This is a genomic window from Amycolatopsis sp. NPDC051045 (assembly GCF_040682955.1).
Classification (GTDB): Bacteria; Actinomycetota; Actinomycetes; order Mycobacteriales; family Pseudonocardiaceae; genus Amycolatopsis.
In genome coordinates this window covers 57,531-115,201 of sequence record NZ_JBFBCC010000011.1, presented here as the reverse complement: position 1 = coordinate 115,201, position 57,671 = coordinate 57,531, and the positions used below count along the sequence as shown (strand labels likewise).

Below are 57,671 nucleotides of genomic sequence, written 5' to 3'. Positions count from 1 at the left end.
GCGCGCGTTCCGCCCTCGACGGAGTGGCTTCCTCTTCGCGCTCCGTAGTGGTAGTCATCGTTGGCTTCCTTCTCTGGAAAGGGTTTTCGGAGGGATCGCCATCCAGCGATGGCGTGAGCGGTCCGGTCCGGTGCGCTACTCGCGCACCTTCTCGTCCCACTCCGGACGCGGGTCCACCCGTACTCGACGCGCCCCCACGTCTTCGGGACCCGGCATCGTGCTCCCGGGCAGCGACACGGCGGCCGCTCCCCAGGCGACGGCGGTGGCCAGCGCCTGCGGGCCACTCCCCCCTGCCGCCAGAAAACCGGCGAGCATCGCGTCGCCGGCCCCGACCGAGCTCCGCGGTTCGGCCGATGCGTTGGCGCACCAGACTCCCGCGTCTTCCACCAGCACGGCACCTTTGCTGCCGAGACTGGCGAGAACCGTGCCCGCGCCGAGCGCGCGGAGCTCCTGTGCGGCGTCGACGACGTCCCGCACGGTGTCCAACTGCCGGCCGACCGCTTCCTCGAGCTCGTCGAGGTTCGGCTTCACCAAGGCCGGGCCGGCCTTGACCGAAGTGCGGAACGCCGGGCCGCTGGTGTCCACGACGACCTTGGCGCCGGTCGGGGCCAGGCGCGCGATCAGGTCGGCGTAGAAGTCCTCCCCGGCGCCGGGCGGCAGGCTTCCCGCCGCCACCACCCATTCCGCGTCGGCCACGTGGGACATCAAGGTGTCGCAGAGGGTTTCCAGCTCCGCGCCGGAAAGGTGCGGGCCGCTCTCGTTCACCTTGGTGACGGTCGCGTCGGGTTCGACCACGCTGATGTTGCTGCGCACAGGTTCCGCGGTCCGCACCCGGACCACGTCGATGTTGTAGGCGCGCAGCAGGCTGATCAGGTGATCGCCGTCGGCCCCACCGGCCGGGACGACGGCCCGGGCCTTGAGTCCGTTGCGCACCAAGGCGCGTGCGACGTTGATGCCCTTGCCTCCCGGCTGGACATGCGCACCCGTCGCCCGGTGCAGCTCGCCCCGGATGAGCCGGTCGACCTCGATCGTCCGGTCGACGCTCGGGTTCGCCGTCAGGGTCACGAACACTTCAGCACACCTCCGCCGGGGTCCTCGTTGATTTGGTTGATATTGCCTGTGTTCGTATGGGTTTGCAAGACCCTGCTTCACCGAAAGTTCAACCGTTATCTTCCCGAACCCGCAGTCTTGACGCCTGAGCCTGGAAGAATGCCGACCACGGCGCGTATTCCCAAACCAACACAAAGCCATATAGGACACCCCCGGGCGCCGGGCCACGACAAGACGGGCCGGGCGACCCTCCGATTTCCGGAGGGGCACCCGGCCCGCCAAGCGGTTTTCGCACGTCACGCCGTTTCGTCCACCGTCCCGAGCGCCGCGGCCCCCGCGGGGGTCAGCCGGGCCCGCACCCGCTGTCCCACGCGGCCCAGCCGCGCCGGCTCGACGAGGCCGCGGTGGGCGAGCAGGTGGGCGGTGTACTGGTCGCAGCAGACCAGGCCGTCGATGTAGAGGTCCGGCTCGCAGCTGCAGGCGGTCTCCGCCCGGCCGGACGCGACCGCCAGCAGCATCGCCCGGGCCCGGTCGGTCAGCTCGCCCGCCGGAAGGGCCGTCGCAGCCATGGCCGCGTCACCGCACGAAATCCGGCAGCGCACGCGGGGGCCACGACCCGACCCCGAAGATGCCCATCGAATAGGCCTTCGAGATCAGCGCCGGCCGGTTCTTCACCTTCATCTTCCGCAGCAACGTCGTCACGTGGTACTCCACGCCGCCGCGGCTCATGTAGAGGTTGGCCGCCAGCTGGATCGTGGAGACCCCGGAGGCGACGCCCTCGAGGATGCGGGCGTCGATCTCGGACAGGATCTTCTTCTTGCTGCAGGCGACCTGGTTGCCGCGCTCGTTCTTGTCCGGCCGGAACACGACCGTCAGGCTGTCGAGGCGGTCACCGACGCCGTGCACCGTGGAGCCGATGAACTCACCGGAAAGCGTCGTGCCGTTCACCCGCATCACCAGGATCCGCTCGACGAACCGGCTGCGCTCCCCGCGTGCCAGCAGCCGCAGCTGGTTCTCGACCTTGCTCCGCACGCTGGGGTGCAGCAGGTCGCAGAGACCGGTCCCGGTGACCGCGTCCGAGCTGCGCTCGAAGACGCGGAAGAACTCCATGCTGGCCGACACGATCCGCAGCCGGTGGTCGAGGTTCACCATGCACATCTCGGGGGTGATCGCCCGCAGCGCCGGCATGCGCGTCGCGGTCCGGGAAACCCGGTCCACCACGGCCACACCGACACCTTCAGCCAGATCCGCGACGTCCGCACTCATGAAGGCATTCCTTTCTCCGGCTGGAAGCTGAAGCCCCGGGGGCAAGAAGGCCGACGGCTGGCACTCACTGGGTGAGCCGCGTCTCCGGGGTGATGCAGATCATGTTATGCACGCTTGATTAGCACGGGCAACACCATCCGGAAACCCGGTCTTAACACTGTGGTGCGGTGGGGCCGGGGGTACGGAGGTTCGGAGTGCGGTGCGGTGCGGTGCGGTACCGAACCCGCACTCCCGCGGGCACCGAGGTGCCCTTTTGGCTCCCGACCTGGGAAATCCGGGGAAAGGGGGGTCCGTACCCCGCACCCCGCACCGCACCCGCGTACCGAACCTCGGGGGTGCGGACCCGCGGTGCGGGAGTACGGCACGGGGAATCAGCTCTCCTGGTCGAGCGCGCCGAGGCGCTCGATGAGCTCGGCGCGGCCGCTGACCTCGAGCTTGCGGTAGGTGCCGGTGAGGTTCTTCTCGACCGCCCGCCGCGTGACGCCGAGGGAATCGGCGATCCGCTGGTTCGTCCAGCCGCGCACCACGAGCCGCGCGACCGCGGCCTCGGTCTTGGTCAGGTTTCCCAAGCTGTCGCCGGAAACCCGCAGCACGGGGCCGTTCAGCTCGGTTTCGCCGCTGCCGTCCAGCCAGGACGCGCCGATCGCCTTGACCAGTTCCCGGCCCTCGGCCAGCAGGTCTTCGGCGCCGGGCAGCCCGGCGCCGAGCAGCCGGGTGCCCAGCACCACCGCGGTGCGGGCCCGCTCGACGACGTTCTCCGACTCGCGCAGGATGCCGGCGGCCTCCTGCAGCAGTGCGATGCCGTCCGCACCGCCGGTCAGCATCCCTTGCAGGCGCAGGGAACGCCCGACGCTCAGCGGGGTGCCCCACCGCTGCGCGAACTGGTCCTCTTCGGCCGCGTGCGCCTGGGCCGCGGACAGGTCGCCGAGCCGCTGGCCCACCAGTGCCGCCCAGATCCGCCACGGGTACTGCGGGGTGTTGAGCCAGCCTTCGCGCTCCAAGCGCCGCCCGCAGTCGAGGAAGCGGCCCAGCGCGGTCGCCGGGTCGCCGCGGACCAGGTCGATCATGCCGCGGGTCAGCCGCCGGGCGGCGAACACGCGGTGGTCGGTGCTGTCCATCGGCGTGCCCAGCAGGCGTTCGCCGAGCTCGGGATCCTGGGTCTCCAAGGCGATCTGGGCGAGGGTGGTGACCGACAGCGCGAGCGCGTCCGGCCAGGCTTCGTGGTCGGTGCCCTCCATGACACCGAGCGCGATGCGCCGCGCCTTGGCCAGCTCCCCCTGCGCCAGCTTGACTTCCGCGGTTTCGGCGGCGATCAGCGGCGCGGTGTCCGGCCAGTGGTCCTGGGCCGCTTGGGCGGCCGCGATCAGCGCGGGCTCGAGCACCGCGGCGTGATCGGCGAGGACCGTGGTGGACACCAGCAACGGCAGGGACGTGTAGGCGTGCCGCGGATCGAGCGGCTCTTCGCTGACGAGTCGCTTGAGGACGGTCTCGACGTCGTCGACCGCCACGCTGCCCGAGAGCACCGCGCTGTGCAGCAGCACCACCGCGAGCTCCCGGCCGGCCGGCGAATCCAGGCGTTCGGCGTGCTCGAGTTCGGTGAGCCGGGCCAGCGCGGCCTCGCCGCCGCCCGGCTGCCCGATCCCCGGGTACCAGGCCCGGGCTTCGGCCCGCAACGCCAGCTCCACCGGTTCCCCTTCGCGCAGCACGGGTTCGACGGCGGCGCGCACGGCCGCGCCGACGTTCGGCGCCGACGCGGCGAACGCGGGCGGGATCCACAGCGCCGCTTCCGCCTGCTGCGGGCCGGGTGGCAGCAGCGACAGCGCCTGCGACAGGTGCCGGGCCGCGGCGACGAGGTCGAATCCCCGTTCGGCGGCGGCGAGTTCGACGAGCAGCCGGCCGCGTTCTTCGCTGTCGGGCGCGGTGTTCAGCAGGGCCCGGCGCAGGTAGCGCGCCGCGAGCTCGCCGGCCCCGCGCTCCAGCACGGTCGCCGCGGCCGAGCTGAGGATCCGCACTTCCCAGGGGTCTTCGGCGATGCCGACCTTCATCAGCGTCTCGGCCACCCGCTCCGCCGGGCGGCCGTGCTCGTAGAGCAGCCGCGCCGCGCGCCGGTAGAGGTTTTCCCGCAGTTCCACCGGGATCGCGGACTCGATGCCGTCGCGCACGCTCGTGGTGACGAAGCCGATCCGGTCGTCCTCGCGCTCGACCAGGCGCAGCCGTTCGAGGTGCTGCACCGCCGAGGAGTACTCGACGTCGTCGAGCCCGACGAGGTCGGCGGCGAGGGCGGGCTCGGCGCGGTCGCCCAGCACCGCGACCGCGCGGGCCAGCGCGAGCACCGCGGGCGGCTGCGAACCCAGCGACATCAGGACGCGGTGGTCGAGCAACCGCACGGCTTCGGTCTCCGCCGCCGCGGTCTGCGCGGCGACCGGCCGCAACCCCTCGGCGACCAGTCCGGTGAGGACGGTCGCGACGGCGGCCGGGTTGCCGCCGGAGACTTCGTGCAGCATCGCGGTGAACGGTTCCTCGGCGGCCTCGCCGAACGCGATCTCGGCCATCGATGCGACCGCGGACCGCGAAAGCGGCGCGGGCACGACGATCCGCGCGGCCGCGGTCACCAGTTCGTGCACCAGCGGGTACTTCGGCGCCTCGCACTCGTCGGCCAGCGCCAGCGCCAGCAGGATCCGCGACCCGCTCAGCCGCTTGGCGAGGTAGCCCAGCAACCGCAGCGATCCCTGGTCGGCCCACTGCAGGTCGTCGACGATCACCACGACCAGGTCGTCGTGGGACATCGCGTGCACGACCGTGTGCAGTCCATAGAGGACGGCTTCGGTCGGCAGGTAGTGCTCGTGCCCGTTGGTGATGAGCCGCTCTTCGGTCAGGGCACGCAGGATCTGCTCGGACGCGCCCTGGAACCACCGGTCCCGTTCGGCTTCACCGGCCGCGACGAGTACCGGGCGGCACAGCTGCTGGGCGATGCCGAAGGCGAAGTCCTCTTCGAGCCGGGTGGCGTCCGCGCGCAGCACCCGGGCGCCCGCGCCGAGCGCCGCCGTCATGGTGTCCCGCAGCAGCGCGGACTTCCCGCTGCCGGCCGGGCCGCTGATCAGCAGCAGGGAGCCGTCGCCGCCCGCGGCCGCGTTCAGCGCGGTCGCGATCGCGGCCCGTTCGGTGTCACGCTCCAGCAGCACCGGTCATCAACTCGCAGCGGATCCGGGGCTCATCAGCTCGGCGAGCTGCCCCCGGCCGGTCACGGTCAGCTTGCGGTAGATCCGGGTCAGGCGCAGCTCGACCAGCCGGCTGCTCAGCTGCAGCGCCCGCGCGATCTCGGGGTTCGTCCGGCCCGCGGCGGCGAGCGCGGCGATCCGGGCCTCCTGTTCGGACAGTGCGCCGGCGGAGTCGCCGGGCGCGGGCCGCGCGGCGGCGTCCGGCCCGCGGCGCGCCAGCCGGCCGGAGACGTCGCGGATCTTCTCCGCCAGTCCCGCCGGCAGCAGCTGCGGCCGCAGCGTCGCCACCCGCCCGAGCAGTGCGGCGGCCTCGGTGACGGCGCCGTCGTCGAGCCGCGTGGCGGCGAGTTCGGTGACGGCGGTCAGGAAGTCGACGCGCCGGGCCGTCCCCTCCAGCAGCAGGACCGCGCGTTCGAGGTGCGCCCGGCGTTCGCTGCCGGTGAAGACGTCGGCCAGGCGCAGGCTGGTGGCCCCGCGCGCCCCCGGCACCCCCCAGGTTTCCGCGCGCGCCAAGGCTTCCCGCGCCAGCTCCTCGGCCCCGCCGGCCCCGGAACGGGCCAGGGCCAGTGCCGCGCCGGTCCGCCACGGCAGGTCGACGGGGTTGCCTTCGCGCCGCCCGGTGGTCCCGCGGCCGGCCGCGCGGAACGCTTCCAGCGCGGTTTGCGCGTCGCCCTTCGCCAGGTGCACGCGCCCGCGTTGCAGCAGCAGGTACCCGGCGGCCGGCCCGTCGTCCGCGCCGGCCGGGAGCACCGGGCCCACCGCACGTTCGGCTTCGTCGAGCCGCATCGCGGCGAGCGCCGCCTCCGCGCGCACGGCGCGCAGGCCGGGCCGGACCCGCGGGTGCCAGGCGCGTTCGGGCAGCCGCGCGATCGCGGCTTCGAGATCGGCCTGGGCCTGGCCGAGGTTGCCGCGGCGCAGTTCGCAGCGCGCCCGCAGCAGCACCGCGTTCGCCGCGACCGCGCGCGCCCCGGCGCGGATCGCGTCGGAGTGGACGTCGGTGAGGCTGAGCACGGCCTCGGACAGGTCGTCGGTGCACAGCAGCACCCACGCGGCTTGCAGGCGCAAGGTGTGCGGCAGGTTCGCGCGCGGTTCGAGTGCGAGCCGGGCGAGTTCCCGGGCCCGGCCGGGATGCCGGCCGCGGCGGGCGAGTTCCACCGCGGTCGTCGCCGCGCGCACGGGATCGGGGTCCCCGGGCCCCGGCCGCGGCGCGTCGAAGACGGGGGCCGGGCCCACCGGACCGGCCGCGCAGTCTTCCTGGGCCAGCCGGCCGAGGGCGGCCAGCGCGGAGGTGCCGGCCTCGAACCCGCTGCGGCGGCGGCAGGTCGTGGCGATCACCCGGTACGCGGTGCGGGTGTCGCCACGGGCGAGCAGGTGGTCGGCCGCTTCGAGCAGGACCGCGCCGGAGACTTCGGGACCGGTGTCGAGCAGCACGCGCTGCAGGCGCTGGTCGCTCAGCTCCGGTTCGTCGGCGACCTCGGCCAGGGCCAGCCCCAGCATCAGCTTCCGGCGTTCGGCCGGGCTGACCGGTTCCCGCAGCGCCCGGCCCAGCAGCCGGGCCGCGCCCGCGTCGTCGCCGAGGGACCGGCGGCGCTCCGCGGCCCGGCGCAGCGTCGCGACCGCCCAGGACGCCCCGACCGGGCGCACCGCGGCGAGCAGCTCGGCGAGCTGGTCGTCGGGCACCGCGGCGCGGTAGGCCAGTTCGACGCACCGGTTCGCGAGCTGGCCGCGGTCCGCGGCGCTCAGCGTGCCGAGGGCGGCGTCCGCGGTGGCGGCGTCGGCGATGCGCGTCGGCGCGTCTTCGCGCACCAGGCCGAACCCGGCCAGCTGGCGCAGGGCGTCGCCGACCCGGCCGGCGAGCGGGCCCGCCAGGTTCGTCACGAGGTCGAAGTCGAGCAGCCCGCGGGACACCGCGATGGCGCGCAGGAGGTTCAGGGCGTCGGCGGGCAGGGCCGCGATCGACACGGCCAGTTCGGCGGCGCGGACGTCGGCCAGGTGCGCGGTGACGGCGGGCAGGTGCTCGGCCACCGGGTCCTGTCCGGCGGCGGCGAGCCGCTCGAGCACCGGCACGACCCGTGCGGGCCGCCCGCCGGTGGCTTCGTGCAGCCCGGCGGTGAACCGGGGGTCGGGCACGCTGCCGGGGAAGCGGTCGCCGACCAGCTGCCGCAGGCCGTCCCGGGTGAGCAGCCGGACGGCGGCGGTGTCCCCGCCGGGCGCGGCCGCGTGCTCACCGGTGGCGAGCACCGAGCGGACCAGCAGCATCGGCGCCTGCTGCAGCCGGTGCTCCATGGCTTCGAGCCAGGCTTTCGAGCCGGGGTCGGCCCACTGGACGTCGTCGACGGCGATCAGCAGTGGCCCTTGGCTCGCGACGCCCACGAAGTCGCCGCACAGGGTCGGGATGGACCGGTCGGCCGAGGCGCGGCCGCAGGAGCGCCGGCCGCCGTCGAGCCGGCAGTCGGCGTCGGCGATGTCGGCGAAGAGCCGGTTGATGACACCCCGGTGCACGGCGGATTCACCCGGCGAGCAGGAGGCGAAGGCGGTGATCACGCCCGCGACCCGCGCTTCCCGCACGGCGGCGACGAGCAAGGCGCTGCGCCCCGCCCCGCGCGGGCCCACGACGGTCACCTGGCCGGATCGCCCGGTCAGCACCCCACGGATCCCGCGCCGCAGCACGGCGAGCTCGTCCTCCCGCTCGACCAGGCGCGCTTCGGCGGTCCGGCGCGAGCGATCGTCCCGCTCCCCCAGCCAGGGAACGGTCAGCACCGGCGCGGCGACGGGCGTGTCGAGAGCACCGGGCTCCCGGACGGCGGCGGCGCACAGGGCAGACGCGACCGGCAACGCCGATCCGGTTCCACCTGGTCCGGACACCACCATCACCCTCCGCCCCGCAGCGGCTTGCTTGCCGTCACCGCACCGTGGTTCACCAAGGGGGTGACGTGGCTGCCCAGGGTAGGACCATGAATGTTGGTTTAACAAGTCCACGACCTTCGTTTTGTCTGTACTTTGCCCCCAGCGACAACGCACTACCCACGAAGACCCAGAAATCCCTACATTAAGGCAACGTGGCTTGACACCCGGCCGGGGCCGTGGGTGAAGGTGGCTCATCAGCCCGTTCGACCGGTTTCGAGGCCGTGTACATGAAGAACACCCACAATCGCCGCGCCGCGAAGATCGGAACGGCTGCCTTGTCCTTCGGCGGCTGGGGCGACTACGAGGTGTGGGCGGCGCACGGATTCACACCCAAACCCAAGTCCGACCCGACACATCCCCAGGTGAAGGCGGCCGAAGGCGGCGATCCGGGTGGCGGCGCGGGCGGTAGCGCGGCCGGCGGCGCGGGCGGCGGCGCGGGCGGTAGCGCGGCCGGCGGCGCGGCCGGGCGGGGCAAGGGCACGCGCAAGGCGAAGGCCGGGCAGGCCGCCGACCGCACCGGCGGAGAGGCCGCCCACGCGACCCGCCCCGGCAAGGCCGACCCCACCCCCCGCGCAGCAACCCGCCGCGGCGAGACCGCCGGTCCCGCCCGCACCGGCCAAGGCGCGGCCGTCCCCGGCCCGGACCGGATCAACCTGGCCGAACCCACGTCCGGAACCCGCCCACACGAAGCCGCCCGCCCGCGGCGGCCCGGTGAGCCCGGCGAATCCGTCGAGCACCACCGCACCCGCGGCCGGCGCGCGGCCGGCCTCGGCACCCGCCCCGAAGAACCCGGCCCACCCGTCCCCGGGCCGCCCACCCGCGAACCCCTCGACGGGCCCGAGCCGCCGCGTCCGAGGCCCTACGTCCGCGGCACCGCACCACCACCCCCACGGGCCCGGCACGTCCTCCCGCCGGAAGTCATGCTGTTCGCCACCGGGCGGCACCGGGGCGCCGGCCGGCTCGAGCCGGACCTCGCCGCCCTGTGCCGGATGTGTCAGATCCCCACCTCGATCGCCGAAGTCTCCGCTTACCTGATCCGGTCGCTGGACGACACCCGCGCTCTCGTGCAGCGCGGCATCGACTGCGGGCTGCTCGTCGCCGAGGTCGCGCAGCTCGGGCGCGCCGGGCGGCCGCCGCTGGCCTTGCTGCACCGCGTCCACCAGGGACTGCTGCGGTTGTGAACTAGACACTTCCAGGAACCGGCGAACCTATGCTTCCGCCATGGCGACCCAACTACTGGCGTCCTCCGGCGTACTCGACTACGTGAGCGAGCATTCGCAAGCCGAGGACGACATCCTGCGCGAACTGCGCGACGAGACGGCCTCGCTGCCCATGGGGGCGGCGATGCAGGTGTCCGCGGAAGAAGGCCGGCTGCTCGCGATGCTGGTCAAGCTGACCCGGGCGCGCCTGGTGGTGGAGGTCGGCACCTTCACCGGTTACAGCTCCCTCTGCATGGCCCGCGCGCTGCCCGCCCACGGGTTGCTCGTGACCTGCGACGTCACCGACCGCTGGCCGGCGTTCGGCCGGCCCTACTGGCGGCGCGCCGGGGTCGAGGACCGGATCGACCTGCGGATCGAACCCGCCGTGCAGGTGCTCGACGCCCTCTTCTACGAATACGGGCCGGGCACGGTCGACCTGGTCTTCATCGACGCCGACAAGGTCGGGTACGCCGCCTACTACGAGGCCGCGCTCGGCCTGCTCGCCCCCGACGGGCTCATCGTCGTCGACAACACCCTGTTCTTCGGCCGCGTCGCCGATCCCGCCGCCCAGGACCCGGACACGGTCGCCATCCGCGAGTTCAACCGCTTCGTGCGCGACGACCCGCGCGTGGAGATGTCGCTGCTGCCGATGGCCGACGGCATCACCCTCATCCGCAAGGCGGGCTGAAAGCACCGAAGGGGCCCTTCCGAGAGGAGGGGCCCCTTCTGCGCGTCGAGGCAACGAAAAGGCCCGCCCCCGGAAGCCGGGGGCGGGCCTTTTCGCGAGCGCTCAGTGCACCGCGACGGGCTCGGTGAGGTCGGGCGCCACCAGGGTCACCGTCGTGGGTTCCTCCTGCGGCACCGGCTCCAGGTGCAGGCGCTGCAGGCCCGGCACCTCGCCGCCGGGCAGCACGGCGGTGCAGGCGCACGCGTCGTCGGCGAACCCGGCGAAGCGGTAGGCGATCTCCATCATCCGGTTGCGGTCGGTCGGGCGGAAGTCGGCGACCAGGTGCGCGTCGGCGTTCGCGGCCTGGTCGGCCAGCCAGCGCAGGATGATCGAGCCCGCGCCGAACGACACGACCCGGCACGAGGTGGCCAGCAGCTTGAGGTGCCAGAACTCCTCGAACGTCTCCAGCAACAGCACCCCGACCGCGCCGTGCGGCCCGAAGCGGTCCTGCATGCTGACCACCAGCACCCGGTGCGACGGGTCGTCGAGCAAGCTGCGCAGCATTTCGTCGGAGTAGTGGATGCCGGTGGCGTTCATCTGGCTCGTGCGCCGCGTGAGCTCCTCGACGCGGGACAGCTCCGTGTCGGTGGCCGGCTGGATCGTCATGCGCAGGTCCAGCGAGCGCAGGAAGTCCTCGTCCGGGCCGGCGTACCCGGCCTGGGCTTCCTTGCGGCGGAAGGAAGCCTGGTACATCTGACGCCGCCGCCGCGAATCGACGGTGACCGTCTCCGGGCTGAACTCCGGCAGGCCGGCCAGCTCCAGCACGTCTTCCGCGCGGTAGGTGCGCACTTCCGGGTGGTGGTAGGTCACCTCGGCCAGCTCGCTGTCGCGGTCGTCGACGAACGCGATGGTGCCGAGGGCGAAGTTGAGCTCGTCCGCGATCGCCTTGACCGACTGGGACTTGGGGTGCCAGCCGATCTGCGGGAGCACGAAGTACTCCGCCAGGCCCAGTTCCTCCAGCCGCGCCCAGGCGTGCTCGTGGTCGTTCTTGCTCGCGACGGACTGCAGGATGCCGCGCGCGTCGAGGGTCTTCACCAGCTCGCGGACCGGTTCGGCGACCTCGACCGCGCCGTCCTCCAGCAGCGTGCCGTTCCACAGGGTGTCGTCGAGGTCCCACACCAGGCACTTGACCATGGTCGTGCTTGCCACCGGACTCCTCCTCAGTCGCCGGAATTCACGAGGACACGGGTGTGCCCCGCCAGGATGAGCTGGCAGATCTCGTTGCTGCCTTCGATGAGCTCCATCAGCTTCGCGTCGCGGTGCGCGCGGGCGACCACGTGGCCGTCCTGGGCCGCGGCCGAGGCCAGCACCTGCACCGCCGCGCCCGAACCGCGGGCCGCCGCGGTCGAGCTGACGTACTTGGCCAGCACGGTGGCGACCACCATCTCCGGTGACCGGTCGTCCCAGGCCCGGCTGGCGTGCTCGCAGACCCGGGTCGCGGCCTGCTCGTCGGCGTACAGGTCGGCCAGGTGGCGGGCGACGAGCTGGCGGTCGGCCAGCGGCACCCCGCCCTGGTACCGGTTCGCCGCGTGCGCGCCGGCCGCGGCCAGGCAGGCCCGCAGGATGCCGACGCAGCCCCACGCGACCGAGATCCGGCCGTAGGCCAGTGCGGTCGTGACGAGCATCGACAGTTCGACCCCGCCGCCGCCGAGCACCGCCGAGCGCGGCAGCCGCACGTCGTGGAGCCGGACGGTCGAATGGCCGGCGGCCCGGCACCCGCTGGGGTGCGGGACGCGCTCGATCGTGACGCCCGCGGCGTTCGCCGGGACGACGACCGCCGTGCCGAGGCCGTCGAGCTCGCCGACGACCACGATCAGGTCCGCGTAGGCGGCGGCGGTGATCCAGACCTTTTCGCCGTTGACCACGACGCCGTCGCCGTCGACGCGGACGGTGGTGGCCACCGAGGACAGGTCGCTGCCCGCCGCGGGTTCGCTGAACGCCACCGCGGCCAGGTCGCCGGAGGTGAGCCGGCCGAGGTAGCGGGCGCGCTGGGCGCGGTCGCCGAAGCGCTGGATGGTCCAGGCCGCCATGCCTTGCGAGGTCATCACGCTGCGCAGCGAACTGCACAGCGAGCCGGCGTGCGCGGTGAACTGCCCACTGTGGACGCTGCCGGCGCCGAGACCGCCGAATTCGGCGGGCACCTCGGCGCACAGCAGGCCCCGGGCACCCAGCGCGCGCAGCAGGTCCTCGGGCAGCAGGCCGTCGACGTCCCACGCCGCCGCCCGGTCACCCACCCGCGCGGTCAGCTCGGCGGCGGCCGCTTCGAGCGTGGGGTCACTCATCGAGCAGGCGCCCCACGAGCGCCGTCATGCCTTCGACGGTGCGGAAGTTGTCGAGCTTGAGGTCCGGTCCGACGATGGCGATGCCGTAGGTCTGCTCGAGGAACACGACCAGCTCCATGGCGAACATCGAAGAGACCAGTCCGGTGCGGAAAAGGTCCTGGTCGACCGGGACGTCCTGCTTGATGCGCCCGGTCAGGAACTCCCGGATCTCCCGCGTCACGGCCGCCGGCGTGCGCGCCGGGGTTGCGGTGGTGGAGACGTCGTTCACTCAGAACACCTTCCCGTACTCGTAAAAACCCCGTCCGGTCTTCCGGCCGAGGTGGCCGTCGGCCACTTTGGACTGCAGCAGGGCGCACGGTGCGTGCCGGGGGTCGCCGGTGCGTTCGGCGAGCGCCCGCAGCGCGTCCGCGAGGTTGTCCAGGCCGATCAGGTCGGCGGTGCGCAGCGGGCCGGTCGGGTGACCGAGGCAGCCCTGCATGAGCTCGTCGACCGCTTCGACCGACGCGGTGCCTTCTTCGACCAGCCGCGCGGCGTCGTTGATCATGGGGTGCAGCAGGCGGCTGGTGACGAACCCGGGCGAGTCGCCCACGACGATCGGCTTGCGGCTCAGCCGTTCCAGCAGGCCCAGCACGGCGTCCAGAGTGGACTGCCCGGTGCGCGGGCCGCGGACGACCTCGACGGTGCGGATCAGGTACGCCGGGTTCATGAAGTGCGTCGCCAGCAGGTCCGCGGGCCGCTCGACCGCTTCGGCCAGCTCGTCGACCGGGATGCCGGAGGTGTTGGTGATCAACGGCGTTCCCGGGGCCACCAGGGCCGCGAGCTCGCCGAGCACGGTGGCCTTGACCTTGTCGTCTTCGATGATCGCTTCGATGACCGCCGTCGCGTCCTTCGCCGCGCTCAGGTCGGTCGTCGCGGTCAGTTCGCCTTCGGCGACGTCGGGGAACGCGCCCATCAGGCGGCCGTGCCGCAGTTGCTGCGCCACGCGCCCCTTCGCGAGTTCCACCGCTTCGCCGTCGATTTCGACCAGGGTGACCGGAACCCCGTGCCCGAGTGCCATCGCCGCGATGGCCGAGCCCATCACCCCGCCGCCGATCACGGCCGGCCGATCCTGCGCCTGTCCGCCCACCGCGCCTCCCTTGGTCTCCGGGATTTTTTTCCGTGTGCCAAGGAAGCGTCGGTCACCGCGACGGCACCGGTCAACGAACGGCGCGCATATCTAGGGTTTTCCGTCGGGCTCGCCCGTGACCGGATCGGCGCTCAGCACCCCCAGCGCCACCAGGTCGCCCATCCACGCGCGCAGCGAACCGGTCAGCTCGCCCGGTTCGACGTCGCACGTGGGCGCCAGGGCCAGCGCCGCGGCGACCGGATCCCAGTCGTGCTGGGCCAGCGCGATCCACATCGCCGTGCCGAGCCCGCTGGCGAGCACGCGGTGCTCGCCGGTGGGCAGCACCATTTCGAGCACTCCGGTGTCGTCGACGATCACCGCGAGTCCGGGCACCGGACGCATCACGCTCCCCCGCATTCTCCGCGCGTCACCGCGGCCGGTTCCCGGTCACAGCGCGGGTTCCGGGGTGAACAGGCCGCTGGGGAACTGCTCCTGCAGCTGGGTGCGGCCGCTGACGCCCAGCTTGCGGTAGACGCTCGTCAGGTGGATCTCGACGGTCCGCACGGCGAGCTGGAGGGCGTCGGCGATGGTCCGGTTGGTGGCGCCGGCCGCGGCCAGCTCCCCGACCCGCCGCTCCCCCAGCGTCAGCACGTCGGTCACGCTGCCGGTGACCGGGTAGTTGCGCCCACCGGCCGCCGTCACGCCGGCCTGCGCCTCCTCGGCCCGGCCCCAGAACCCCGACCGCACCGAGCGGTCCACGGCGGCCCGGAAGGCCCGGCGCGCGCCCTGGTGGTCGCCGGCACGCAGGAGTGCGTGCCCCAGCGCGGTTTCCGCTTCGGCGAGGTACCACGACGCCGGCGTCCGGCCGAGCACTTCGGCCGCCGCGGTGAGCCCGTCGACCGCGGCGCCGCCTTCGGCCACCAGGCCACGGCCCAGCAGCGCCAGCCCCCGCGCCGACACCGATCCCCAGGCGCGGGCCAGTTCTTCCCCGTGCGCCACGAGTTCGGCGGCCTCCGCCCGCCGGCCGAGCCGGACGAGCACCCGGGCGCCGTCGAGCCACCACGGGACGAACAGCGGGTTCGCGCCGCCTTCCGCGCGCAGCCCGGCGCCGCACCGGCGCAGGTGGGCCAGCGCTCCCGCCAGGTCCCCGCGGGCCTCGGCGAGCCGTCCCCGGGCCAGGAAGTGGAAGGGGAAGCGGAGCACGGACCCGTCGGGGCCGTGGCGGTCGGCGCGGGCCATCGCCGCGGCCGCACCCTCGGTGTCGCCCTGCTGCAGCAGGACCAGCGCCTGCGCTACCAGGGGTGCGGTCGCGAGCTCGGCGCGGTCGTCGCGCTCGGCGGCGCGCACGGCCGCCGACGCGTCCGAGAGCGCCCGGGCCAGGTCGCCCGCACCGCACGCGAGCCACGAATGGGCGGTCAGGGCCATGACTTCCGTCCAGCCGGTGTCGCCGCGCACGGGCCCGGGGGCCAGGCCGCCCAGCGCGTGCAGGGCTTCGTCGACCTCGTCGGCGGCGAACAGGACGTAGGCGGCCAGCGAGCACGCCCACCGCACCGCGGGTTCCGGGCGTTCGACCGCGCGCCGCGCGCAGGAGACGGCGAGGTCCCGGTCGGCGCCGCGGATCAGGTGGGCCACGGACGCCAGGGCCAGCACCGCGACCTCGGCCGGGGTCTGGCCGGTCAGCCCGGACATCGCGGGCAGGCGTCCCCCGGCGAGCTCCAGGGAGCCGGGCTGCTCGAAGGCGACGGCCAGCAGGGCGGCTTCCAGCTCGGTCCGCAGGCCGCGGTCGGCGTCCCCGGCGGGGTCGGCGTCGAGCTGCTCGAGCGCGCCGGTCAGCAGCCGCGTCGCCTCGTGCGGCTCGCGCGCCGACAGCGCGGCGATGGCCAGCTGCAAGGAGATCCGCGCCCGGCTGCGGGGGTCTTCGGCCAAGGCGGACATCCCGGCGAGCGTCGCGTACGCCGCCAGCGGGTCGCGCACGCCGACGAGGCGGGCGAATTCGATCCGCACCGGCATGTCCTGGGGCCGGTCTGCGACGAGCACCCCGAGGTAGCGGGCGGCGTCGTGCGGCCGGCCCGCCCGTTCCGCGGTGCGCGCGGCTTCGGCGAGCACTTCGCGCATCCACCGCTCGGGCAGCAGCCGGCGGCCGAGCAGGTGCGCGCCGACGTCCTCGGGCGGGCACCCGCGGTCGTTGAGCAGCCGGGCCGCGGTCAGCCGCAGCGGGCCGAGCCGCCGGTCCGGCACCCCGGCCAGGATCGCGTCGCGGACCGCGGGCGAAGCGAGTTCCCGGCCGTCACCGCCCAGCAGCTGCTCGGCGGCCAGGACGCCGAGCGCGTCGGCGGCGAGCGGTTCGGGCACGCCGCCGAGCAGGGCGGCGAGCTCCACATCGGACCCGCCGAACACCGCCACCGCCTCGGCCACGCGCCGCACGTGCTCCGGGCGGCCGGCGAGGACGCGCTCGACCAGCCGGGCGCGGGCGCCCGGGGCGAGCACGCGGGCGCGGTTCAGCGCCAGGTCGTCCGGGGCGAGCCCCTCCAGGTGCAGGGCCGCGCAGACTTCGCCGAGCAGGGTGGGGTTGCCGCCGGTCAGCCCGGCCAGCTCACGGACGAAGCCGGGTCCGGGTGGTTCGGCCCACCACGCGGCGGTCACCTCGGCGACCTCGGTTTCGGTGAAGGCCGCCAGATCGATGGTCGCGACGTCGCCGGGCGGCAGCGTCATCGGCGGCCACAGCGGCTGGCCGGCGGGGCGCTGCGCGACCACGACGAGCAGGGGCTGCTCCGCGCCTCGGTGCGCCTGGTGCGCCAGCACCCGCACGGAGGCCTCGTCGCAGTGGTGGAAATCGTCGAGCAGGACGACGACGGGGCCGGCCACGGTCAGGTCGGTCAAACGGCGGCCCAGCCGCCGCGAGAGCACCGGCACCGGCATGCCGTAACGGCCCCCGGCGTCCGGGAGCAGGCCTTCGGCCGCCCGTCCGGCACTCCCGCCGCCCGGGCGGCGGCAGGTTTCCGACAGCACGACCGCGCGGTCGCCGACCGCGTGCGCGAACTCCGCCAGCAACGCCGTCTTGCCGGTCCCGGTCGCGCCGCGCACCCGCACCAGGGTCGCCGAACCGGCCCGCGCGTTGGCGAACGCCGAAGCGAGGACCGCCAGCTCCCGTTGCCGGCCGGCCACGCGTCCGGCCACGCCCGTCACCTCCGCCATGCTCCCCCCCCACCCTCACGGAAGACGGCGGCCGCCGAGCCCCTCGTCGTCGGCGCCGTGCCACATTTCGCGCGCGTACGGCGTATCGGGCACGGGAATCCGGTCGGCACCGCCGGCCGGCGGTGCCGAGGGCAGCTCGCCCAGCCCGTTCTCGATCCAGCCGAGGTCGCTCATCAGGCGCCGCATCGGCGGGGTGTCACCGTGGATCCGGTGCAGCGACTGGATGGCGCGGCGCAGCTCGGTCGCCTTGCGCCGGGCGGCGGTGAGCGCGTCAGCGGTCATCAGGACTCCTCTCGGGCCGGGCACACCGGATCGCGTGCCGCGCCGACGTTAGGTCGTCCGCCACCCGGAAAACCCCGGACATCGACGGCGGGGGCACCGCGTCCCCGCCGTGTGACCGGCAACACTAGGGAATCCGTTGGCCGGGGCGGGGTTCACTGACGAACCTGATACCGCGTCGAAGGGAAACGCTCTCGTGAACATCGCGGACAACGCCACGACGTCGTGGATCCGCCGTTACCACCCGGCCCCCGGCGCGGGCACCCGGCTGGTCTGTTTTCCCCACGCGGGCGGTTCGGCCAGCTACTTCCACCCGGTTTCGGCGCGGTTCGCGCCGGACGTCGACGTCGTTTCGCTGCAGTACCCGGGGCGCCAGGACCGCCGCCGGGAGCCGCAGGTCGACTCGATCGCCGCGCTGGCGGACCTGATCGCCGACGAGCTGGCGGGCCTGTCGGACAAGCCGGCCGTGTTCTTCGGGCACAGCATGGGCGCGGTCCTGGCCTTCGAGACCGCCTGGCGGCTCGAACAGCGCGGCCTGCGGGCCCCCGGCTCGATCGTCGCGTCCGGCCGGCGCGGGCCGTCGACCTTCCGCGACGAGCGGATCCACGAACGCGACGACGACGGGGTGCTCGACGAGGTCCGGGACCTGAACCGGCCGGACTCCGCGGTCATCGGCGACGACGAGATCCTGCGGATGGCCCTGCCCGCGATCCGCGCCGACTACCGGGCGATCGAGACCTACGCCTGCCCGGCCGGGCGCCGCGTCCGCTGCCCGGTCACCGTGCTGATCGGCGACCGCGACCCGAAGGTGACCGCGGAGGAGGCCGGGAACTGGGGCGAGCACACCGAAGGCGGCCTCCGGCTGGCGGTCTTCCCCGGTGGGCACTTCTTCCTCGCCCGGCACCAGAGCGCGGTGAACGCGGAGCTCGAGCGTGAGCTGCACGCCCTCGCCGCGCCCGCGGCGGCATTGCCTTCCGGGCGTGATTCAACATAAAGTAACATCGTCAGCCACACAGAACGACATGACAGAACGACACGGGCGGGGGTCGCGGTGTACGCGGAAGAGCGTCAGCAGCTGATCCTCGAACGGGCCCGGTCCTTCGGCCGGGTCGACGTGGCCGAGCTCGCCGGCGAGTTCGCGGTGACGACGGAGACGATCCGCCGCGACCTCACCACCCTCGAACGCCACGGCTCGCTCCGCCGGGTGCACGGCGGGGCGATCCCCATCGAGCGCCTGGGTTTCGAACCGGCGTTGAACACCCGCGAAAGCGTGATGACGGCGGAGAAGAAGCGGATCGGCAAGGCCGCGCTCGCCGAGCTCCCGGCCGAAGGCGCGATCCTGCTCGACGCGGGCACGACCACCGCGCACCTGGCCGAGGCGCTGCCCCTCGACTGCAACCTCACGGTGGTCACCAACTCCGTCAACATCGCCCTGACGCTGTCCAAGCGGCCCAACCTCACGGTGATGCTGGTCGGCGGCCGCCTGCGGGCACGCACGCTCGCCTCCGTCGACTCGTGGGCGCTGCACTCGCTCAGCGAGACGTTCGTCGAAGTGGCCTTCATGGCCACCAACGGCTTGTCCGTCGAGCGCGGCCTGACCACCCCGGACCCGGCGGAAGCGATGGTGAAGCGCGCGTCGATCGCCGGCGCCCGCCGCGTGGTGCTGCTGGCGGACCACACGAAGGTGGGCAATGACCACTTCGCCCGCTTCGCCGAATTGTCCGATGTGGACACCTTCATCACCGACGGCGGCATCGACTCGACGGTGGCCGCCGAGATCGAGCGCGAAGGCGTGAACGTCCGGACCGCCTGAGCTACCAGCGCACCGGCAGCTCGTAGAGTCCGAAGAGGACTCCGTCGTGCTTGAACTCCAGCTCGTCCGCCGGCACCGCCAGGCGCAGCCGCGGCACCCGCTCGAACAGCGTCCCCAAAGCGACCTCCATCTCCAGCCGCGCCAGGTGCTGCCCGAGGCACTGGTGGATCCCGTAGCCGAAGGCGACGTGGTGGCGCGCCGAGCGGGCCGGGCAGAACTCGCCGGCGTCCTCGAAGACGGTGCCGTCGTGGCCCGCCGCCAGCCCGAGCGGCGCGACGCCTTCGCCGCGGCGGATGACCTGGCCGGAGATTTCGAGGTCCTCGGTGGCGACGCGCAGGCTGACGACGTCGGAGATGGAGAAGAACCGCAGCAGTTCCTCGACGACGCCCTCGTGCCCGATCCACTGCGGGTTCTCCAGCAGCATGACGACGCCGAGGGACAGCATGTTGGCGGTGGTTTCGTGCCCGGCGACGAGCAGCAGCATGGCCACGCCCAGCAGCTCGGCGTCGTCCAGCGCACCACCGGCGATCAGGCGGCTGATCAGGTCCTCACCGGACCGCTCCCGTTTCGCGGCGATCAGTTCGGTGAGGTAGGTGTTGATCTCGCCCAGCGCCGCTTCCCGCTGCCGGGCGGTCGATGCGAGGCTGACCAGGACGCGGGTGCGGGACTCGAAGTGCTCGTGGTCTTCGTAGGGCACCCCGAGCAGCTGGCAGATGACGAGCGAGGGCAGCACGAGGCAGAGGGCGGAGACGAGGTCCGCGGAGTTCCCGGCGGCCAGCATGGCGTCGATCCGCTCGTCGACGACCTGCTGGATGCCGGGCCGCAGCTCCCGCACCTTCCGCACGGTGAACTCGGGGATGAGCAGCTTCCGGTACCGCGTGTGCTCGGGCGCGTCCATGGCCACGAACCACCCGGGCAGGGCCTCCGGGGCGCCCCCGGTGGCGGGGAACCCCGGCTTCGACGGATCGGAGCTCAGCCGCGGGTCGGTCAGCGCGGCCCGCACGTCCTCGTGCCGCGCGACGAGCCAGACGGGGGTACCGCCGGGCAGCACGGTCCGGCAGAGCCCGGGCCGCGCCCGCAGGTCCGCGTAGCCGTCGGGCGGAGTGACCTGGCCGGGCGCCCGCCGCGGGAAGTCGACGACACCGGGTTCCGTGCTCACCATGAACCGGTTCTACCCCGCCGCGGCGTCCCCTTCCCGCAAGAGGGACGGAAGTCTGGAAGAACCCCTAAAGCCGGCTGTCAGCCGCGCGGCAAGCCGGCCCGATCCCGGCCCTGGGTCACTCATCCGGGGGATCCTTCTCTGGCGAACGGCGTAACGCGCTTAGGCTGTCCGCATCGCCCCAGACCTCGGCGCGTCCGCTGTTCCATGCTCTGCGTAGAGCGCACCAGCGTCCGAGGAGAAGCCGATGACGGCCGGGGACCCGGACCGCAGTGCCCCGGCGAGCCCACGCACTCCCCACCCGCCGCGGCGGCAGATCGCGTTCAGTGCCGGGAGCTGGCTGGTCACCTACACCGCAAAAGATCAACCATCGCCCCGGACCGGCACCCTCGCCGGCCGGACCGAGTTCGGTGCCCGGGGCGTCCGCGTCCCCGTCATCGCCGACGACAGCCTTCCCGCCTCGGTCTCCTGGGTCGACGACCAGGACGTCATCGCCGTCACCGCACCGCCGGCCGAGGAACCACGGCGTCGTCCACGCCTCCGGTTCGGCCGGAGGCGTGGACGCGCCTGATCACACCACCACCCCGGGCGTTTCCTGCCATCGGGGCCGGGCTGGCAAACTCGGCCGGTGATCTTCGGATACCTCCTCGCCGTCCTGGCCGCCGTCGCCTCGGGCAGTGGCTCGATCCTGGAGTCCGCCGGCGTTCGGCGAGCGGGCGCCTACGGCGGCACGCCCCAGGACCTCGTCGCGCTGCGGCGCCAGCCGCTCTACTTCCTCGGTCTGGGAGTGGACCTGCTGGGGTTCGTCTCCGCCGCCGCCGCGCTGCACCGCCTGCCACTGTTCCTCGTCCAGTCGGTCCTCGCGTTCAGCGTCGGCGTGACCGCGACGATCTCCGCCGTCCTCGGCATCCGGCTGGCCGCCGCCGGCTGGGCGGCGCTGGGCGTCGGCGCGACCGGGCTCGTGCTGCTGGGGCTGTCCGCGAACCCGAGCCCCGCACAGCCCCTGCCGTCCGGGGGAAAGCTGCTCCTGCTGGGCGCGGCGATCCCGATCGCGGCGATCGCGTTCTACACCGAACGCCGGGACCGCCGCTGGTCGGCTCCCGTGCTCGGGTTCTGCGCCGGGCTGGGCTTCAGCGTCGTCGGTGTCTCGGCGCGCACCCTCGGCGCTTCGGGGCCGATCTGGCACCTGGCCGGGAATCCCGCGATCTGGGCGATGATCGTCAACGGCCTCGTCGCCGCGACGGCGTTCGCGATGGCCCTGCAACGAAGCCGCGCGACCGCGGTCACCGCCACCATGTTCACCACCAACACCGCCGTGTCCTCCTTCATCGGCGTGCTCTTCCTCGACGACCGGGTCCGCGACGGCTTCACCGCCGCGGCCGCCGCGGGATTCGTCCTCGCCATCGCCGGCGCGATCGGCACCGCTCACTACGCGGCGGCACACCACGAACTCGCCGACAAGCCGGGAACGACCTGAAGCCGGCATGATCGCGCTGCCCGGCAAGGGTGGGGTGAGCCCCACCAGGGTGCCGGTGGCTCACTCCATTGTTCCTGCTCCGGGACATCCCTAGCGTTCGACCGGGTTGAATCCCGGCCGGCGATACCGGTATCGCCGCAGGTGCGCAAGGGGGAACTGGGGAATGGAATCAGGAACGATCGAGATCGCCGACGCGGACCGCGCCGAGAACCGGAAGAAGACGAAACGCAAGCGGAACCGGCGGCGGATCGTCATCGTGACGGTTTCCGGGCTGCTGGTGCTCGTGGTCGGCGGGGTCTTCGGGTTGGGCTGGTGGGTGAGCGAAGCGCAGTTCAAGCCGGACCACCAGTACTACACGCACCCCGACCACTCCGACGTCGTGCGCGAAATCAAGGGATCCGGTGCGGGGAAGACCGTGGTCATCGGCTCTCCCGGCGAGCACGCCCGCCGGCACGGGACGTACCGGATGGTGTGGGACGGCGTCGAAGCGACCGTCGGCGAGATCGTCGCCGAGTCGCCGGACTCCGTGGAGCGCCCGATCCTCGCCGGCCCGGCGCCGTCGGTCGGCACGACGGTGGACGTGACCAGCGTGATGATCAGCGACCCGAAGACGTCGCTCGGGCTGGACTACTCGGAGGTCTCGGTGGCCACCGAACTCGGCCCGGCCCCCGCCTGGTACATCCCGGCATCCGGACCGCGCGACTCGACCTGGGTGATCGCGGTCCACGGCCAGAACGGGCGCCGCAATTCCTTGTCGGCGATCCCGGTCTTCCACCGGCTCGGCCTGCCGGTGCTCGCGATCACCTACCGGAACGACGAGGGCGCGCCGGCCGCCCCGGATGGTTTCCTGCACTACGGCGAGTCCGAGTACCGGGATGTGGAGTCGGCGGTCCGCTACGCGCAGAGCAACGGCGCGAAGCACGTGGTGCTGTACGGCAGTTCGATGGGCGGCCTGATCGCCGGCCAGTTCCTCGTCCGCTCGTCGCTGGCGCATGTCGTCACCGCGACGATGCTGGACTCGCCGCTGATCAGCATGCCGATGGTGTCGGAGTTCAACGGGCAACAGTACGGAGCGCCCGCCCCGGCGATCTGGCTGACCGGCAAGGTCATCCAGTGGCGCACCGGCGTCGACCTGGACCGGCTGGACCTGATCAACCACCCGCCGGCCACGAAGCCGCCGACACTGCTCATCGCCGGTGCGCGGGACTCCCAGGCGCCGGTGCAGATGGACCGTGATTTCGTCGAGGCGGCCAAGAGGATGAACTGGCCGGTGGAGTACGAGGAGTTCCCCGGCGCGGAACACGTCGAGTCGTGGAACTCCGCCCCTGCCCGTTACGAGACAGCGGTCACCGGCTTCTTCAGCCGCACGGTGCCGGCCTCGCGATGACGCCGGCGGCCTGCGTGGTGGAGTGCTCACGACTGCGAGACTCGCGACGGCCGGGGGACGCGGTTCAGGTGACCGGGGCGATCGTCTCCCCCGCCACCGGCGGGCAGGTGAGCAGCCGGGGCGTCGGCTCGCCCGCCCCGGTGTCCACCAGGGACGCGAGCAGGCGCACCGCCGCCCGCCCGAGTGCCCGCCGCGGGACCTCGAAGCCGCTGATCTCCGGGCCCGCCGTGCCGGCCGGCGGGCGGCCCAGGACGGCCAGCGAAAGGTCGCCCGGTACCGAGACCCCGGCCGCACGCAGGGCCTGCTGCGTCGCGTCGAACACCGCACCGGTTTCGGTTTCCTCGACCAGCAGCGCGGTCACGCCCTCGTCGAGCCAGCGGTGGATCGCCCCCGGGCCGGGACCGTCCGTACGGACCTCCAGACCGGTCTCGGCGGCCGCGGTCCGCACCCCGCGGTCCCGGTCCTGTGCAGCCGGGCTGTCGTCCGGGTCACGCAGGTAGCGGACGCGCCGGTGCCCGGCCCGCGCCAGCCGGGTGAGCACCTCGGCCGAAGCGGCCGCGTAGTCGACGTCCACGTGGGGGACGCGGCCGGCCGGTTCGGCGCGGCCGATCGAGACGACCGGGAAGCCCGCGGCGAGCAGTTCGCCCGGGACGTGCCGGCCCAGGAAGAGGCCGCCTTCGGCGAGGTGGCTGCGGCGCAGCCGCGTGGGGCGGGGCGCGGTGAACACGATCAGGTCCTTGCCGAGCGCCGCCGCCTCGGCCTCGACCCCGGCCAGGATCGGGTTGTGCGCCTCGGCGCCGAACACCGGCGCGCAGGTGTAGACGCCGAAGAGGCCGGTGCGGACCGGCACCGGGTCGGCGGGGTAACCGAGCCGCTCCGCGGCTTCCAGGACCCGCACCCGCGTCCGCTCCGACAGCCGGACCCCGGTGCGGTTGCCGCCCAGCACCACCGACACCGTCGCCTGGGACACCCCCGCCACCCGCGCGATGTCGGCCTGCCGCACCCTGCCCATCAGTACCTCGCTCGCCGGTCGCGGGGTCGGCTGATCCGGCTCAGCGTGCAAGCCGGCCGGGGGCCGGTCAACGGTTTTGCCCGAAACTCCGGCAAACCCGTCCCGACCGTACTGATACCCAAGTCTTGGGGGCCGAGGCGCGGGCCGAGTCCGGCTTCACGATCGCGGGGTAAGGGGTCGGCCGGCCCCGGAGTGCGTGTTCACCCGATGCGGCCGGGGAGACCTCAGGACGACCGTGGGCTTCACGATGAAACGGCGTGAAGGAGCGGCCATGCGAGGCGACTGGATCCACGACTGGGTGCAGGTGGAGATGGAGTACCGGGCCGGGCGTCCCCCGGCGCCGGTGGTGCGGGCGGCGCGGCATCGGCGGCCTTCGCGGCCGTGGAAGGTGCTGTGGGCTGCATTGTTCCCGCCCCGCCGGGTCGAGGTGCGGCACCCGTGACGACGGTCGGCGGGCGGCGGCGTGGACCTGCTCGACCACCGGGAGCCAGGCCGTCCGGTCCGGGCCGGACCGCGGGATCAACCGCTGCACGGGGCAGCAATCGGCCCGGGCAGTGACCCTCTCCGGCAGCGCCCACGACCGGCGCGGTGAAAGTCACGCGCCCGGGCTTCACCCTCGCAGGTACTGCCGGAACGTGATCTCGCCTTCCCGGTGCTCGGGGGTCAGGTGGCCGCCGGCGGCGTAGGCCCGGAACGTCTCCCCCGGCACCTTCACCGGCACGATCCGCCGGGGCCGGCCGCTCACCTCGCCGACGGCTTCGGCCAGCTCCGCCGCCGGCAGGATCTCCGGCCCGCCGAAGTCCGGGGCGCGGCCGGCCGGGTCGGCCAGTGCGAGGTCCGTGAGCCGTCCCGCCACGTCCCGGACGTCCACCGGCTGGAACGAGATCCGCGGCACGGGCACGACCGGCAGCCGGGACGCGCCCGCGAGCAGGGTGCGGACGAGGCCGTGGAACTGGGTGGCGCGCTGGATCGTGTACGGCAGTCCCGAAGCGGCGACGAGCTGCTCGGTCTCGTGCTTGGCCCGGTAGTAGCCGAGCGGGACCCGGTCGACGCCGACGATCGAGACGTAGACCAGGTGCGGACCGCCGGCCCAGCGCGCCGCCTCGATCAGGGTGCGCGCGAGCTGCGCCTCCCGCCCGAGGTAGTCGGTGGCGCAGTGGACGACCACGTCCACCCCGGCCACGGCGCTGTCGACGCCGCGCCCGGTCCGCAGGTCGCCGGGGACGACGTCCGGCGAGGCCCGGCGGCTCAGCACGCGGACCTCCTCGCCCGCCGCCCGCAGCCGGGCCACCACGGCCTTGCCCAGCTGCCCCGTCCCGCCGGTGACCAGGATCCGCACGTCGACCACCTCCGGCGTCATCCTGGCACGGCGGCGCCCGCCGGGAAACGGTTTCCCGGCGGGCGCGCTCGGCCTCAGTTGCGGTTGACGGTGAACGTGGTGGTGCGGTTGCGGATGTCCTCGGCGTTGTCGCTCAGGGTGAGCCCGGTGAACGTCGCCGAGCCGACGGCCGGGCCCTGGCTCGGTTCCGGCAGCTCGTTGACCCAGATGCCGATCCCCGACTTCGCGTCGAAGGCGTCCCCGCTGCGGTGGGCGCCGGTGATCGACACGTTCGTCAGCACCGTGTCCTCGACCGGGTGCTCCGGCGTGGTGCCGGTGTACTTGGTCTGGAACATGATGCCGCTGTAGGTCGGGCTCTGGATGTCCACGTCGGACACCCGGATGCCGCGGAACTCCTTGGACGCGGAGAACAGCCAGATCGCCGGGAACGTCTGCTGACCCCAGAAGTGGCCGCCGGCGCGGACGATCGAGGCGTTCTGGACCGTCGTCGGCTGCGGGCCGAACCCGAGGAACGGGTAGCCGAAGTCGAGCGAGCTGATCGTGATCCCGGAGTAGGCCAGCGTGTCGGCGATGTACAGGTTCCGGAAGGTGTTGCCGTACCCGCCGTAGACCGCCAGCCCGGCCGCGCGCCACGGGAGGATCGCGGTCAGGTTCTCGAACACGTTGCCGTACTGGTTGCCCGGGTTGAGGTCCGTGGCGGCGAAGAGCGCGAAGCTGTCGTCGCCGGTGGACCGGGCTTCGCTGTTGGTGACGTGGTTGCCCGTGCTGCCGTTGGTGAAGTTGACACCGTCGGCGAACGTGTCGCGGATGCGGACGTCCTTCACCGTGGAGTCGTCCACGTTGGTCGCCCAGAGCAGGCACATCTGGTGCTCCACCCAGATGTTCTCGATGGTCATGCCGGACACGTTCGCGAAGTTGAAGACCTTGCCGGGACCGTCGATGCGGGAGGTGTAGTTCCCGAACACGGCGAACCCGCTGAACTTCGTGCCGTTCGCGCTCGCCGGGGCGTCGAAGCCGATGTCGGTGTTCTCCTGGCCGGCCGGGGCGGTGAACTTCGTGAACCACGGCCCGGCACCCAGCACGGTGATCGGCTTGCCGTACACGGTGATCTTGCTCGTCATCGGGTACTGCCCGGCGGGCAGGTAGACGCCGGTGAGGTTCGGGTCCTGCCGGACCCGGTCGAGGGCGTTCTGCACGTCCTGCTGGGTGAACCCGGCCGGGACCGCGTAGTGCGCCGGGTCCGGGTTGGCGGTCGCGGCGACCTGCTCGAAGTTCACGAAGTCGATCGCGTAGTCCGCGCTGTTGGCCGCGTCCTTCTGCAGCTTGATCCGGTGCCCGGCGGGCACGGTCGTGCCGAGCAGCGTGCTGGCCTCGTCGTAGATGTGGCGCGGCCCGGTGCCCGGCGAGTTGCCCGGGCCGGTTTCGGCACCGTAGAGCCACGCGTAGTGCGAGGTCAGGTCGATGGCCTTGAGGAACGTGCCGTCGACGTAGACGTTCAGCGTCGAGGTGAGCCCGCCGCCGCCGGGCGCGTCGGGGATGGAGAACCGCGTGACCAGGGTGTTGGTCGACGCCCGGGTGGTGAACTCCACCGAGGCGCCGGTCGAGTTCAGCGTCACGGCCTTGCGGCCCGACGCCTCGCCGGCGAGGTCGCCGATGGTGCGGTTCGGGCCGGCGACGGCCGCGCCGCCCGCGAGGGCCCCGTCCTCGGCCTCGTAGGAGTCGTAGGGCATGTTCGCGCCCCGGCCGGTGAACAGCGCCTGCGTGCTGGTGTTGTTGCTCTGCTTGACCGCGAGCTCGTTGGCGTCGGCCGCGACGACCGTCTTGACGGTGTACCGGCCGTTCGCTGCCGTCCAGGTGCCGACGGTCACCGGCGCCGCGGTGGCTCCGGCGGCGATGGTCCCGGAGTAGCTGCCGGTCAGCGTCTTGACGACGGTGCCGTTCTGGTCGGTGATCGTCACCGTGATGCCGTGGGCGCCACCCGCGGACGCGACCGTGCCCTGGTTGCGCAGGGTCGCGGTGAAGGTGACGGAGTTGCCCGCCGACGGGTTGCCCGGCGACCACGCCGTGGCCGCGACGAGGTCGGAGCTCGGGACCGGGCTGACGACGAGCGCCGTCGAGCCGGTGTAGGAGTTGTTGGTCTCGTTCTGCTCGAGGACGGCGTTCGCCTCGTCGACCTTCGCGGTCAGCTGGTAGCTGCCCGCGTCGCGGGTGCCGATGTCCGCCGGCACGGTCGCCGACGCTCCGGCGGCCAGCGCGCCGACCGCGGCCGTGCCGACCTTGGTGGCGCCGAGGTAGAGGTTGACGTTCGTCGCGCCGGAAGCCGCCGTCCCCGCGTTGCGGACGGTCGCCGACGCGGTGATCGCGTCGGTCTCCACGGGGTTCTGCGGCGACCACGACACCCCGGAGATCGTCAGGTCCGGGTTGGGCGCGGGGACGCCGAAGACCTGGAACTCCGCGGCCTGCCCGCCGCCCGCACCGGAGTTGGCGGTGACGCGCAGGCGGACGTCGGCGGCGCGGCCGGTGAGCGGGATGGTCACGGTGTTGCCGCTCGCGGGGCTGAAGCCGTAGGTCCGGGCGGCGGCGAGGGTGGTGAACGCGGACGTGCTCTGCTCACGGCCTTCGACGGCGATCGTCTGGGTGCGCGGACCCCACGCCGGATCGGGGTTGAGCTTGACGACGACCTGGTTCAGCTCGGCGTTCGAGCCGAGCGCGACGGTCAGCAGGTTCGGGTAGGTCCCGCCGCCACCCTCCCAGTACGTGGCTGGCGAGTCGTCGTTGGCGTTGGCCGCGGCGTACGTCCACTCCGTCGAGGACGCCGTGATCGGCTTGCCCAGCGCCAGGTTCGCGCCGGCCTGGGTGCCCGCCCGCGTCACGGTGCCGCTGTTCGCCGACTGGTTGCCCGCGGCGTCCTTCGCCCGGACGAAGTAGGAGACGGTCGCGGTGTCGGGCTGCGTGTCGGTGTAGGTCAGGGTCGTGCCCCCGACGCTGCCACGCACTTGGCCGTTCGCGTAGACGTCGTAGCCGGCGACCCCGGTGTTGTCGGTCGAGGCCGACCAGGTCAGCCGGATCTGACCGCTCGCGGGCTGGGTGTAGGTCAGGTCGCCGGGCGCGGACGGCGGCTGAGTGTCGCCACCGGCGGGGCCGTGGACCTCGAACTCCGCCAGCTGGGCGGCGGGCCAGCCGGTGTTGGCCGTGACGTTCAGCCGGACGTACCGGGTGCTGCCGGTGACGTCCACGGTCACGGTGTTGCCGGTGGCCGGGTCGAACCGGTAGCCGGCCGAAGGCTTGAGATCGCTGAAGGCGGTCCCGTTCGTGCTGCCCTGCACGCTGAAGGTTTCGGAGCGGGCTTCCCAGTTCGCGGGCAGCTTGAGCACGAGCCGGGCGACGTCGGTGGGGCCGCCGAGGTCGGCCTGGACCCACTGCGGGAACTGGTTGTTCGTGCTTTCCCAGTAGGTGGCCGGGTTCCCGTCGCCGACGTTCGCCGCGGGGTAGCCGGCGAGCTGGCTGCTGGCCGTGTAGGTCGCGGAGGCGGCTTGCGCGGCGGGCTGGACGGCCGCGGCCGGGGCACCGCTCGCCGCCACGGCGGGGGCCGCCAAGAGCAGGGACAGGGCGGCGTAGGTCGCCGCGCGCGACAGAAGTCGCTTCGTTCTCATGGGGTTCCTCTGATCCGGGGAGGAGGGGAGACGACTCGGGACGGGCGAGAACCGGGGAACGGGAAACGCGGCGGACGCGGCCGGTGGCGCACGCGGGCAGCAGGGAACAGCCGTCATGGGCACCTCTTCGTCGAGGAGCTGAGCGGGATCTGCCGCGATCTATCGCGGTGTTGTCTCGTTCTTGCAGTGATTCGTTCAAGAGTTGCAGTGCGCTGGCCTCAAGTCAACGCCCAAACCGCCGGAAGGCCTCCTCGCGCAGTGCGAGGAGGCCTTCCGGGCAGGAGGAACGTCAGTGCACGGCACCAAGGCGGATCGGGTGGGTGCCCCGGGCATCGACCGGCTCGCCGCAGTGGGCGCAGACGGTGGCCGGCTCCAGCACCTCGCCACAGGCGTGGCGCCAGAGGGTCGGCGGTTCGCCCTGGTGGACGTACTTGTCACCCCAGGCCATCAGGGCGAGCAGGACCGGCTGCAGCGCGCGGCCGGCTTCGGTCGGGTGGTACTCGTGCCGCGGCGGGTGGGCTTCGTACTGGACCTTCTCGAGGACGCCCGCGTCGACGAGCTTGCGCAGCCGCGCGGCCAGGATGTCGCGGCTGGCGCCGGTGTTCTCGGCGATCTGGTTGAAGCGCCGCTCCCCCAGCATGATCTCGCGCAGGGCCAGCAGGCTCCACCGCTCGCCGACGACCTCCAGCGCCTCGGCGACCGAGCACTCGCGACCACGCCGGACCATGCCACCTCCACGGGTTGAAAATCCAACCTAGCACGTCAATTCGGTGTGATCTGCCGAACACGCGAGTTGTGGAATCCAACTCACCGGGCGTATACCGAAGGGCCACCCCGATCTGCGAGGAGGCAGACGTCATGACGGACGCGGTGATCGTCGACGCGGTACGGACCCCGATCGGCAAGGGCAAGCCGAACGGCACGCTCGCCGGGGTGCACCCGGTCGACCTGCACGCCCACGCCCTGCGCTCGCTCGTCGAGCGCACCGGCGTCGACCCGGCCCGGATCGACGACGTCATCAGCGGCGCCGTCGGCCAGATCGGCGAGCAGAGCATGAACACCGCGCGCTGGGCGGCGCTGGCCGCCGGGCTGCCGGAGTCGGTGCCGGCGGTGACCGTGGACCGGCAGTGCGGCAGCAGCCAGCAGGCCGTGCACTTCGCCGCCCAAGGCGTCATCGCCGGCGCGTACGACGTCGTCCTCGCCTCCGGTGTCGAGTCGATGAGCCGGGTGCCGATGGGCAGCCAGGTGGCCGGGCGCGACCCGTTCGGCCCGCAGGTCGCCGCGCGCTACCCGGACGGGCTGGTGCCGCAGGGCATCAGCGCGGAGCTGATCGCCGCGAAGTGGGGCTTCACCCGGGCCCGGCTCGACGAGTTCTCCGCGGAAAGCCACCAGCGCGCCGCGAAGGCGTGGGCGGACGGGAAATTCGCCGGCGAAGTCGCGCCGCTCAAGGCACCCGGGCCCGACGGGACGCCGCGCGAGGTCACGACCGACGAGACTGTCCGGCCCGGGACCACGCCGGAGATCCTCGCCGGGCTGAAGCCCGCGTTCCGCGCCGAGGTCTGGGAGCAGCGGTTCCCGGACCTCGGCTGGCACATCACCGCGGGCAACTCCTCGCCGATCAACGACGGCGCCGCCGCGCTGCTCATCACCAGCAGCGAAACGGCCGCGGCGCTGGGCCTGAAGCCGCGGGCCCGGATCCACAGCTTCGCCGTCGCCGGGGACGACCCGCTGCTCATGCTGACCGGCATCATCCCGGCCACCCGCAAGGTGCTGGCGCGCGCGGGCCTCGAGGTGGCGGACATCGACGCCTTCGAGGTCAACGAGGCGTTCGCCAGCGTCGTGCTCGCCTGGCAGGCCGAGATCGGCGCCGACCCGGCGAAGGTCAACGTCAACGGCGGCGCGATCGCGCTCGGCCACCCGCTGGGCGGCAGCGGCGCCCGGCTGGCGACGACGCTGCTGTCGGTGCTCGAGCAGACCGGCGGCCGCTACGGCCTGCAGACGATGTGCGAGGCGGGCGGCCTCGCCAACGCGACGATCATCGAACGCCTGGACTGACGCGCCAAGTACGCCCGCACCGCCGCCACGGCTCCCCCGGCATCCGCGGCGGCGACCGGGAAGGCCTCGTCGAAGCCGGACAGCACGATCTTCAGCGTCCGGGGTGGCGCGGAAATACGTCAGCCGGGTTCGGGTGGCTCCTCCACGCCGTCGCGGTCGGCCCACTCCAGCAGCGGGTCGAGGGAGAACACGGCGTCGTCGATGCCGGCGTGGAGGTCGCCGAGCTCGGCGAAGCGGGCCGGGACGGTGGCGATGGTGCAATCGCCCGGCTCGACGTCGTCGATCTCTTCCCAGCGGATCGGCGTCGACACCGTGCCTTCGGGGTTGCCGCGGACCGAGTAGGCGCTGGCGATCGTGTGGTCGCGGGCGTTCTGGTTGTAGTCGACGAAGAGCAGGCGCGGGTCGCGGTCCTTGCGCCACCAGGTCGTGGTGACGTCGTCGGGGGCCCGCCGTTCGACCTCGTGGGCGAAGGCCAGCGCCGCCCGGCGGACGTCGGAGAAGCCCCAGCGGGGTTCGATCCGGACGTAGACGTGCAGGCCGCGGCCACCGGAGGTCTTCGGCCAGCCGACCGCACCGAGCTCGTCGAGGATTTCGTGGGCGACGTGCGCAACCCGGCGGACGCGGTCGAAGCCGCAGTCGGGCATCGGGTCGAGGTCGATGCGCCACTCGTCGGGTTTCTCGGTGTCGGCGCGACGCGAGTTCCACGGGTGGAACTCCACTGTGGACATCTGCACGGCCCACGCGACGTGCGCCAGCTCGGTGACGCACAGCTCGTCGGCGTGGCGCCCGTAGCGGGGGAAGTGGACCCGGACCGTCTCCAGCCACGGTGGGGCGCCGTTCGGCACGCGCTTCTGGTGCACCTTCTCCCCGGCCACACCGGACGGGAAGCGGTGCAGCATACAGGGCCGTTCGCGCAGGGCGTTGACGATGCCGTCGCCCACCGAAAGGTAGTAGTTGACCAGGTCGAGCTTCGTCTCGCCGCGGGCCGGGAAATAGACCCGGTCCGGGTTGGAGATCCGCACGGTGTGCGGGCCGACCTCCAGCTCCACGGCCGCCGACTTCTGTGCCATGGCTGAGACGCTAGCTCAAAACGGCCGCTACGGTGGTTCGGTGAGCCTGCCGCCGGACGGTCACGTCCACACCGAATGGTCCTGGGACACGGTCACCGGGTCGATGATCGGCTCGTGTGAGCGGGCGCTGGCGCTGGGGCTGCCGTCGGTGGCGTTCACCGAGCACGCGGACCTGACGCCGTGGCTGATGCCGGAGCCGATCCGGCCGCTGCTGCCGGACCACTTCCGGGTGCGGCTGCGCCCGGACGGCGTCCTGGAGCCACCGGACCTGGACGTTTCCGGCTACCTGGCGTGCGTCGAGGAGTGCCGGTCGCGGTTTCCCGCGCTGCGGATCCTTTCGGGCGTGGAGCTGAGCGAGCCGCACTGGCACCGCCCGCGCGCCGATGCGCTGCTGGCGGCCCACTCGTTCGATCGCGTGCTGGGCTCGGTCCATTCCCTGCCGGGCGACGACGGCCACCACCACGAGCTGAGCGTGGTGTCCGATCGGCCGCCCGGCGAGATTCTGCGCGCCTACCTGACCGAGGTGCTGGGCCTGGTCGAGTCGACGGCGGATTTCGCGGTGCTCGCCCACATCGACTACGCGCTGCGCTCGTGGCCGGCCGAAGGTCCGCCGTTCGTGGCGGAGGACTTCGAAGAGGAGTTCCGGACGGTGCTGCGCGCGCTGGCTTCGAGTGGCCGGGCGCTGGAGGTCAACACGAAGGTGCCCCTGCCGGGCGAGGTGGTGCGGTGGTGGTTCCTGGTGGGCGGCGAGACGGTCGCCTTCGGCAGCGACGCGCACGAGCCGGGCCTGGTCGGCCACGGGTTCGCGGAGGCGGCGGCCCTGGTCGAGTCGTGCGGCTTCCGCCGGGGCCGCACTCCGCACGACTTCTGGCACCGCTGACGGCCGGCTCCGGCGCCAAGCGGCTCAAGGCCACCTTGGGGCGCACGAGCCGGGCGCCAGCCTGAGCCGAGCGGAGCCGGCGATCACGCCAGTGCGTGGCGCCCGTACGCACGGGACTCCGTGCTCTGGTCCAGCAACCGCGCCGCGACCCTGCCGATCGCCGCGTCGAGCTCGGCGCGGTCCGTCGTGGCCCAGTCGCCGAGCCGCGAAGCCAGCCAGTCGTGCCACGCGCGGACCACCTTGGCGAACTCCGCGTGGCCCGCGGCCGTCAGCTCCCAGCCGTCCCGCGTGTAGCGGAGGTGTCCGGTCAGCTCCAGGCGGTTGAACGCCGGTTCCAGCACCGGCGCCGGCACGCCGAAGTGGTCGCCGATTGCCCCCAACGTCGCCGGCGAGCCGCGGCGGCGGCGCAGGTGGACCTGGAGCAGGCACCAGATCCCGCCCTCGTCGAGGTCCGACCCGGCCCGCTGGACGATCGCCGGGGCCATCTCGCGGCGCTCGCGGAAGAACAGCGTGGCCACCGCCCGTTCGAGCTCGCGGTCGTCGGTGCGGGCCTCCGGCATACCGAAGCCGTCGCCGAGGTCCGGGGCCGCCGCGCGGGCCGTGTCGCGCAGCGGGACCTCCTTGAGGAAGAACGCCAGTGCGAACGCGACCAGCCCGACCGGGGCCGCGGCGAGGAACACGACGTGCAGGGAGTCGCTGTACGCCTTGATGACCGGCGCCGACACCGCGTCCGGCAGCGCGTGCAAGGCCGTGGGTACCTGCAAGGCACGCGGGTCGACCCCCGGCGGCACCGGAATCGAGGCCAGGTTCGGCGTCAGCTGGTTCGCGTACACCGTGCCGAAGATCGCCGCGCCGAACGAGCTGCCGATCGAGCGCAGGAACGTCACGCCCGAGGTCGCGACGCCGAGGTCGGCGTAGTCGACGGTGTTCTGCACGGCGATGGTCAGCACCTGCATGCCGAGCCCGATCCCGAGGCCCAGCACGGCCATGTACCCCGACGCCTCCCAGAACCCCGTATCGGCGTCGAGCCGCGAAAGCAGGTAGAGCCCGATCGTCATGCCCGCCGCGCCGGCCAGCGGGAAGATCTTGTACCGCCCGGTGCGGCTCACCGCGTTGCCCGCCGCGATCGACGCGACGAGCAGCGCCAGCACCATCGGCAGCAGCCGCACCCCGGACGTGGTCGCCGAGGTGCCCTGCACGTACTGCATGTACGTCGGCAGGTAGGACAGGGCGCCGAGCATCGCGAAGCCGACGACGAAGCTCATGATCCCGCCGACCGTGAACACCGGGTTCCGGAACAGCCGCATCGGCAGCATCGGCTCCTGCGCCCGCAGCTCGGCGACGACGAACGCCGCCAGCAGCACCACCGAGCCGATCGCCATCCCGACGATCGTCGGCGAGCCCCACGCGTACTGCGTGCCGCCCCAGCTGGTGACCAGCGTCAGGCCGGTCGCCGCGAGGCCGATGAGCAGGATGCCGAGGTAGTCGATGACCGGCTTGACCGCGGCGCGGACGTTCGGCATCGCCGAGGACGCCACCACCAGCACCACGAGCACCAGCGGGATGTTGACGTAGAACGCCCAGCGCCACGACAGGTGGTCGACGAAGAACCCGCCGAGCATCGGGCCGGCCACCGTCACCACGCCGAACACCGAGCCGAGCACGCCCTGGTACTTGCCGCGTTCGCGCAGCGGGACGACGTCGGCGATGAGCGCGGTCGAGGTGACCATCAGCCCGCCGCCGCCGAGGCCCTGCACCGCGCGCCAGACGATCAGCCAGACCATGCTGTCGGCGAACCCGGCGCAGAACGAGCCGATGCCGAACACGATCACCGACAGCTGGAACATCGGCTTGCGGCCGAACAGGTCGCCGAGCTTGCCGACGACCACGGTCATGATCGTCTCGGCCAGCAGGTAGGACGTGACCACCCAGGACAGGTGCCCGGCGCCGCCGAGGTCGCCGACGATGGTGGGCAGCGCGGTCCCGACGATCGTCTGGTCCAGCGCCGCCAGCAGCATCCCGAGCAGCACGGCGCCGAACACGGCGTTGACCCGGCCACGGCTCAGGGCGGGTGGCGCCGCGGCGCCGGGGGTGACCTCCGCGGTGGCCGTCATCTCCCACCCTCCTCGCTCGGCCTCCAAGCTAGTGCGCGGGGTCCACTGTGGATAGCCACCCGTTCCGGTGGTCCGCATGTCCAGGCCGGGTTCAGAGCCGCAGGTGCGCCAGGCTCTCCAAGGCCAGCTGTTCCAGGTGCCCCGCGGCCGCCGCGCTTCCGCCCGCCGCGTGGAACGACGCCGCCACGGTCTCGGCCGCGCGCCGGTACACCGGTTCCGTCAGGACTTCTTCGACCGCCGCCGCGATGCGGGGCGCGTCCGCGCGGCCGAAGCGCAGGCGGACGCCCGCGCCCGCGGCCACCACCTGGGCCGCCACGATCGGCTGGTCGTCGCGGATCGGGGCCACCACCAGCGGCAGGCCGTGCCACAGCGTTTCGCAGACCGTGTTGTGGCCCGCGTGGCACAGCACCGCGTCGACCCGCGACAGCAGCGGCAGCTGCGGAACCCGCGGCCGCACCAGGACGTTCGGCGGGACCTCGCCGAGCACGCCGCCCGGGTCGGCGATCACCGCCCGCGCCGGCATCCCCGCGAACGCCTCCGCCGTCGCGGTCAGGAACCCGGCCCCCGCCGAGGTGTTCGCCGTGCCGAGGGAGACCAGCACGGTCGGCCGGAGCGGATCGAGCCACTCCCACGGGAAGTCGGTCGTGGACGGGCGCGCGCCGAGGGCGGGGCCGACGAGCCGGACCCGCGGCGGCAGGGCGGCCGCGCCGAGCAGTTCGCGGGTGGTGAAGGCGAGCACGCCGTGCGGCGAAAACCGGGGGTCCGCCCCATCCCGGCCGCCGGTGATCCGCGCGCGCAGCCCGTCGAGCAGCGTAGCGACCCACTCCCCGACCTTCGGCATCCCGGCCAGGGGGTCGACCAGCTCGGCCGACGTCGTCGCCGACGTCATCCACGGCAGGCCGCGGGCGTCGGCGAGCAGCCCGCCGGCCAGTGCCTGCTGGTCGGCGACCACGACGTGCGGCTCGAACGCCTCGAGCGCCGCGGCCACGCCGGGCGCCATCGCGTCGGCGAGCGGGACGAGGAAGTCCTGCCAGAGGAAGCGCAACGCCGCCGGGCCTTTGAGCTCGGCTGGTCGCACGGGCAGGTCCGGCGGCACGGCGCACGAAAACACGAGCGCCTCCGGGCCGGCCAGCTGCCACAGCAGCTCGTCGTGGCCCGCCCAGGCGACCTCGTGGCCGCGCGCGGTGAGCTCGGCCGCCACGCCGACGGCCGGGTTGACGTGCCCGACCAGGGGTGGGACGACGAAGAGGAACCGGGCCACTACCGCACCCGCGTCCGCGTGCGCGAGGTGTCGCGGACCCACCCGAAGATCAGCTCGATGAGCTCCGCCGTCCGCTCGACCAGCACCGAGTGCCCCTGATCGGGCAGCACGACGGTGCGGCACCGCTCCAGGTGCGTTTCGAAGTGCGGCACCTGCGCCGACAGCCCGGAGTCGCCGCCGAAGATCGCGAACACCGGGCAGCGCACCGCCGACAGGTCCGCCGCGATCGTCGCGCTGCGCGGGATGTCCTCGGCCAGCGTGGTGGTCTGCAGGATGCGGTTCGCGGCCTTGGACAGCCGCGCGGTGTGCGCGCCGTGGTTGTCGGCGATCCAGCCGATGACCTCGTCGATCGCCAGCCGGGTCTTGGCGTCGGCGAGCCCGTCGGCCATGTGCCGGGTCCACTCCCCGGTCGGGGGTTCGCCCTCGATCACCACGACGCTCGCCACCCGGTCGGGCCGGGCGGCCGCCAGCCCGAAGGCCACCGAAGCGCCGAACGAGTTGCCGACGACGTGCACCGGCCGCGTGACGTCACACGCGTCGAGGACCGCGACGAGGTCGTCGACGAACCGCTCCAGGTGGTACCCGGACGGCGGCCGCGTCGTGCGGCCGTGCCCGCGCAGGTCGTACATCAGCACGTCGAGCCCACGCGCGGCGAAGGCCGGGCCGAGCGTGAAGTAGTAGCTGGCCAGGCTGTCGGTGAGCAGGCCGTGGACGCAGACCACGATCGGCGCGTCCCCGTCGAGCGGCGCGTCCGGGGTGAGCCGCTGGACGTGCACGTCCAGCTCGCCCGCGCGGATCCGGCTCACGCCGTCGCCCGCAGGGAGGCGACGATGTACCGGACGAGCTCGCCGACGGTCAGCGCGATGATCTCGTCCAGGTCGCGCTCGGCGATGAAGGTCGCGAAGTTGACGCGGTCGCCGTAGTGCTCGCGCAGCTGCCCGGACAGCGCCACCAGGTCGACGCTCTCCAGTTCGAGGTCGTCGTGGAAGGTGGTGTCCATGGTGATCTCGGCGTCATCGAGGCCGTACTCCTCGAGCAGTTCCCGCAGCATTTCGCCGAGGCGGGCGAGCACGGTCACCTCGTCCGCCGCCGTGGTCTCGATGCTCATCCGGCTGTCTCCTTCGTCTCTTCGGTCCAGGCGACGACGTAGCGGCGCGGCGGCGCGCCGGGCGGATTTTCGACGTCCGCGCAGCACACGCGGTGGTCGCGGCCGGCGACGCGGACGGTCAGTTCACCCGAGGTCGCCGCGACGACCTCGAAGTCCCGGGGTTCGCCGCGCAGGCCGGTGCCGCGCAGCTTCGCGACGGCCTCCTTCGCGGTCCAGAACCGGGTGAACCAGCGTTCCCGGTCACCGGGCAGGCCGGCGAGCAGAGCCACCTCGGCCGGGCCGAGTGCGGCCTCCACCGTGGACTCCGGCCGCGGCACGACCTCTTCGACGTCGATGCCGCAGGGCCCGTGGCGGGCGATCGCCACGCCGGCTTCGGCGCGGTGCGCCACGGAGATCGTCACCGGCGGCAGCTCCCGGCCGTAGGCGCCGGTCGCGAACGGACGGCCGGCCTCGTCGTTGCCGATGCGCAGCTCGGCGGGGAACATCTCGGGTTCGCCGCGGGCCCAGAGGAACTGGCGGACCGCGTCCTTGGCCGCGATCCGGCCGAGCAGCCACTGGCGCCGCCCGCGTGGTGGACGGCGTTCGTAGGCGTCGCGCTCGGGGCCGGCCAGGTAGTTGCGCATGATCAGCTCGCGGGTGGCCAGGTCCGGCCACTGCTCGCCCACCAGCGCCCAGCCGCCCGGCTGTTCCTTGGACAGCGTCGAGCGCTCGGGGGTGCGGTCGGCCTGCCGGATGTGCGGGGTGCTGTCGAACCGCCGGTCGCGCCAGCCGGTGAACTCGGCCCAGACCCGTCCGTTGTGGACCAGCTGCATGTCCGCGTCGAGGAACTCCTCGGTCAGCCCGGTGATCCGGACCAGGCAGTCCAGGCGCTCCCCCGCTGCCGGCTGCGGGCCGTGGAACCGGATTTCGCGCATGGCGACCGGGAAGACGGTGGTCCGCTCGGGCACGCGGGACATGATCCAGTAGCCGAGCACCTGGCCGACGTTGTCGAGCAGCGCGCCGGGCGCGGCCGGCGTCGTCAGCACGGCCCGCACGTGCCGTTCGCCGACGGCGGTCAGCTCGGTGACGCCCTGGAAGCGCGGGCCGTGGAACATCCACCGGTCGGCGTAGAGCTGCGCCGCCGTGGTCTCGGGCACCTGCTCGGCCGACGCCGGGAACCGCCACGGCGCGGGCGCGCCGGCCGGGTGGTCCGGGGCGAGTTCCACGACGGCCTGCGAGTAGCCGTCGAGGGCCGCGAGCACCCGGCTGTCGCCCTGGGGCCGGACGCGCACCGGCACGGTGACCGCCGGGACCGCCGTGATCCACTGGGTGAGCCGGACGTCGTGCACCGCGACCGCGCGGCGTCCGGGTGCGGCCTGCTCGGCGAACCGCATCAGGTGGTCGATCACCGTGGTGGCCGGGACGACCGGCCAGCGGTCGCCCGGGTCGGCCTGGGGCGGCTGCTTGAAGAAGCAGTGGTCGAGCAGGTACGGCATCGCCTCGATCGAGACGGTGAGGGTGGTGTCCAGCTCCTGCGGCGCCGGCAGGCGGCGCGCCGGTCCGGCGAGCACGGTGGACGCCAGCTCCGCGGTGTCGGTCAGCAGGGCGGCGAACTCGGCGGCGAGGGGGCCTTTCCCGGCCAGCTCGTCCACAGTGGACCTCCGGGTGGCCGGCAACGCGATCCGCGCGCGGACCTGCTCGTCCAGGGAGATCAGGCGGCCGCCGAGGTCGAGCTTGACCGCCTTGGACGCGGCCGGGCGCTCGCCGGGCAGGCGGGTGAAGTCGACGTGACAACCGGGGCTTCGCCCCGGGCCGGGGGCTCCGTCACCCGGAACCGGGCCATCGAGCCCGTCGGCCCACAACGCGGTCGCGACCCGGCGCAGCTGCGCGAGCCCGGGGCGCTGCGCCGAGTGCGCCGCCACGACGAGGTGCTCCTCGCCGTGCAGGGTGTCGCCGACCAGGGAGCCGAGCTGCCCGGCGCCGACCTGGACGAACGCGCGGAACCCGGCGGCGTGCAGCGCCCGCACGAGCGGGCGGAACCGGACCGGCTGCAGCAGGTGCCGCACGAACAGCTCGCGGACCTCGGCTTCACCGGCCGGGTATTCCGACACCGTGGTCGCCGACCAGAGCGGCAGGTTCGGCGGGTGCAGGGTGAAGCGCTCGGCCGCTTCGCGGATCGGGTCCAGGTACGGCCGCAGCATCGGGGTGTGGAAGCCGGACCGGAAGGGCAGCACCTGCGCCACGATCCCCGCGTCCCGGAACCGCTGCACGAGCGCGCCGACCGCCGCTTCCGGCCCGCAGATCATGGCCTGGTTCGGGGAGTTGTCGTGGGAGAGGACGACGTCCGCGCGCCCGGCCAGCTCCTCCAGCACCCGGGGTGCGGGTGCGCCGATCGCGGCGAAGGCGAGCCCGGGGACGACGAGCGCGTCCGGGTCGAACCCGGCCAGGAAGGCGTCGACCTCTTCCTCGGCGTGCACGCCGGCCACCGCCATCGCCGTCCATTCGCCCAGGCTGTGCCCGGCGACGGCGTCCGGCGTGACGCCGATCCGGCCGAGGGCGGCGTGCAGCAGCCTGCCCAGCTCGAACACCGCGGCGCCCTGCCGTCCGACGTCACCGACCTCGACATCCGCGTGCCGCCAGGGCAGGCCGAAGTGGCGGGCGACGTCACCGCAGTTCAGGGTGAGTTCCGACTCCAGGCCGGGGAAGACGAACGCGATCTTGCCGCCGCCCGGCCCGAGCAGGGGGCGGTCGGTGAACCACACGTCGTTGCGGCCGCGCCAGGCGCGGCCCCGCGCCAGCACCTTCCTGGCCAGGGCCAGGCGCTTCTCCGTCGGGTCGACGATGCCGAGCCGGACCGGCCCGTCGCCGGTCTCCCGGGCCCCGGGCCGGTCGAACTCCTCCCGCAGCGCGTCGAGGGTCGGCGCGGCGAGCCGCAGCACGCGTTCGGGCTCGCGCACCGCGACCGGCTTCGCGCGGCCCGGTGCCTGCTCCAGGACGACGTGGGCGTTGATCCCGCCGAAGCCGAACGCGTTGACCCCGGCGCGGCGCACCGGCGCGTCCCACGGCTCGGCCGCGGCCAGAGTGGAGAAGCGGGTTCGCGCCAGCGCCGGGTGCGGGTCGTCGCAGTGCAGCGTGGGCAGCAGGACGCCGTGGTGCACGGCCAGGGCCGCCTTGACGAGCCCGGCGACGCCCGCCGCGGGCATCGTGTGGCCGATCATCGACTTGACCGAGCCCAGAACGGCGGAGCCCGCACTTCCGAACACCGTCGCGAGGGTCGCCAGTTCGGCCGCGTCGCCGGCCGGGGTGGCGGTGCCGTGCGCCTCCAGCAACCCCAGGGAGTCCGGGGCGGCCGGGTCCAGGCCCGCCGCGGCCCACGCCTGGCGGACGGCCCGGACCTGGCCACCGGAGTCGGGGCTGGCCAGGCTGGCGGTCCGCCCGTCGGAGGCGACGCCGGTGCCGGTGATCACGGCGTAGACGCGGTCGCCGTCGCGCTGGGCGTCGGCGAGGCGCTTGAGGACGACGACACCGGTGCCTTCGCCGATCAGCACGCCGTCGGCGTCGCGGTGGAACGGCCGGATCCGCTCGGACGGCGACAGCGCGCCGAGCTGGTTGAACACGCTCCAGAAGGTGATGTCGTGGCAGTGGTGCACCCCGCCGGCGAGGACGACGTCGCAGCGGCCGGTGGCCAGCTCCCGCACGGCGTGGTCGACGGCGATCAGCGAAGACGCGCACGCGGCGTCCACCGTGTACGCCGGGCCGCGCAGGTCGAGGCGGTTGGCCAGCCGCGACGCGGCCAGGTTGGGCACCAGCCCGATCGCGGACTCGGGCGCCTCGGGGCCGAGCTGGTCGGTGAAGGCCTGCCGGACGGCGTCGAGCCGGTCCGCGTCCAGGTCCGGCAGCAGCTCGCCGAGGGTGCGGACGAGCTGGCTCGCGGTGCGGACGCGCTGGTCGAGGCGGACCAGCCCCGGCGTCAGGTAGCCGCCGCGGCCGAGCACGACGCCGACCTTGGAGCGGTCGGCGGGCAGGCGGTCCGCGCCGCCCGCGTCCGCGACGGCCTGCGCCGCGACCCGCAGCGCGATCAGCTGGTCGGGCTCGGTGGCGGACACGGAGTTCGGCATGATCCCGAAGCCGGTGACGTCCACTTCGGCCAGTTCGTCGACGAACCCGCCGCGCCGGCAGTAGAGCCGGTCGGCGCGGCGCTGCTCGTCCGGCGCGTAGTGCGCGCCGTCCCACTTCCCGGGCGGCACCTCGGTGATCGCGTCGACGCCGCCGGCGAGGTTGCGCCAGTAGCTCGCCAGGTCGGGGGCGCCGGGCAGCAGCACCGACATCCCGACGATGGCCACGGGCTGGGGGGCCACGGGCTGGGGCATCCGCGTCACCAGCCCGAGGCGGTGTGGACGACGGCGCCGGTGTCGGCGCGGCCCCACGCCAGCTCGCGCAGCAGGCCGAGGGTGCCCTCCTCCGGGTCGATCAGCGCGATGCCGCGGCGGGCGTAGTCGCGCATCAGCTCGGGGGTCACCATGCCGTCGTGGTCGCCGGTCGGGGCCCACGGTCCCCAGTGGACGGTCACCGCGCGCCCGGCGGGCCACCGGTGCCCCAGCGCCTCGAGAGCGTCGTTGGCGGCGGCGTAGTCCGACTGGCCGCGGTTGCCGAGCGCCGCGGCGATGCTGCCGAACAGGACCACGAACTTCGGCTCGTCGGGCAGGTCGGCGGTCGCCTCCAGGAGCGTACGGGCGCCGTCGACCTTGGTGCCGTACACGCGGTCGAACGATTCCGGCGTCTTCTCGGCGACGAGCTTGTCCTCGATCACGCCGGCCGCGTAGACGATGCCGTCCAGGCGGCCGTGCTCGGCGTGGATCTCCTTGACCGCGCGGTGCACGGCTTCGGCGTCGAGCATGTCGACCGACTGGTAGCGCACCGGGCTGCCGAGGGCTTCGAGCTTCGCCAGGGTCTGCCGGACTTCGCGTTCGCCCTGGATCCGGCGGACCGTCCGTTCGATCTCGGCGGGGCTCTTCAGCCCGGCGCCGATCAGGGCGGTGCGGAGGTCCTTGGCCGTCCTCGCCTGCGGGTATTCGTCTTGTGCCGTGGGCACCGGCGTCCGGCCGAGGAGTTCGATCCGGCAGCGGGCGGCGCCGGCCAGGGTCACCGCGAACCGGGCGGTGATGCCCTTGGCGCCCCCGACGAGCAGGACGACCGAGTCGCGGTCCAGGCCGATCGCGGCCGCTTCGGCCGCACCGTCGCCCGCCGGGCCCGCGCCGCTGCTGCCGAGCGGGCCGAGGCCCTGCTCGGTCAGCCGGAAGCCCTTCCGGTGACCGCCTTCCCGCCGGACGACCGGCTCGCGGTCCACTGTGGACAACTCGGCGACGAAGGCCGCCGCCTGTGCTTCGGGCGTCTCACCCGGGGACAGCTCGACCACGCGGGTGAGCGTGTCCGGGTATTCGCGGGCGAGGCTGCGGTGGAAGCCGCGCAGGCCCTCGCCGGGCCCGGCGGTCAGCAGCCAAGCGGGCTTGGCGGCGAGGGCGGCCTGGTACCGGGGGAAGGCGGCGGGCAGCACCGGGCGGGCGTCCGGGAGGTGCAGGACCCCGTCGAACCCGGCGCGGACGTCGTCGGCGAGCTCGGCGGTCGCGCCCAGCCCGCTCAGGCGGGTCCGGACGGCCTCGGCGAGGGGGCCGTGGCCGAGGATGAGGAACTTCCGGCCGGTGACCTCGGGAGTCCCGGCGGGAGCGAGGTCGACTTCGGCCGTGACCAGTCGTTTCGGCGCGACGATCAGCGGCGCGGGCTCGGCCGGGACCGCCGACGCAGGCGCGGCGGAGGTATCCGGCTTCGCGCCGCCGACGAGTTCGGCGATCGCCGCCGCCGTGCGGGCCTTGGCGAGTTCTTCGACGTCACCGCCGGTGTCGAGGTTCAGGCGCGTCGCGAGTTCCCCGGCGATCTCGGCCCGTTTGATCGAGTCGATGCTGAGGTCGGCTTCCAGATCGAGGTCCGGCTCGATCATCTCCACCGGATACCCGGTCCGCTCCCCGATCACCTCCACCACGGTCTCCAGCACCGAGGTGGCCTCCGGCGCAGCGGGCGCGGGGCGTTCGTCCCCGATCAGCGCGGCGATCGCCGCGGCCGTGCGAGCCTTGGCGAACTCCTCGACGTCCCCACCGGCCAGCCCCAGCCGGGACGCCAGCTCACCCGCGATCTCAACCCGCTTGATCGAATCCACGCTCAGGTCGGCTTCCAGATCGAGGTCCGGCTCGATCATCTCCACCGGATACCCGGTCCGCTCCCCGATCACCTCCACCACGGTCTCCAGCACCGAGGTGGCCTTCGGTGCAGCTGACGCAACCAAGGCCGCCCGGGGTGCAGCTGACGCAACCAAGGTCACCTCGGGGTGCTCGACGACCGGCACCGTGATCGGTGCCGGGACCTGGGCGGGGGCGCCGGTGCCGAGGAAGCCGAGGAGCACGTCGCGCTGGGCCGCGACCATCTCGCGGCTGGTGCGCAGGAAGTCCGCGACCATCGCCTCCGACGTCGCCGCCTGCGGGGCCGCCGCGGACACGCCGAGCGAGATCCGTTCGGCCGGGCGGAGGGCGCCGGCCGGGATCGTGCCGTCCGCGGTGCGGAGCAGGTGGCCGTCGACCGTCCATCCGGGACGCTTCGGCCGCGGCGCCGTCGTCGCGTCGACCGCGTCGCGGCCGCGGAACAGCCAGCCGGTTTCGACGTTCACCCCGGACACCGCCAGCTGCGCCAGCGCGCCGAGGAAGCCCGGCAGGCCACGGCGGCCCGGCTGTTCGAACCCGACCGTCCGGTGCGGCCGGTCACCGAGGATGGCGGCGACCTGCTTGGCCAGCACCGCACCGGGGCCGGCTTCGACGAACACCCGGGCCCCGGCCGCGTACATCGCCTCGACCTGCTCGACGAACCGGACCGGCGCGCCGAGCTGCGCGGCCAGTTCGCCGCGGATCGCGTCCGGGTCGGCCGGGTAGGGCCCGGCCGTCCGGTTGCCGTACACCGGGACGGCGGGCCGCACGACGCCGATCGCGTCCAGGACGCGGCCGAAGGCTTCCCCGGCGGGAGCGACCAGCGGGCTGTGGAACGCGCACGCGACCGGGATCCGCTTGGCGCCGAGCCCGGCGGCGCGCAGGTGCCCGACCGCGGCCTCGACGTCGGCGGTGGGCCCGGAGATCACCGTCTGCCGGGGCGAGTTGTGGTTGGCCAGGACGACGGAGGCGAGCCCGGCGTCGGCGAGGGCCTTCCCGGTCTCGGCGGCTCCGGCGGCGACCGCGGCCATCGCTCCGGGGTCCCCGGCGGGCACCGCGTCGACGATCGCGCCGGCCCGGGCGTGGCTGGCGTGCAGCAGGGCTTCCGGGGTGAGCGCGCCGGCCGCGGCCAGCGCCACCAGTTCGCCGTAGCTGTGGCCGCCGACCATCGCGGGCCGCACGCCGGCGCGGCGCAGCAGCCGGAACGCCGCCAGCCCGGTGACGCCGAGCGCGGGCTGGGCGACGCGGGTGTCCGTGACGCGCCCGGCCAGCGCCTGCCGCGCCTGCTCCCCGAACACCGCCGGGCCGAAGACGACGTCGGCCGTCGCCGGGTCCAGGCGCAGATACCGCTGCAGCTCGGGGAAAGTGACGAACAGCTCGGCGAACATGCCCGGCCGCTGACTGCCCTGGCCGGGGAACAGCACCGCGACGGCGCCCGGTTCGTCCGCACCGGCGCGGTACACCCCCGGGGCGTCTTTTTCGGACAGCGCCCGTCCGTCCAGTGCCTGCCGCAGCAGCCGGGTCAGTTCGTCCACAGTGGACGCGACGACGGCGAGGCGGATCCGCCCGCCCGCGGCTTCGGTGCGCCGGGACGCGCCGAGCGCCAGGTCGCGCAGCCGCCACGGCTCCCGGCCCGCCGGGACCTCCGTGGCCAGCTCCAGCAGGGTTCGCGCCGCGGCCTCCGTCGGGAAGGTGAACAGTTCCGCGGGCCATTCGTCCGCCGCCTGCGCGGGCGGCACGCCGTCGTGCGCGCCGAGCACCACGTGGAAGTTGGTGCCGCCGAAGCCGAAGGCGCTGACCCCGGCGAGCCGGTCGGCCGGCGGCGCGGGCCACGGCTGCGCCGCCGACTGGAACACGAACGGGCTGCTCTCCGGATCCCACGCCGGGTTCGGCGAAGAGAGGTGCAGCGTCGGCGGTTTGACGCCGGTGTGCAGGGCCAGTGCGGCCTTGATCAGCCCGGCCAGGCCCGCGGCGCACTTGGTGTGCCCGATCTGCGACTTCACCGAGCCGATCGTGCACCCGCCGGGCGCGGCGCCGGCCTCGGTGAACACCTTCGTCAGCGTGCCGAGCTCGGTCCGGTCGCCGACGACGGTGCCGGTGCCGTGCGCCTCGACGAGCCCGACGCGCGCGGGCGAGACGCCGGCGTTGCGGTAGGCCCGGGTCAGCGCGGTGTGCTGGCCTTCGGGCCGGGGCGCGGTCAGGCCGAGCGCGCGGCCGTCCGACGCCGCGCCGACGCCCTTGATCACGGCGTAGACCCGGTCGCCGTCGCGTTCGGCGTCGGCGAGGCGCTTCAGCGCGACGCACGCGACGCCTTCACCCAGCGCGATGCCGTCGGCCGCGCTGTCGAACGTCGCCGACCGCCCGGTCGGCGAGAGGGCGTGCGCCGAAGCGAACAGCAGGTAGTCGTGGATGCCGTTGTGCAGGTCCGCACCGCCGCAGAGGACGAGGTCGCTGGTGCCGGCGGTCAGTTCCTTGCAAGCGACGTCGACCGCGGTCAGCGACGACGCGCACGCGGCGTCGACGGTGTAGTTCGCCCCGCCCAGGTCGAGCCGGTTGGCGATCCGCCCGGCGATGACGTTCGCGAGCACGCCGGGGAAGGAGTCCTCGGTGATCCGCGGCAGCCGTTCGTCCAGTTCGGACGGCAGTTCGCCCACATAGGACGGCAGCACCGTGCGCAGGCTCATCGCGTTCGACAGGTCACTGCCCGCTTCGGCGCCGAACACCACCGAAGTCCGGGCCCGGTCGAAGGCGCGGCCGGCGTAACCGGCGTCGGCCAGCGCGCGGTGCGCGGCCTCCAGGGCCAGCAGCTGCACGGGTTCGATGCTGGCCAGCGACGACGGCGGGATGCCGTACTTCAGCGGGTCGAAGCCGATCTCGGGCAGGAACCCGCCCCAGCGCGACGGCGTCCGCTCCCCCTGGCCTTGCGGGTTGTAGTACAGGGCGGTGTCCCAGCGCTGCGGTGGCACCTCGGTGACCGCGTCGGCGCCGGCCAGGATGTTCGCCCAGAACGCGGCCAGGTCGGGAGCCTGCGGGAACATGCAGGCCATTCCGACGATCGCGATGTCCAGCGGCGCCGGGGCCGCCGGTTCCGCCTCGGCGACGCCGAATTCGGCGGCCCGCGCGCGCAGGAACGCGTTCGCGCCCGCACCCACCGAGTGGTGCAGGTCGGCGATCGTGGTGACGGCCGAGCGCAGCACGGCGACTTCGCCCGCCATGAACATGCCTTCGGTGAGCTGGCGGTCTTCGCCGACGTCCCGCAGTTCGGCGCCGACGCGCTCGATGCCCTTGCTCGCCAGGCGAAGCCGCCCGACGTTCAGCTCTTCCAGCCGCTCCCACGCCTCCCGGCTCGGCACGCCGCGTTCGGCGAGCTCCGCCTTGATCGCCGCGTACTCCTCGGTGAACGGGCTGCGGACGCAGCGGGTGGCGTGGCCGGGCGCGGTTTCGAGGAGGTCGGTGTGTTCGGCTTCCAGGAGCCGGCGCTGGAACAGCGGGAGCACGGCGCCCGCGTCGACGGCTTCGCGGGTGAAGAGGTAGGCGGTGCCCATCAGCACCCCGATCGCCGCGCCCCGCGCGGCCACCGGGGCGGCGAGGGCGGCCACCATCGCGGCCGAACGCTCGTCGTGGATGCCGCCGGCGAACAGCAGCTGCAGGTCCGCGGCCGCGTCGGGGGTGGCCGCGAGGAAGTCGGCGAGCACGCCGAGCTGGGCTTCCCACAACGGGAAGCTGGTGCGCGGGCCGACGTGGCCACCGCACTCGGAGCCTTCGAAGACGAACTTGCGCGCGCCCGCCTCGAGGAACTGCTTCAGCAGCCCGGGTGAGGGCACGTGGAGGAAGGTGGCGATGCCGGCGGCCTCCAGGGCCGCGGCCTGGGCCGGGCGGCCGCCCGCGATGATCGCGTGGGTGGGCCGCAGCTCGCGGATCACCGCCAGCTGCGCGGCCTTGACGTCGTCGGCGGCGAACCCGAGGACACCGACGCCCCAGGGCGCGTCGCCGACGGCTGCCCGGGTCCGTTCCAGGACGTCCCGGGTTTGCTCCGGGCCGGACAGGGCCAGCGCGATGAACGGCAGGGCCCCGCTCGCGGCGACTTCGGCCGCGAACGCGGGCTGGTCGCTGACCCGGGTCATCGGGCCCTGCGCGATCGGCAGCGCCGTGCCGAACGCGCGGCTGCCCGCGCTGCCGGGGCCCAGCACCGCGTCCGGAACGCGCAGAGCTTCCCCGACGCCCTCGGCCAGGCCACGCACTGCCGCGGTGACCGTGCCCCAGCGGTCGCGGAACCGGGTGGCGAGGAAGACGTCCTGGCCCGCTTCGATCGGCTCGGTACCCCGCCGGGCCAGCACGCGGACGCCGTCGACGACGGCCGTTTCCGAACCGTCGAGGCCGGTGACGGCGGTGGTGAGGGCCGACGGCAGTTCGGCTTCCGGCAGCAGGGCGAGCTGGGTGTCGACGACGACGCCGGCCGCGCCACCCGCGACCGCGGCCGCGGCGGTGTGCGGCCCGATGCCGCCCGCCGCCCACACCGGGACATCGAGAGCGTCGTCGGCGAGCAGGGCCTGCAGCAGCACGAAGGTGCTCAGTTCCCCGGTCGGGCCGCCGCATTCGTGCCCGCGGGCGATCAGGCCGTGGGCGCCGGCGGCGACCGCCCGTCCGGCCGCCGCGCGGGAGGTGACCTCGGCCAGCACGCGGCGGCCCGGGAAGTCCCGCGCCGTGCACGGCGCGTCTTCGGTCAGCACCACGGTGGTCGCGGCTTCGGGCAGGTCCGCGTCCGCGGGGCGCGCGAGCCGGACCCCGAACGCCGGGATGCCCCATTCCGCCAGCAGGGCGAGTTCTTCCGCGGCCGCGCTGTCCCCGGTGGTCAGGTCGAGCACACCGAGCCCGCCCCCGCGCACGGCGGCCGCGACCCCGCGCGCCGACGGCCATCGCAGCGGCGACACGGCGACGACCAGCTCGGCCGGCACGGAGTCGTCTTTCGAGAGACGCATGGGAACTCCCGCTACGCACGAAAGGGTGATGGGTAACGGGGTGTACTTAAGCGGGTTCCTTCCGTGCCGTCAACAACCCACCGCGATTTCATAGCCGGAGTTCAGAAAATTCGGGATCGACCAGGCCGACGGCGCAAGAATTTAACGTCGCCGTCACGTTCCTCCTCCGGTACGCGGCACGCCGATTGCCTTGCCCGGCGGCCCGGACGCTTCCACGGCGTGGCCCACCCGGCACGCGCCGCCGGACGGCGCAAGCCATCCCGCCTGGTGGACGCGCGACCGTTGCCCGATCCGGACCACGCCGACCGTAGGGTCCGGCGTTTCCCCGCCACCACCACGACGTATCCCGTCGGTAAACCCGGCGTTCGGAGCGCTTCAGTTCGGCCACCACACCAGACCCTCCTTCCCGGGTTATCGCCGACGATTAGCGGCCCATTTCCGAGCCGCGAGAGAATGGACCGAAGAATACGGAGTGTGATCTCGCGCGGGCCCGGAAGTCCACTGTGGAATGCTCGCGCGCCGGGGTTCTCGGTGCTCACACGACCACGAACGGGGACGCCGAGGGCGGCCGGCGCCCGTCCGTCACCCCGCCGGGCGCGACGGGCGGTATTCGGGCGACCACCTTCGGTGCCCCGGCCGACGGGACCGGGAGCCGATGATCGAAATTTTCCGTCACCCTGTTACAAGCCTTTCCTGAGAAGAAGCTGAAGACATTTCAGGTACCCATGAGTAGTACTAGACAGTAGGTCTAAGCTTGGACTGTTCGTCCAGACTTGGAGGTGGCGGTGGAGTACTGGTACACCGACGAGCGGTCAGGGGCGCGCTACCCCGCCGACCCGCTGCGCTGGCGCGGCGACGACGGCGCTCCGTTGACCGTCGCCCCCTTGGCGGGCCTGCGCCCGGACCAGGTCGACACCGGGATCCGCTCCCTCTGGCGGTACCGGGCCGCGCTGCCCGGCGACCTGGGCCCGGTCTCGCTCGGCGAGGGCTGCACCCCGCTGCTGCCGCGGACCTGGGGCGGCGCCGACGTCCGGTTCAAGCTGGAATGGTTCAGCCCGACCGGCAGCTTCAAGGACCGCGGCTCCAGCGTCATGATCTCCGCACTCGCCGGCGCCGGGGTCCGGGAACTGCTGGAGGACAGCTCCGGCAACGGCGGCTCGTCGGTGGCCGCCTACAGCGCCGCGGCCGGGATCGCGGCGACCGTGCTGGCGCCCGAAGGGACGTCGCCGGCGAAGGTCCTGCAGACCCGCGCGTACGGCGCGGCCGTCGAGCTGGTGCCGGGCACCCGCGACGACACCGCCGCCGAAGCCGTCCGCCGCTCCGGCCGCACCACCTACGCCAGCCACAACTGGCACCCGTTCTTCCTGCAGGGCACCAAGACCCTCGCCTACGAGCTGTGGGAAGACCTCGGCTTCCGCGCGCCGGACGCCGTCGTCACCGTCGCCGGCGCGGGCAGCATCGTGCTCGGTTGCGACCTCGGGTTCGGGGAGCTGCTGGCCGCGGGGTCGATCACGCGGCGCCCGCGGCTGCTCGTCGCACAGCCGCGGAACTGCTCCCCGATCGACGCGGCCTTCCACGACCGACCCGGGTTTGAGCACTTCGCCCCGACCGTCGCCGAAGGGACGGCGATCCGGCAGCCGGTGCGGCTGCCGGAGGTCGTCGCGGCGATCCGGCGCTCGGGCGGCGACACCGCCGCGATCGGCGAAGACGCCATCGCCGCGGCCGCCCGCCGCCTGGCGGCCCTCGGCCTCTACGCGGAGCCGACCAGCGCGACGGCTGCCGCGGCCATCGACGTGTTCCGCGACCGCGGCGCGATCCGTCCCGGCGAAACCACCGTCGTCGTGCTCACCGGATCCGGGCTGAAGGCGGCGGACAAGCTGCGGGAGCTGATCGGATGACCGAGGACGAGCTGCTCCTGCGCGAAGCGGAGAAGATCGCCCACGCCGTCGGGCGGATGTTCCCGGGCCTGTGCGAGGTCGTGCTGCACGACCTGCGCGAGCCGGCCCACGCCATACGCGCGATCGAAGGCGGCCTGTCCGGGCGTGCGGTCGGCGACCCCGCCACCGAGCTGGGCCTGGCCCGGATCGCCGACCCGGCGTTCCCCGACGTGCTGCAGAACTACCCGAACCGCTTCCCGGACGGCCGCCCCGCGAAGAGCACGTCGATCGGCATCCGCAACTCGGGCGGCGAGTACGTCGCGGCGCTGTGCCTCAACCTCGACGTCTCCCTGCTCGGCTCGGCGGCGCACGCCCTGACCCGGCTGGCCCGCACCGACGAACCGGCCCCGCTCACCGAGTCGCTGCGCGCCCGCACCGGCGACGAGCTGCGCGCCCTGGTCGAGGACTACGCCACCGAGCGCGGCCACACCCCGCGCAGCCTGCCGGCGGCCGCGAAGAAGGAACTGGTGCGGTCGCTGAAGGCGCGGGGCTTCCTGGAGCTGAAGAACGCGGTGCCGGCGCTGACCGACCTGCTCGGGATCTCGCGGGCCAGCGTCTACAACTACTTGCGCTGACTCAGAACACCGACCAGCCGGTCAGCGTGGTGAACCGGTCGAGCGCGGCGACCCCGGCGACGGAGTTGCCGCGCGCGTCCAGTCCCGGGCTCCAGACGCAGACCGCGCACCGGCCCGGGACGATCGCGACGATGCCGCCGCCCACGCCGCTCTTGCCCGGCAGGCCGACGCGGTAGGCGAACTCGCCCGCCGCGTCGTAGGTGCCGCACGTCAGCATCACCGCGTTGATCCGCTTCGCCGCGCTGAGCCCGAGCAGCCGGGAGCCGTCGTTGCGGACGCCGTGCCGGGCCAGGAACAACGCCGAGCGCGCGACGTCGCCGCAGCTCATCGCGATCGAGCACTGGCGGACGTACTGGTCCAGCACCTCGGGCACCGGGTGGCGCATGTTGCCGTAGGAGGCCATGAAGTAGGCGAGGGCGCGGTTGCGGTCGGCGTGTCCCGCCTCCGACGCCGCCACCTCGGGGTCCACGGCGATGTCCGCGTGGCCGCTCTCCTGGCGGAGGAACGCGAGCAGCGCGTCCGCCGCGTCGCCGTGGCGGGCGAGTTCGTCGGTCACCACCAGCGCACCCGCGTTGATGAACGGATTCCGCGGAATGCCGTCCTCGTGTTCCAGCTGCACCAGCGAATTGAACGGGTCGCCCGACGGTTCGCGGCCGACCCGGGCCCACACGCCGTCGCCGCGCGAAAGCGTCAACGCGAGGGTGAACACCTTGGACATGCTCTGCACGGAGAACGGGCGCTCCCAGTCGCCGACGCCGTGCACCGCACCGTCCACTTCGGCCACCGCCATGCCGAACCGGCCCGGCTCGACCCTGGCCAGCGCGGGAATGTAGTCCGCGACGGCGCCGCGGCCCACCTCCGGCGCGACGTCGTCGGCGATCCGGTCCAGCAGCGCCGCGAGATCCACGGGCCGTAGCGTAGAAGGCACCCCCGGCCGGACGGCGGGCACCCCCGTGTCCACTCGAAACCGGGCACAGTGGACGAAATCCGCGGGTGATCTCCGGCACACGTTAAGCCTTTCTTAGGCCGCTTGGTGACTTGCCGCACACGCTCTAGCGTCTGGCAACCATGGATTCCTCGCTGCTCACCGAAACCGGTGAAAGCTACTCGAAAGCACTGGGCAACCGCCAAGTGCAGATGATCGCCATCGGCGGCGCGATCGGTGTCGGGCTGTTCCTCGGCGCCGGCGGCAAGCTCCACCAGGTCGGGCCGTCGCTGGTCTTCTCCTACGCGATCTGCGGGGTGGCTGCCTACTTCGTGATGCGCGCGCTCGGCGAACTCGTCCTGCACGAGCCCAGCTCCGGCAGCTTCGTCACCTACGCGCGGAAGTTCATCGGGCCGTGGGCCGGGTTCGCGTCCGGCTGGATGTACTGGGTGAACTGGGCGATGACCGGGATCGCGGAGATCACCGCGGTCGCCATCTACGTGCACAAGTGGCTGCCGGACGTGCCGCAGTGGCTCACCGCGCTGATCGCACTGGGCGTCCTGCTGGCGGTGAACCTGCTGTCGGTGAAGGTGTTCGGCGAACTGGAGTTCTGGTTCTCGGTGGTCAAGGTGCTGGCCATCGTCGTCTTCCTGGTCACCGGCGCCGGCCTGGTGCTGACGGGCGCCGACATCGGCGGCACACCCGCCGGCGCGCACAACCTGACCGGCCACAGTGGACTCTTCCCGGCGGGCATCGGCGTCGCGCTGATGACGCTGCAGGCGGTCATCTTCGCCTACTCGGCCATCGAGGTCGTCGGCATCGCGGCCGGCGAAACGAAGAACCCGCGCCAGGTGCTCCCGAAGGCGATCAACGGCGTGGCCTGGCGGATCGGCGTGTTCTACGTCGGGTCCGTGCTGCTGCTGGCGATGCTGCTGCCGTGGCCGTTCTACAGCGGCGACGAGAGCCCGTTCGTCACCGTGTTCAGCCGGCTCGGCATCCCGGGCATCGGCGACGTGATGAACGCGGTGGTCCTCACCGCGGCGCTGTCCAGCGTCAACTCCGGCCTGTACTCCACCGGCCGGATCCTGCGTTCGCTGGCCGAAAAGGGCGAAGCGCCGTCGTTCGTCAGCAGGATGAGCCGCCGGCAGGTGCCCTACGGCGGCATCCTGTTCACCTCGGTCGCCTACGTGCTGGGCGTGGTGCTCAACTACCTGGTGCCGAAGGAGGCGTTCGACATCGCCATCGCGATCGCGTCGCTCGGCGTGATCAGCACCTGGGCGACGCTGATCTTCTGCCAGCTGCGCCTGCGCCAGGCCGCCCTGCGCGGCGAGCTGGAACGCCCGTCGTACCGGATGCCGTGGGCGCCCTACAGCGGCTGGGCGACGCTGGCGTTCCTGGCCGTGGTGGTGGTCCTGATGGGCTTCTCCGACGGCGCCGAGAAGATCGCGTTTTCCTCGATCCCGGTGCTGGCCGTGGTGCTGGCCGTCGGCTGGCGCGTGATCTCGAAGCGCCGCGAACGCACCCCTCTCGGGTAACAAAAGGAGGCGACACTCGCGCCGAACTCGTATCTCGTGTCGATCGCTCCGGTATGGCCGGACGGCGGGGTTCGGGGTGCGGGCGGGCATACTCAGCGGGTGTCTTCGAGCAGCACGGAACCCCGGCGGGTGACGATCCACGACGTCGCGCGCATCGCCGGGGTCTCCCGGCAGACGGTGTCGCGGGCACTGAACGACAAGGCCGAGATCGACGGCTCGACCAAGCAGCGCGTCCTCGACGCCGCCCGCGAGCTCGGGTACCGCCCGAGCCGCTTCGCCCGCGGCCTGGTCCGGCCGGACACCACCACGATCGGCCTGGTGGTGCCGGACCTGCTCAACCCGTTCTTCACCGAGGTCGCCTCCGGTGCGCTGCAGGCGGCCCGGGCGCGCGGCTGGCACGTGGTCGTCTACGACACCGCCGACGACCCGGAGCAGGAACTCGCCACGCTCCGGGTGATCGGCACCCAGGTCGACGCGGTCGTCGGCTACTTCAGCCGGTCCGACGAGGACCTCGACCGCCTCACCGCCGGCATCCCCGTGGTGCTGCTCGGCCGCGAACCGCACACCCCGCGGTTCAGCGCCATCTCGATCGACGGCGAGGACGGCGTCCGCGAAGCCGTCGCCCACCTCGCCGGACGCGGGCACCGGCGGATCGGGATGCTCGACGGCCACCCCGGCCCGAGCGTCCGCCGCCGGTGGTTCCTGCAGGCCGCCGCCGAATGCGGGGTTCCGGTGCACCCCGGCTGGATCACGCGCGCCGCCCAGACCGTCGACGGCGGGGGTGCGGCGCTGGCCACCCTGCTCGCCGCCCACCCCGACGTCACCGCCGTGTTCGCCTTCAACGACGTGATCGCCATCGGCGCCCTGCGCGAGGCGCGCCGGTTCGGCCTGCGCGTGCCCGCCGACCTCGCGGTGATCGGGTTCGACGGGCTGGCGCTCGGCACCCTCGTCGAACCGGAGCTCTCCAGCGTCGCGATCGACACCCGCGCGCTCGGTGCGCTGGCCGTCGACCAGGCGGCGCGGCTCGTGACCGGTGCCGCGCCCCTCGAACCCGGCGAGCTGGTCGTCCGCGCCGCGCTCCACCTGCGCGAATCCGCCTGATCCCTTGACACCCCGGCGCCCGGCCACGCACACTGCCGAGCGTCCCGTGAACGTTCACGGGAGCGCTCACGGGCTCGGGAGGACGCCATGTCGTACGTCGAAGACCCCGGCCCCGGCCGCGGTTCGCTGCCCCCGCGCGCGGCCTTCACCTCCGATGCCGCGTCGCTGTCGCTGAACGGCAGCTGGCGGTTCCGGCTGTCGCCGAGTCTCGCGGCCGCCCCGCCCGGCGTCGAGCGCGACGGCTTCGACGACTCCGCGTGGGGCGAGCTGCCGGTGCCGTCGCTGTGGCAGCTGCACGGCCACGGGCGCCCGGCCTACACGAACGTGCCCTACCCGTTCCCGGTCGACCCGCCGCACGTGCCGTCGGACAACCCGACCGGAGACCACCGCCTGCGGTTCGACCTGCCCGCGCGCTGGCCCGCCGGGCCCGCCGTGCTGCGCTTCGACGGGATCGACTCGTGCGGCCGGATCTGGCTCAACGGCACCGAACTCGGGGTCACCAAGGGCAGCAGGCTGCCGTCGGAGTTCGAGGTGGGACCGCTGCTGCGGCCGGCGGGCAACGTCCTCGTGGTGCGCGTGCACCAGTGGTCGGCCGGCAGCTACCTCGAAGACCAGGACATGTGGTGGCTGTCGGGGATCTTCCGCGCCGTCACCCTGCTCGCCCGCCCGGACGGCGGCATCGGCGACTACTGGATCCGCGCGGACTACGACCACACCACCGGCCTGGGCACGGTCCGCGTCGAAACCGGACCGGACGTCGTGCTGGACATCCCCGAACTGGGCGTCACCGGGCACCCGGCCGGGGAACCGCTGGAGCTGCCGGTCGAGCCGTGGAGCGCCGAGACCCCGCGGCTGTACGAGGGCACGCTGGCCACCGCGGCGGAGCGGGTGCCGGTGCGGATCGGGTTCCGGACGGTGACCGTCGAGGACGGGCAGCTCAAGGTCAACGGCCGCCGGCTGCTGCTGCGCGGGGTGAACCGCCACGAGCACGATCCGCGCACCGGGCGCGTGGTGCCGCCGGAGACCGCGCTGGCCGACGTGCTGCTGATGAAGCGGCACAACGTCAACGCGGTCCGGACCAGCCACTACCCGCCGGACCCGGCGTTCCTCGAGCTGTGCGACACCCACGGCCTGTGGGTGATCGACGAGTGCGACCTGGAAACCCACGGCTTCGAGCCGCTGGGCTGGGCCGGCAACCCCAGCGGCGAGCCGATGTGGGCCGAGGCCTACCTCGACCGGATGCGGCGCACGGTGGAGCGGGACAAGAACCGGCCCAGCGTGATCCTCTGGTCGCTGGGCAACGAGAGCCACACCGGGGAGAACCTGGCGCGGATGGCGGAGTGGGTGCGCCACCGCGACCCGACCCGGCCGGTGCACTACGAGGGCGACCACGACTGCGCCTACGTGGACGTGCACAGCCGGATGTACGCCACGCACGAGGAGGTCGAGCGGATCGGCCGCCGGGAGGACGGCAACGCGCGCCGCCGGGACCTGCCGTTCGTGCTGTGCGAGTACGGGCACGCGATGGGCAACGGCCCGGGCGGCCTGCTGGAGTACCGCGAGCTGTTCGAGCGGTACCCGAACTGCCAGGGCGGGTTCATCTGGGAGTGGATCGACCACGGCCTGGCCGCCGACGGGCACTTCGCCTACGGCGGCGACTTCGGGGAACCGATCCACGACGGCAACTTCGTCATCGACGGCCTGCTCTTCCCCGACCGGACGCCGTCGCCGGGGCTGATCGAGTTCGCGAAGATCATCGAGCCGGTCCGGATCGACGCGGACGCGTTCGGGATCCGGGTGAGCAACCACTACGACTTCGTGAGCACCGAGCACCTCACGTTCACCTGGCGGCTGGAGGACGAGGGAATCGAGGTCACCCGCGGCGTGCTCGACGTCCCGGCCGTCCACTCCGGACAGAGTGCTTCGGTGCCGCTGCCCGCCTTGCCCGCGACGAGCGGCGAGTCGTGGTTGACCGTGTCCGCCGCGCTGACGTCGGCGACCGCGTGGGCGCCGGCCGGGCACGTCGTCGGGTGGGGGCAGCTGCCGGTGTCGGCGGCGCCCGCCGCGGCGCCACTCCCGTCGCGCGGGCCGGTGTTCCGCACCGGTGGGCGGCTGGTGCTGGGGACCGGCGAGTTCGACCCGGCGACGGGCACGCTCACGGCCCTCGGCGGGCACCGGGTGCACGGGCCGCGGCTCGACGTCTGGCGCGCGACGACCGACAACGACCGGGGCACGTTCGCGGGGCCGCCCGAAGCCGGCCGGTGGCGCGAGGCCGGGCTGCACCGGATGCAGCACCGGGTGAGCACCGTGGACGCCGACGGCGAGGAACTCGTGGTGCGCACTCGCGTGGCACCGCCGGCGCAGCCGTTCGGCCTGCTCACCGACTACACGTGGACGGCGTACGACGACCGCCTGCGCCTGCGGGTGGCGGTGACCCCGGACGGCGACTTCCCCGGCACGCTCCCCCGGCTGGGCCTGGCGATGGCGGTACCGGGCACGTTCGGTTCGGCCGAGTGGTTCGGCGGCGGCCCCGGCGAGGCGTATCCCGACAGCGGCCGGGCGGCGCGGATCGGCCGGTTCTCCAGCAGCGTCGACGACCTGCAGACGCCGTACGTCTTCCCGCAGGAGAACGGCAACCGGACGGCGGTGCGGTGGGCGCGGCTGAGCGCCCCCGATGGCGCGGGCCTGCGGATCGACGGCGACCCGGTCTTCGACTTCACCGCCCGCCGCTGGACCCCGGCGGCTTTGGAGGCGGCGCGCCACACCGTCGACCTGGTGCCGGGCGAGCTGGTGCACCTGACGCTCGACGTGGCGCAGCACGGGCTCGGGACGGCGT

41 protein-coding genes (2 of these 41 cut by a window edge) are annotated in these 57,671 nt (G+C 73.3%); 15 read left to right on the top strand and 26 right to left on the bottom strand.

From position 1 onward, the window contains the following. The 6 genes from AB0M80_RS25705 to AB0M80_RS25680 all read right to left on the bottom strand — a co-directional run. Positions 1-58 carry the 5' end (the start) of a PTS mannitol transporter subunit IICB gene (locus AB0M80_RS25705; RefSeq protein WP_364569693.1) on the bottom strand. 1,058 nt of this gene lie to the left of the window's left edge, so only the first 58 of its 1,116 coding nucleotides appear in the window; its start codon is at positions 56-58; its stop codon lies beyond the left edge, outside the window. Between the two features lie 77 nt (positions 59-135). Then, positions 136-1,071, bottom strand: a complete 936-nt coding sequence (pfkB, locus tag AB0M80_RS25700; RefSeq protein ID WP_364569690.1) for a 1-phosphofructokinase — start codon at positions 1,069-1,071, stop codon at positions 136-138. Positions 1,072-1,346: 275 nt separating this feature from the next. Next, the gene (locus AB0M80_RS25695) at positions 1,347-1,619 is read right to left on the bottom strand and encodes a hypothetical protein (RefSeq protein WP_364569687.1); all 273 of its coding nucleotides are present in this window, start codon (positions 1,617-1,619) and stop codon (positions 1,347-1,349) included. A gap of 7 nt (positions 1,620-1,626) precedes the next feature. Further along, positions 1,627-2,316: a LuxR C-terminal-related transcriptional regulator gene (locus tag AB0M80_RS25690; protein ID WP_364569685.1), complete on the bottom strand. Its 690-nt coding sequence runs from the start codon at positions 2,314-2,316 to the stop codon at positions 1,627-1,629. A 371-nt stretch (positions 2,317-2,687) separates the two neighbouring features. After that, a complete protein-coding gene (locus AB0M80_RS25685; protein ID WP_364569682.1) occupies positions 2,688-5,498 on the bottom strand; it encodes a LuxR family transcriptional regulator in 2,811 nt (936 codons plus the stop codon). Positions 5,499-5,504: 6 nt separating this feature from the next. Further along, entirely contained in the window at positions 5,505-8,399 is a 2,895-nt protein-coding gene (locus tag AB0M80_RS25680) for an AAA family ATPase (RefSeq protein ID WP_364569680.1), read from the bottom strand. A 269-nt stretch (positions 8,400-8,668) separates the two neighbouring features. Here AB0M80_RS25680 and AB0M80_RS25675 point away from each other — a divergent pair, with 269 nt between their 5' ends. Both AB0M80_RS25675 and AB0M80_RS25670 read left to right on the top strand, forming a co-directional pair. Then, the gene (locus AB0M80_RS25675) at positions 8,669-9,622 is read left to right on the top strand and encodes a DUF742 domain-containing protein (RefSeq protein WP_364569678.1); all 954 of its coding nucleotides are present in this window, start codon (positions 8,669-8,671) and stop codon (positions 9,620-9,622) included. Positions 9,623-9,662: 40 nt separating this feature from the next. After that, positions 9,663-10,328: a class I SAM-dependent methyltransferase gene (locus AB0M80_RS25670; RefSeq protein WP_364569675.1), complete on the top strand. Its 666-nt coding sequence runs from the start codon at positions 9,663-9,665 to the stop codon at positions 10,326-10,328. A 102-nt stretch (positions 10,329-10,430) separates the two neighbouring features. Here the strand turns inward: AB0M80_RS25670 and AB0M80_RS25665 are convergent, their stop codons facing one another. The 7 genes from AB0M80_RS25665 to AB0M80_RS25635 form a co-directional block, all read right to left on the bottom strand. Then, positions 10,431-11,501 (bottom strand): HAD-IIIC family phosphatase, encoded by a 1,071-nt coding sequence (locus tag AB0M80_RS25665; RefSeq protein ID WP_364569837.1) that lies wholly within the window; start codon positions 11,499-11,501, stop codon positions 10,431-10,433. A gap of 26 nt (positions 11,502-11,527) precedes the next feature. Continuing rightward, positions 11,528-12,649, bottom strand: a complete 1,122-nt coding sequence (locus AB0M80_RS25660) for an acyl-CoA dehydrogenase family protein (protein WP_364569672.1) — start codon at positions 12,647-12,649, stop codon at positions 11,528-11,530. Continuing rightward, positions 12,642-12,869, bottom strand: a complete 228-nt coding sequence (locus AB0M80_RS25655; protein ID WP_364569834.1) for an acyl carrier protein — start codon at positions 12,867-12,869, stop codon at positions 12,642-12,644. The genes AB0M80_RS25660 and AB0M80_RS25655 overlap by 8 nt, the downstream gene beginning before the upstream one ends. Before the next feature lie 48 nt (positions 12,870-12,917). Next, on the bottom strand, positions 12,918-13,775 hold the full coding sequence (locus tag AB0M80_RS25650) for a 3-hydroxyacyl-CoA dehydrogenase family protein (RefSeq protein ID WP_364569669.1): 858 nt from the start codon (positions 13,773-13,775) through the stop codon (positions 12,918-12,920). 90 nt (positions 13,776-13,865) lie between these two features. Next, positions 13,866-14,156, bottom strand: coding sequence for a hypothetical protein (locus AB0M80_RS25645; protein ID WP_364569666.1), 291 nt, complete (start codon positions 14,154-14,156; stop codon positions 13,866-13,868). A 45-nt stretch (positions 14,157-14,201) separates the two neighbouring features. After that, complete coding sequence (locus AB0M80_RS25640; protein WP_364569664.1) at positions 14,202-16,949, bottom strand: AAA family ATPase; 2,748 nt, start codon at positions 16,947-16,949, stop codon at positions 14,202-14,204. Between the two features lie 15 nt (positions 16,950-16,964). Continuing rightward, positions 16,965-17,231, bottom strand: coding sequence for a hypothetical protein (locus AB0M80_RS25635; protein WP_364569661.1), 267 nt, complete (start codon positions 17,229-17,231; stop codon positions 16,965-16,967). A 193-nt stretch (positions 17,232-17,424) separates the two neighbouring features. Between AB0M80_RS25635 and AB0M80_RS25630 the strand changes: the two genes are divergently transcribed. Next, positions 17,425-18,222 (top strand): alpha/beta fold hydrolase, encoded by a 798-nt coding sequence (locus AB0M80_RS25630; protein WP_364569658.1) that lies wholly within the window; start codon positions 17,425-17,427, stop codon positions 18,220-18,222. Between the two features lie 57 nt (positions 18,223-18,279). Continuing rightward, the gene (locus AB0M80_RS25625) at positions 18,280-19,041 is read left to right on the top strand and encodes a DeoR/GlpR family DNA-binding transcription regulator (protein WP_364569656.1); all 762 of its coding nucleotides are present in this window, start codon (positions 18,280-18,282) and stop codon (positions 19,039-19,041) included. Position 19,042: 1 nt separating this feature from the next. Here the strand turns inward: AB0M80_RS25625 and AB0M80_RS25620 are convergent, their stop codons facing one another. Further along, positions 19,043-20,203 carry a cytochrome P450 gene (locus tag AB0M80_RS25620; RefSeq protein WP_364569654.1) on the bottom strand — a complete coding sequence of 387 codons (1,161 nt, stop codon included), beginning with the start codon at positions 20,201-20,203 and terminating at the stop codon, positions 19,043-19,045. Between the two features lie 244 nt (positions 20,204-20,447). On the opposite strand from AB0M80_RS25620, the gene AB0M80_RS25615 reads away from it, so the two are divergent. The 3 genes from AB0M80_RS25615 (at position 20,448) to AB0M80_RS25605 (ending at position 23,064) form a co-directional block, all read left to right on the top strand. Beyond that, the gene (locus tag AB0M80_RS25615) at positions 20,448-20,771 is read left to right on the top strand and encodes a hypothetical protein (protein WP_364569652.1); all 324 of its coding nucleotides are present in this window, start codon (positions 20,448-20,450) and stop codon (positions 20,769-20,771) included. A gap of 57 nt (positions 20,772-20,828) precedes the next feature. Next, entirely contained in the window at positions 20,829-21,677 is an 849-nt protein-coding gene (locus AB0M80_RS25610) for a hypothetical protein (protein WP_364569650.1), read from the top strand. Between the two features lie 163 nt (positions 21,678-21,840). Further along, positions 21,841-23,064 (top strand): alpha/beta fold hydrolase, encoded by a 1,224-nt coding sequence (locus tag AB0M80_RS25605; RefSeq protein WP_364569648.1) that lies wholly within the window; start codon positions 21,841-21,843, stop codon positions 23,062-23,064. Positions 23,065-23,128: 64 nt separating this feature from the next. Here the strand turns inward: AB0M80_RS25605 and AB0M80_RS25600 are convergent, their stop codons facing one another. Then, the gene (locus tag AB0M80_RS25600; RefSeq protein WP_364569645.1) at positions 23,129-24,076 is read right to left on the bottom strand and encodes a LacI family DNA-binding transcriptional regulator; all 948 of its coding nucleotides are present in this window, start codon (positions 24,074-24,076) and stop codon (positions 23,129-23,131) included. A gap of 271 nt (positions 24,077-24,347) precedes the next feature. Between AB0M80_RS25600 and AB0M80_RS25595 the strand changes: the two genes are divergently transcribed. Further along, positions 24,348-24,518 (top strand): hypothetical protein, encoded by a 171-nt coding sequence (locus AB0M80_RS25595; RefSeq protein ID WP_364569642.1) that lies wholly within the window; start codon positions 24,348-24,350, stop codon positions 24,516-24,518. Between the two features lie 168 nt (positions 24,519-24,686). Here the strand turns inward: AB0M80_RS25595 and AB0M80_RS25590 are convergent, their stop codons facing one another. The 3 genes from AB0M80_RS25590 to AB0M80_RS25580 form a co-directional block, all read right to left on the bottom strand. After that, positions 24,687-25,436, bottom strand: coding sequence for an NAD(P)H-binding protein (locus tag AB0M80_RS25590; protein WP_364569639.1), 750 nt, complete (start codon positions 25,434-25,436; stop codon positions 24,687-24,689). Positions 25,437-25,489: 53 nt separating this feature from the next. Beyond that, a complete protein-coding gene (locus AB0M80_RS25585; RefSeq protein WP_364569637.1) occupies positions 25,490-29,068 on the bottom strand; it encodes a discoidin domain-containing protein in 3,579 nt (1,192 codons plus the stop codon). 289 nt (positions 29,069-29,357) lie between these two features. Beyond that, positions 29,358-29,795, bottom strand: coding sequence for a helix-turn-helix domain-containing protein (locus tag AB0M80_RS25580; protein WP_364569634.1), 438 nt, complete (start codon positions 29,793-29,795; stop codon positions 29,358-29,360). A 131-nt stretch (positions 29,796-29,926) separates the two neighbouring features. On the opposite strand from AB0M80_RS25580, the gene AB0M80_RS25575 reads away from it, so the two are divergent. Next, positions 29,927-31,123 (top strand): thiolase family protein, encoded by a 1,197-nt coding sequence (locus AB0M80_RS25575; protein ID WP_364569631.1) that lies wholly within the window; start codon positions 29,927-29,929, stop codon positions 31,121-31,123. 119 nt (positions 31,124-31,242) lie between these two features. Here AB0M80_RS25575 and ligD read toward each other — a convergent pair whose 3' ends face one another. Then, complete coding sequence (ligD, locus tag AB0M80_RS25570) at positions 31,243-32,193, bottom strand: non-homologous end-joining DNA ligase (protein WP_364569628.1); 951 nt, start codon at positions 32,191-32,193, stop codon at positions 31,243-31,245. 40 nt (positions 32,194-32,233) lie between these two features. Between ligD and AB0M80_RS25565 the strand changes: the two genes are divergently transcribed. Continuing rightward, entirely contained in the window at positions 32,234-33,073 is an 840-nt protein-coding gene (locus AB0M80_RS25565) for a PHP domain-containing protein (RefSeq protein WP_364569625.1), read from the top strand. A gap of 83 nt (positions 33,074-33,156) precedes the next feature. Here the strand turns inward: AB0M80_RS25565 and AB0M80_RS25560 are convergent, their stop codons facing one another. From AB0M80_RS25560 to AB0M80_RS25535, 6 genes are all read right to left on the bottom strand, one after another. Further along, positions 33,157-35,187 (bottom strand): MDR family MFS transporter, encoded by a 2,031-nt coding sequence (locus AB0M80_RS25560; RefSeq protein WP_364569622.1) that lies wholly within the window; start codon positions 35,185-35,187, stop codon positions 33,157-33,159. A gap of 91 nt (positions 35,188-35,278) precedes the next feature. Beyond that, positions 35,279-36,448, bottom strand: coding sequence for a nucleotide disphospho-sugar-binding domain-containing protein (locus AB0M80_RS25555; RefSeq protein ID WP_364569619.1), 1,170 nt, complete (start codon positions 36,446-36,448; stop codon positions 35,279-35,281). Further along, entirely contained in the window at positions 36,448-37,254 is an 807-nt protein-coding gene (locus AB0M80_RS25550) for an alpha/beta fold hydrolase (protein WP_364569616.1), read from the bottom strand. The genes AB0M80_RS25555 and AB0M80_RS25550 overlap by 1 nt, the downstream gene beginning before the upstream one ends. Continuing rightward, the gene (locus tag AB0M80_RS25545; RefSeq protein ID WP_364569613.1) at positions 37,251-37,556 is read right to left on the bottom strand and encodes a phosphopantetheine-binding protein; all 306 of its coding nucleotides are present in this window, start codon (positions 37,554-37,556) and stop codon (positions 37,251-37,253) included. The genes AB0M80_RS25550 and AB0M80_RS25545 overlap by 4 nt, the downstream gene beginning before the upstream one ends. Then, complete coding sequence (locus AB0M80_RS25540; RefSeq protein WP_364569610.1) at positions 37,553-41,905, bottom strand: beta-ketoacyl synthase N-terminal-like domain-containing protein; 4,353 nt, start codon at positions 41,903-41,905, stop codon at positions 37,553-37,555. The genes AB0M80_RS25545 and AB0M80_RS25540 overlap by 4 nt, the downstream gene beginning before the upstream one ends. A 5-nt stretch (positions 41,906-41,910) precedes the next feature. Further along, the gene (locus AB0M80_RS25535) at positions 41,911-48,762 is read right to left on the bottom strand and encodes an SDR family NAD(P)-dependent oxidoreductase (RefSeq protein WP_364569607.1); all 6,852 of its coding nucleotides are present in this window, start codon (positions 48,760-48,762) and stop codon (positions 41,911-41,913) included. Positions 48,763-49,547: 785 nt separating this feature from the next. Here AB0M80_RS25535 and AB0M80_RS25530 point away from each other — a divergent pair. After that, positions 49,548-50,660, top strand: coding sequence for a pyridoxal-phosphate dependent enzyme (locus AB0M80_RS25530; RefSeq protein WP_364569604.1), 1,113 nt, complete (start codon positions 49,548-49,550; stop codon positions 50,658-50,660). Beyond that, positions 50,657-51,274, top strand: coding sequence for a PAS domain-containing protein (locus tag AB0M80_RS25525; protein WP_364569602.1), 618 nt, complete (start codon positions 50,657-50,659; stop codon positions 51,272-51,274). The genes AB0M80_RS25530 and AB0M80_RS25525 overlap by 4 nt, the downstream gene beginning before the upstream one ends. A gap of 1 nt (position 51,275) precedes the next feature. Here the strand turns inward: AB0M80_RS25525 and AB0M80_RS25520 are convergent, their stop codons facing one another. Further along, positions 51,276-52,181: a glutaminase gene (locus AB0M80_RS25520; RefSeq protein WP_364569599.1), complete on the bottom strand. Its 906-nt coding sequence runs from the start codon at positions 52,179-52,181 to the stop codon at positions 51,276-51,278. 161 nt (positions 52,182-52,342) lie between these two features. Here AB0M80_RS25520 and AB0M80_RS25515 point away from each other — a divergent pair, with 161 nt between their 5' ends. The 3 genes from AB0M80_RS25515 to AB0M80_RS25505 form a co-directional block, all read left to right on the top strand. Beyond that, a complete protein-coding gene (locus AB0M80_RS25515; RefSeq protein ID WP_364569596.1) occupies positions 52,343-53,734 on the top strand; it encodes an amino acid permease in 1,392 nt (463 codons plus the stop codon). Between the two features lie 99 nt (positions 53,735-53,833). After that, the gene (locus AB0M80_RS25510; protein ID WP_364569593.1) at positions 53,834-54,835 is read left to right on the top strand and encodes a LacI family DNA-binding transcriptional regulator; all 1,002 of its coding nucleotides are present in this window, start codon (positions 53,834-53,836) and stop codon (positions 54,833-54,835) included. An 87-nt stretch (positions 54,836-54,922) separates the two neighbouring features. Further along, positions 54,923-57,671, top strand: the 5' portion of a protein-coding gene (locus AB0M80_RS25505) for a glycoside hydrolase family 2 TIM barrel-domain containing protein (RefSeq protein ID WP_364569590.1). It continues 89 nt past the right edge of the window; 2,749 of the gene's 2,838 nt are visible here — the first part of the coding sequence; the start codon lies at positions 54,923-54,925; the stop codon falls past the right edge of the window.

Bases quoted from the DNA above. Each gene is read 5' to 3' on its own strand.
- AB0M80_RS25695 (WP_364569687.1), bottom strand. From the start codon at position 1,619: ATGGCTGCGACGGCCCTTCCGGCGGGCGAGCTGACCGACCGGGCCCGG.
- AB0M80_RS25690 (WP_364569685.1), bottom strand. From the start codon at position 2,316: ATGAGTGCGGACGTCGCGGATCTGGCTGAAGGTGTCGGTGTGGCCGTG.
- AB0M80_RS25675 (WP_364569678.1), top strand. From the start codon at position 8,669: ATGAAGAACACCCACAATCGCCGCGCCGCGAAGATCGGAACGGCTGCC.
- AB0M80_RS25670 (WP_364569675.1), top strand. From the start codon at position 9,663: ATGGCGACCCAACTACTGGCGTCCTCCGGCGTACTCGACTACGTGAGC.
- AB0M80_RS25665 (WP_364569837.1), bottom strand. From the start codon at position 11,501: ATGGTCAAGTGCCTGGTGTGGGACCTCGACGACACCCTGTGGAACGGC.
- AB0M80_RS25660 (WP_364569672.1), bottom strand. From the start codon at position 12,649: ATGAGTGACCCCACGCTCGAAGCGGCCGCCGCCGAGCTGACCGCGCGG.
- AB0M80_RS25645 (WP_364569666.1), bottom strand. From the start codon at position 14,156: ATGCGTCCGGTGCCCGGACTCGCGGTGATCGTCGACGACACCGGAGTG.
- AB0M80_RS25640 (WP_364569664.1), bottom strand. From the start codon at position 16,949: ATGGCGGAGGTGACGGGCGTGGCCGGACGCGTGGCCGGCCGGCAACGG.
- AB0M80_RS25635 (WP_364569661.1), bottom strand. From the start codon at position 17,231: ATGACCGCTGACGCGCTCACCGCCGCCCGGCGCAAGGCGACCGAGCTG.
- AB0M80_RS25620 (WP_364569654.1), bottom strand. From the start codon at position 20,203: ATGGTGAGCACGGAACCCGGTGTCGTCGACTTCCCGCGGCGGGCGCCC.
- AB0M80_RS25615 (WP_364569652.1), top strand. From the start codon at position 20,448: ATGACGGCCGGGGACCCGGACCGCAGTGCCCCGGCGAGCCCACGCACT.
- AB0M80_RS25605 (WP_364569648.1), top strand. From the start codon at position 21,841: ATGGAATCAGGAACGATCGAGATCGCCGACGCGGACCGCGCCGAGAAC.
- AB0M80_RS25600 (WP_364569645.1), bottom strand. From the start codon at position 24,076: ATGGGCAGGGTGCGGCAGGCCGACATCGCGCGGGTGGCGGGGGTGTCC.
- AB0M80_RS25595 (WP_364569642.1), top strand. From the start codon at position 24,348: ATGCGAGGCGACTGGATCCACGACTGGGTGCAGGTGGAGATGGAGTAC.
- AB0M80_RS25590 (WP_364569639.1), bottom strand. From the start codon at position 25,436: ATGACGCCGGAGGTGGTCGACGTGCGGATCCTGGTCACCGGCGGGACG.
- AB0M80_RS25585 (WP_364569637.1), bottom strand. From the start codon at position 29,068: ATGAGAACGAAGCGACTTCTGTCGCGCGCGGCGACCTACGCCGCCCTG.
- AB0M80_RS25580 (WP_364569634.1), bottom strand. From the start codon at position 29,795: ATGGTCCGGCGTGGTCGCGAGTGCTCGGTCGCCGAGGCGCTGGAGGTC.
- AB0M80_RS25575 (WP_364569631.1), top strand. From the start codon at position 29,927: ATGACGGACGCGGTGATCGTCGACGCGGTACGGACCCCGATCGGCAAG.
- ligD (WP_364569628.1), bottom strand. From the start codon at position 32,193: ATGGCACAGAAGTCGGCGGCCGTGGAGCTGGAGGTCGGCCCGCACACC.
- AB0M80_RS25560 (WP_364569622.1), bottom strand. From the start codon at position 35,187: ATGACGGCCACCGCGGAGGTCACCCCCGGCGCCGCGGCGCCACCCGCC.
- AB0M80_RS25545 (WP_364569613.1), bottom strand. From the start codon at position 37,556: ATGAGCATCGAGACCACGGCGGCGGACGAGGTGACCGTGCTCGCCCGC.
- AB0M80_RS25540 (WP_364569610.1), bottom strand. From the start codon at position 41,905: ATGCCCCAGCCCGTGGCCCCCCAGCCCGTGGCCATCGTCGGGATGTCG.
- AB0M80_RS25535 (WP_364569607.1), bottom strand. From the start codon at position 48,762: ATGCGTCTCTCGAAAGACGACTCCGTGCCGGCCGAGCTGGTCGTCGCC.
- AB0M80_RS25525 (WP_364569602.1), top strand. From the start codon at position 50,657: ATGACCGAGGACGAGCTGCTCCTGCGCGAAGCGGAGAAGATCGCCCAC.
- AB0M80_RS25515 (WP_364569596.1), top strand. From the start codon at position 52,343: ATGGATTCCTCGCTGCTCACCGAAACCGGTGAAAGCTACTCGAAAGCA.